Origin of the sequence: Thalassospira sp. GB04J01 (assembly GCF_000751115.1) — a bacterium.
Lineage (GTDB): Bacteria > Pseudomonadota > Alphaproteobacteria > Rhodospirillales > Thalassospiraceae > Thalassospira > Thalassospira lucentensis.
This window is the reverse complement of record NZ_CCDX020000012.1, coordinates 57,672-115,342: the sequence shown is the minus strand read 5'-3', so window position 1 is coordinate 115,342 and position 57,671 is coordinate 57,672. Positions and strand designations below refer to the sequence as shown.

Here is a 57,671-nt window from a genome sequence, read left to right as displayed (position 1 = left end):
CCGCCTATCTTGGCGGTGCCGAACAAACCACAAAAGAACCCAAAAAGGTTGCACAGTAAGATGCTTGATTATTTGGTGAGGAACGCCTGCCTGCCCGGTGAAAACACGCTGGTTGATATTGCCGTTGGCCAAGGAAAGATTATCGAAATTGCCACGTCACTAACCGGCGATGCCCCGGTTTTTGAAGCGGACGGTCAGTTGATCAGTTGCGGCTTTGTCGAAAGCCACCTGCATCTTGATAAGGCCTGTATCCTTGATCGGGCCAAAAACAAAACCGGCACGCTCCAAGGGGCGATCAGTGCGGTTGCCAACGCCAAAAGCGGCTTTACCGAAGATGACATTTACGCACGCGGCGCACGCGTCATTGAAAAGGCAATTACCGAGGGCACCAATGCGGTGCGCACCCATGTTGAAATTGATCCGGGCATCGGGCTTGCGGGCTTTAACGCGATTAAACGCCTGAAGGCCGACTACGTCTGGGCGATGGATATTGAAATCTGCGTCTTCCCGCAGGAAGGCCTGCTTAATTATCCGGGGACCGAAGAATTACTGCGCGAAGCCCTTGATAACGGCGCGGATTTGCTCGGCGGATGTCCCTATATGGATACCGATCCAGAAGGTCAGATTTTGCGCCTGTTTGAAATGGCGCGCGACTATGACGTTGATCTGGATTTCCATCTCGATTTCGATCTCGATGCCAGTTGGCGGCATTTGGACGCGGTTGCCAAACAAGCCATCGCCTTTGGCTGGCAAGGGCGGGTGATGATTGGCCATGTGACCAAATTGTCCGTCCTGCCCAAGGCACAACTTGATGACACGATTGCGCTTATGCGCGACGCCGGGATTGGCTTGACGGTTTTACCGGCAACCGATCTTTTCCTGACCGGGCGCGATCATGACCATTCGGTACCACACGGGGTCGCACCGGCGCACAAACTGGCCGCACAGGGTGTGTGTTGCACGATTGCGACCAATAATGTGCTGAACCCGTTTACGCCCTATGGCGATTGTTCGCTGTCGCGCATGGCAAATCTTTATGCCAATGTCAGCCAACTTTCGACCGAGGCGGAACTTGAAACCTGCTTTGCCATGGTCGCCGATGCCCCGGCAAAATTGCTGGGCCGATCAAGCAAAATCGCGGTGGGTGAGGCCGCAAGTTTTATTGTCCTGCCCGCCAAAAGCCGCGCACAGGTCATCTCGGAAATCAGTCGTCCGATTTGGGGGATGAAGGATGGCCGGGTGACGTTTACCCATCCGGCGGCGACCATATTCCATCCGTGATCAGCTTGTCACAAGTTCCGGTTCTGGTTTGACCAGCGTATCGGCGCCGGGGTCAAAGGTCACCGACATGCCACCATTTTGAAGGTGGGTCGGCGTGCAATGCCAGTTCAGGCGCGCGCAAATACGCCGGACAAGTTGCAGGCCGATGCCCTCACCCTGCGGGGTGGCACATTCACCAGTACAGGTCGAAATTGTATTTTTGACGGTCAATGCTGTCCCCTTTAGCGTGATGGTCACCTGCCCCTTGGGAGTGTGTTGAAACGCATTGCGGATCAGGTTGGATATGACAATCATCAAGGCCGCCCGTGACGTGGCAATCACGGTGTCTTCGCAATCGGGGGTAAAGCTGCATGTGACGTGCTTGCCGTCGGTCAAATAGGAAAGATCACTGATTTCCTGTTCGATAAAGGCTGCGAAACTGATGTGTTCGGTACTGCCGACCGGCGCGTTGTCCCGGCCCAGCCACAACAATGTTTCCAGCAGTTGCTGCATGTTGCGGTTTGCCCGTTTGATCCGGGTCATGACCCGCGACTGGGTCTGGTTCAGCGGGCTTTTTTCCAGCAATTCAACATTGCCAGACACAATGGTCACAGGGGTGCGGAGCTCGTGACTGGCTTGGCGCAGGAATTCACGTTCACGCGCAACAAACTGGTCAATCTGATTGACCGACCGATGCAATTCACGCGCAACGTCATTCAGTTCTTCGAACCCGAAATCAGGGATCGGATCGGCCAACCGTTCGGTCGTCAAATTGTTGGCCCAGTCTTGCAGGTTTTCAGACGGCTTGGTCAGGCGTTTGCCAATGATCCACAGGAACCATGCAAAGATGCCAATAACCGCCATGGCAAACGGGATCGAAAGCAGGGCCAGATTGTGCAGGCGCTCAAAAAAGACGCTTTCGCCATCGCCGACATGATAGGTCTGCAAAATCAGGATTTCACGACCATCGGCAAGCTGGTGGGGAAAAACCAGAAAGATCGGATTTTCTGGGTCTTTCTGGTCGGCATATTGATCCGTGTTGATATAGAAAAGTTCGTTAAGTTCGAGGTCTTTGGGGCGTGCATGCGCGCGCAGCTCTGCGGGCAGTTCGTCAAACCGTTCAAAGGATTCAATATTGAACCCCTTGGGCAACGGAGCATCCGGGTCGCGGGCAAGCTGATCGTCATATTGCTCGGCAATCAGTTGAAGCTGAAAGGCCGCAACCATCCACTTGCCATAGAGCATGTAGAAATTCAGCACCGCAGTATAAAGAACCAGCGTGACCACCAATCCCAGCAAGACGTAATTGCGCACAAAGCGCGAAAAGGATCGGGTTTTGGGGGCACAACAGGTGGTGTTCATAACAGTTACTCGCGCAGGGCCACGCCCTGGCCCGGAATGGTGTGAATCAGATTTTGCTCAAACGGTTTGTCGATCCGATGACGCAATTTGTAAAGATGCGTTTTCAGCGCATTGGTATCGGGCGGGTCCCCCTGCCATAATGCCATGGACAACCGCGACCGGGTAACAACCCGTGGGCTGTTCTGTGCCAGCACCTCCAAAATGGTCCAGCCGGTTGGCGATACATTGATGTTTTGACCTGATCGGATGACCGACCGGTTTTCAAAATCAATCATCAAATCGCGCAGGGCAAACCGTTTGACCTCGCCACTGCGCCGACGTGACAGAACCCGCGTACGCAGCAAAAGTTCTTCAAGCTCGAACGGTTTGACCAGATAATCATCCGCCCCGGCATGAAACCCTTCGACTTTGTCTTCAAGTGTGTCGCGTGCGGTCAGCATCAAAACCGGGGTGTCAATGCCCTCATCGCGCAGGGCCCGGCAAATGCTCAGCCCATCGCGAAACGGCAACATGACATCAAGCAGGATGACGTCATATTCACCAGTCAGCGCGCGCTGATATGCGGTTTCCCCGTCATAGGCATGGTCGCATTCAACGCCTTCTATCGTCAGATAATCACTGATGGTGGCAGCGATATCCATGTTGTCCTCGACCAGAAGGACCATGATGTTTGCAGTTGCTTTCATTCACGTCGTCTCTTTTCCTGCGGCGGTCAAGCATGCCGCACTTCCAATCGGGGGCAGCCCGAAACATTCATGTCGTCGCCAAATCGCTTATTTAGGTGTTCTGCGCGCGCATTGCGATCAGATCATCTTGTGTATCGATATCCTGTGCCGCATTTGGCAGATCGACGCCAATCACTTCATGGTGCGCCCCATTCAGAACCTTGCGTGCGCCTGCCTGCCCATTGAGCGCCGCCAGCAATTTAAACATATGTGCCGGGAAAATCGCCGGAACACCAAATCCGTCATCATGGCGGGTGGCCACGATGTTCTGACCATTGAACGCGGCAATCAGTTTATCATAATCGGCGGGCCCGAGACGGACCTGATCACACAGTGCGATCAAAACGCCATCATAAGACCCGTGATGCTGGATTTCCGTCATACCGGCCGCGATGGAACCGCCCATGCCCGATGCCCAATTGTCATTCGTGATAATATGGGTAGGCGCGTTGATCGCAGGCGCGATTTCGTCTTGAAACGCACCCAGAACAACAAACAAATCTGTCCCGGCAATCGTGCTTAATGCCTCGATGGTGTGGCAGATCATTGAGGTGCCGTTGATATCGGCAAGCTGTTTGCGTCCGCCAAACCGTGCACTTTCACCCGCGGCAAGAAGCAGCACGGCAAGAGGGTGGGGCGGGGGCTTGATGGGGGTGTTCATCACGCTAACGGTATCATTCTGCGGCACGCGCCATGGCGGGAACAGCGGAAACGGCGGGCACGGCACTTTGTTTAAACAGCCCGGCATGAATACCCGACAGCATCGAAAGGGCAATGCTTTCTGGCAGTTGCCCGCCGATATCAAGACCGGCAGGGCTGGAAATATCAAATGCCAGATCAGAACGGGTGATCCCGGCGTGTTTCAACACCTCGGCAAAGCGATGATTTGGTCCCAAGGCCGACAGATGTTTGATCGGTGTGGTTTTAAGGACCGCAAGGGCATCGCCATCAATGCTGATGCTATGGGCCATCAGGATAACGGCATCGACTTTGGCCTCAAACACATGGCGGGCAAGGTCATCATCAATCTTGCGCAAAATCGTATCTGCATGTGCGAAATGTTCGGCACGCGCATTGGCCGCACGCGGATCAACAAGTGTCGTCACCCATCCCATTTCATGGGCGATGTTAATCACAGGGCGGGCATCAAGTCCGCCCCCGACCAGCAGAACATGGGGTTCAGGGCGGATCGGTGTGATCAGCCAGTCACCATCGGTCCGCTTTTCAATATGGGCGGTCTGTTGTGCGCTGTCGTGTCCGGTGATATCGCCGGTTTCAAAATGCCCGGTGACGTCACCGACTTTTTGGAAATACCGACCACTTTCGCGCTGCGTCAAAGCGTGATGCAAATCGGACAGGCCGAGATCATTTTGGGCAGTAACGGGTTGCAACATGATGTACACCGTGCCGCCGCAGCCCACACCAAGCTTGAACGACAGATCATCCTCGTCATTGCCATCATAGACCAGCATCACCGCCTTGCCGGTGATCATGGCCTTGCGGGCATTGCGGATAATATCGGCCTCAAGACAGCCACCACTAAGCAGGCCGAACTGCTGTCCATGACCATTGATCAGCATCATCGCCCCGGCCTTGCGATAGGCTGAGCCGTCGGTGCGATACACCGTGCCCAAAACCCATTCGGTGGCGTCACGGTTCGCATGCCAGGCGTTTAGCATCGCAGAAAGTTGGTTGCTCATTATCTGTTCCCTTCAAGGGAAAAGGGGCTGCCCGGAGAACACAAGGGAGGGGGGGAAGAAATTTGGTTCTCCGGGCAGTATGCCTTACACGAAGTCGAAACCGGCCTTGGTCATGGGAAGATCCATGATCCGCTTTCCGGTTTGCGCAAAAATGGCATTGGCGACAGCCGGTCCGGTCGGGGGAACGCCCGGTTCGCCAACACCGGTTGGTGCATTGTTTGACGGAACAATTGCGACTTCGATTTCAGGCATCTCTTCGTTGCGCAGAAGCTCATAGTCCGGGAAGTTGTATTGATCGACTTCCCCGTCGGTCAGTGTGATCTGATTGCGCAAGATGGCGCTGAGCGCAAAGCCCGCCCCGCCTTCCATCTGTGCGCGGATCACATCGGGGTTGATGGCAACCCCGCATTCGACGGCCATGAACAGTTTGTTGACGTGCACACTGGTTTCCTCAACCGTGATATCGGCAACAACCGCAACACATGTGTTAAACGAAAGGTGGCTGGCAAAGCCGCGCTTATCGCCTTTTTTCCAGCCCGATATGTCGCGGACCAGTTTGATGGCTTCGATCATGCGGGCCTGATTGGCCGTACCACCATCGAGCATCGACAGGCGCATCTCAATCGGGTCTTGCCCGGTTTGGGTGGCGACCATATCCATCAGGCTTTCCATGACAAACCCGGTATGGGTATGTCCCACCGAACGCCACCAGTTGATCGGAACCGGGGTTTGGAAATCGCTGAGGCCAATGCCGAAATTCGGCACGTTATACAGGCTTTCAGCAACCCCTTCGGCGGACGTTGGGTCAATGTCGTTTTGAACCATACCGGCCATCGGCGTGCCTTTGACAATGGATTTGACCGCAAGCCGGTGGTCCCAGCCGATGATTTTGCCATCGGCATCAAGACCGATTTTCGCCCGGTGGGCCGACATCGGACGGTAATAGCCGCCTTTAATGTCGTCTTCGCGGCTCCAGACCAGTTTGACCGGAACCTTGCGCCCGGAAACGGCAAAGGCCATCGCGGCTTCGGTATTGTAGTCAGACGTGGCATTGGCACGACGGCCAAATGATCCACCGGCATAAAGTGTTTTGACCTCGACCTGTGACGGGTCAAGTTCAAGCACGGCGGCGACCATTGGCTGGGTAAAGGTCGGGAACTGGCAACCGTCATGGACGCGAACACCATTTTCGGTGGGTTCAATCGTGCAGTTTTCCGGTTCCAGCGGCGCATGTGCGAGGAACGGGAAATCGAATTCGGCGTCAATCGTTGTGGCCGCATCGGCCAAAATCGGGGCGACGGAGGCCAAGGGGACTTCGTGATTGACGTCAAATTGCGGGGTCTCAAGCATCGCTTTGTGGTCGGCCATCATGGCATCGGTGCTGCGCGTTTCAGCCGCACTGAAATCCCACTCAACCGACAGCGCATCACGGGCCTGAAACGCGGCCCATGTATTTTTGCCAAAGGCTACCACACCTGCCTTGTTGGGCAGAACCTGTGCGGCGATAAAACCACCAACGTCTTTGGCACCACTATCGTCAAACGACACAACCGTGCCGCCAAATTTCGGGCTGCGCATGATCACGGCATAGATCATACCGGGCAGATTGACATCCATGGCAAACATCGCAGTGCCATTGGTTTTGCCGGTATTGTCCTTGCGGTGCAGTTTTTCGCTGCCAATCAGTTTGAACTGATCGGGGGTTTTGACCGTTGGTTTTTCGATCGCTTCAAGCGTTGCGGCAATGGCGACAAATTCACCGAAATGACCGCTATTGGCACCCGATGTCAGCATGCCGTTTTCAACCGAAATGCTGCTGGTGTCGACACCCCATTTCTGGGCGGCGGCCCGGACCAAAAGATCACGCGCTGCCGCACCGGCTTCGCGGTATTGCATGAACGAATTGGCGATTGAGGTCGACCCACCGGTCCCCTGTGCGCCAAAGAACAGGTTTTTATACCGTTCGGTATTGGCCGGTGCGAAATCAATGGCAACCGCATCCCAGTCGGCATCAAGTTCTTCGGCGACCAATGTGGTCAGCCCGGTGGTCGTGCCCTGACCCATTTCGAAATGCTTGATGATGACGGTGACCGTGCCATCGGCATCAATTTTAACAAACGGGTTCAAATCGGTGGCGGCGGATGCGGTGCTTCCCGCAGCCAGAACACCCTTGGCGTTTACACCGACCAAAAGGGCGGTGGTGCCAGCAGCCGATGCTTTGAGGAAACCACGGCGTGAAACGTTGATTGTCATGACTTAGGCCTCCAGCTTTTGCGATGCGAGCTTGATGGCTTCGTTAATGCGGACATAGGTCACACACCGGCACGCATTGCCGTACATGTATTCCTTGATGTCTGCATCGGTCGGACTGGGGTTTTCGGTCAAAAGACCGATGGCCGACATGATTTGGCCGGACTGGCACCAACCACATTGCACCACATCCTTTTCACGCCAAGCGGCCTGAACGGCCTCGGCAACTTTGTCGGTTGCCCCTTCGATGGTGGTGATTTCGGTTTCAACCGCATCCTCGACAAAGGTCTGGCAAGACCGGGTCGGATAGCCATCGACATGCACCGTACAGGCGCCGCAATAGGCAACGCCGCACCCAAATTTGGTACCGGTAAGCTGTAGTTCGTCGCGCAGAACCCAAAGCAGCGGGGTGCCCGGTTCGGCGTCAACGGTTCGGGATTCACCATTGATCTTAAGCTGATATTGCATGACCGCCTCATCTCTCTCTTTTGGCTTGTTGGCTGATCATTGCGGGGCTGTGGGTAACCGACGGGTAACCACCCCGAAAAGAAAAAGCCTGCCGATACAGGATATGTACCGGCAGGCTTTTCATCACATCAGATCTCACCGGCAAACAGGGTGGGGGCCAGTTTGCCGATGGGGAATGGATCTCAGTTCGGCAGACGACCATGTTCGCAAGCGAATTGAACGTCGCGGCGTGCAATGCCGATATCGTCAAGAACTTCGCGCGGGGCCGACCGCAGCATTTGGGTGTCGCGGGCGATCTTGTATGCGTGTGCCCATTTGCGCGGCAAAAGGACGAGCCAGCGCCAGACAGATGCGCCTGAAACCGGCGCAACGTTGGTGGTGGCGACGAGGGGATCAGTCGTAACTTGTGCTGGCATGATGCTGGCTCGCTAGTTTGTTTGCTAATAAGGGGTTAGAGTTTCCTCTGAACCCACAGATAAACTACGCCTGCAATATGTTGTTTGGCGCGCAAACTTCGCAATTCGGTGCGAGATTTCCGCAAAAATTTTATAAAAACGATTTTCTTTCGCTGGCGGCTTGGGTCATCCTTGTTTACAGGGAGTTACATCATGATGAACCGGGAAGACTGAACCGTGGCGGAGCTTGATAAATTCGACCATCGCCTGCTTGAACTGTTGCAGGAAAACAGCCGTTTGACGGGCAGCGAGCTTGCCGACCGTGTCGGGCTGTCGTCGGCGGCCTGTTTGCGCCGGGTTCAGCGATTGCGCGAAACCGGCGTGATTGAGCGCGATGTTGCGATTGTGTCGCCTAAGGTTTTTGGTAAAAAGATGATGGTTATCGTGCTTTTGACCATGGAGCGCGACCGGCCGGACCGCTATATGTTGATGCGTGAAGCATTCGCCAAAATGCCCGAAGTTGTCCAATGTCATCATGTGACGGGGGCGCATGATTTTGTGTTGCGGATTCAAGTGACTGACATGGAAGAATACAGCGCATTTGTCGATCGGGTGTTTCATGAACCCTATATCAAGCGCTATGAAAGTCTGGCGGTTCTGGGGTCGCTGAAGTAGCGGTTCGGACTGTTTTTATTATTCATATTTTTTGAATAATCATCTTTATTATTCATTTTAAGCAAATGACCAAATGGCGAACCAAGGGCCCGACGAAGGTTCGCCATCTGGGTGACATTTGACCGCATTTTAATTGTATGAGGATTAAAATGCGTCATCGATCAGGCCGGAATGGTTTTTTCGGCGGCATCGAACAGATGCACATTTTCCGATCCAAACGTCAGCCCGACCACATCACCGACGACAGCATCGGAATGGCCGACGATGCGCACGGTGAAAAGTCCGACGTCGGTGACATTGACATAGGCAAAGCTGTCCGAACCGAGATGTTCCATGACATCAATCTGACCGACAAGGATGCCGTCCTTTTCGGCACAGAGGGACATATGTTCGGGACGGACCCCCATTTTGGTGGCGCCTTCGGCATTGCGGGCAATATCGGATGTGTTGTCATTGCCAAAGGTGACACTGGTGCCCGCCCCGGTGCATTCGACCACATTCATTTTCGGGGATCCGATAAATTGCGCGACGAACAGGTTGCCCGGATGACGATAAAGATCAAGCGGGGAACCGATTTGTTCGATCTGGCCTGCTTGCAGCACAACGATCTTGTCGGCCAGCGTCATGGCTTCGACCTGATCATGGGTGACATAGACCATGGTCGCACCAAGCTTTTGATGCAGACGGGCGATTTCAAGGCGCATTTCAACCCGCAAAGCCGCATCAAGGTTCGAGAGCGGTTCATCAAACAAAAACGCGCGCGGTTCACGGACAATGGCGCGACCAATGGCAACACGTTGACGCTGCCCGCCCGACAGGGCCTTGGGTTTGCGGTCAAGGTAGTCTTCGAGTTTGAGAGTTGCGGCGGCCTCATCTACCTTGGCGGTGATGTCGGATTTGGGCATGCCAGCCACGGTCAGCGCAAAGCCCATGTTTTCACGCACCGATTTGTGCGGATAAAGGGCATAGGATTGAAACACCATGGAAAGTTCGCGTTCGGCGGGCGGTTTGCCCGTCACGTCATCGCCATCAATGATGATCTGACCGTCGCTGGCCTCGACCAGACCGGAAATCAGGCGCAGCAAGGTCGATTTCCCACAGCCCGAAGGGCCGACGAAAATCACCAACTCGCCCTCGTCGATTTGAAGGTCGATGCCTTTGATAACCTCGACACCGCCAAATGATTTACGGATGTCTTTGAGTTCGATCTGACCCATTTTATTTGGCCTCCTGATCTTTGGCGGTGGGCGTTGTTTTTATGGATGGTGTGGATGGTGCGGAATGCCGGGTTGGCATTTGATGGATTGGTGACTTGATCATCCCTTGACACTCCCGGCCGTCAGGCCCTGAACAAGGAAGCGTTCAAACCACAGGAAGATCGCCAATATCGGCACGGTGGCAATTACTGCACCGGCCATGAGATGCTGACGGGGAACCTCGGAGGAATTGAGCGAGACAACCCCACGTGACAGGGTGAAGATGCCCGGATCATCGAGGAACATGAAGGCAAACAGGAACTCGTTCCACGCAATCATGAAGACATACAGCGATACCGATGCCAGGGCGGGAAGGGCGAGTGGCAAGGTGATTTTCCAGATCACGCCAAGGCGCGACAGACCATCCATCACACCGGCTTCTTCAAGTTCGGCGGGAATGCCGCGAAAATATCCCTGAAGCATGTAAAGGGCGACGGGAACCGTGGTGGCCGGATAGACAATCAAAAGGCCAACCAGCGAGTTGCGCAAGCCAAGCTGGCTAAACACCGCATAAAGCGGGATCACCAGAACGATCATGGGCACGAGATAGATCAGCAGGATCGAGCTTGAAAGCACGGTCTGGCCGGGGAATTTCAAGCGCGCCACCGCATAGGCACCCGGAATGGAAAAGGCCAGTGTGATGATCACGGTCGAGACGGAGACGATTGTCGATGTCAGAAGGAAACTGCCAAAATTGAACTGGGTAAACAGTTCGACATAACTGTCGGTCAGGCTGGCAAAACCCTGCGAGAGATCAATCGACAGATCAAGCGGGTTCAAGAACAGGTCTTGCTGGTTCTTAAGACTGGTCATCACCATCACATAGAATGGCAGGATGACGATCACGCTGAAAAACACAAAGCCAAGCCCCTTGAACACGCGCACAATGACAAGATCAAAGCTGTAGCGTTTGAGCATCCCCGCATGCGCATCCATCAGACACATGCGGTTGGCAAAGGTGATGGCCAGTGCAATCAGGCCAACGCCAAAGGCCTGAGTGGCAGAATTTTGCGAGAATGACAGGCTGAACGGCATGCCAAAGGACACCAGCATCATCGCAATCACCACGGCGGCAAAGGCGACAAGATACAATCCCGGTGTGCGGTTTTTAGGCGCGCGCGAGATAATGATCGCGGCATTGACCGCCCCGGCAAGCGCACCTGCCGACATGATCGGGGTGGCGGCGAGGCCGGTAATCAGGGTGAGGGAAATGCCGGTAATGACAATGGCAATCACGCCCCAGATCAGGCCCGAAATCAGGGCAAGTAGAAGACCCGTACCAATACGCATTACTGATCCTCCCGATGGACGAATTTGAAGTAGAACACGGCAAAGACCAGAAGCAGGATGAAGATGGCGACGGCCACGGCCGCCCCGGCCCCAAGGTTTGAAAGGGCAAAGCCCTGTTCATAGACATCGACGGTCAGGGTCCGCGTGCCCGCAGCCCCGCCGGTCAGAAGGAAGATGTCGTCGAATTTGTTGAACGTCCAAATGAAGCGCAGCAAAAACAGGGTCGATAGAATGCCCAGAAGCTGCGGCAGGGAGATGTGCCAGAACTGTTGCAGCGGGGATGCGCCGTCAACCTCGGCGGCTTCATACATGTCCGAGGAAATCGATTGCATGCGGGCGAGAATAAACAGGAACGACAGCGGGAAATACCGCCATGCTTCAAAGGCGATCACAGTCGCAAGGGCCAACGGGAATTCAATGGTCAGGCCAAAGATATCAATCGGCAAAGCGCGTTGGCCAAAGAAGTTTACCCCGGCATCGGTGACGTTCATGCGTTGCAAAATGGCATTGAACGTGCCGTTAAACGGATCGAGCAGGATCACCCATGTAAAGGCGACCGCGATCACGGGGGCGACATAGGGAAACAGGAAAAGGCCGCGAATGATCGCGCGGCCCTTAAAGGGCTTGTTTAAAATCTGGGCGGCAAACAGGCCAAGCACCAGTGCGCCCAAGGTGCCAAAGACGGTATAGGCAATGGTGACCCAAAGGACACTCCAGAATTCGCGGGAATCAAAGATGCGCGCAAAGTTATCGAGCGTGAACTGGTTGTTGGTGAGAATGTTTTCGGAATTGCCGGTCAAGGTTGGTTCGCTGTCGCGGGGCGACACCGGATTGGCGGCAAAATCGGCATCGGCGGTGGCTTTGAGTTCAAGGCGTTGACGGTCCCCGCCTTCAAGCCGGTCGAGACGGCAGGTGACGTTTTGACCATCAACCTCACAGGCCGGGTCAATGTCAGTCACGGTGATGCCAGACGGCAGGGTATCGGTCAGAAGAACGTCATCAATCGCACCGGTTTGCGATGAATTTCGCATGCGATACTGAATGCGGAATTCTTCGCCCGCGACATCCATGTCCCCCCGGACACGTTCGGACACCACCGGGGTTGGCGGGCGCAAATCGGACAGTTTGACCGGCTTTACCGAAATCCAGAAATTGGCCAGCAACGGAAACAGCACAACGCCCATGACAATGATAAAGGTGGGTGCCAGCATCCAGAGGGCCAGTCGGGCTTCGCGCCGGGCCATGGGGCCGAGTTTTGATTTTTTGGGCGGTGCTGTTGCGGATGGTGTCTGGGTGCTGTGGGACGTTGTCATCGTCTTTGGTCCGTTGTGAAAACCAGATATCCGGGGCGACCCAAAATCAGCCCGCCCCGAATTCAAGATCGTTTATTCGACGGCGGCGATTTCTTCGTTGATCAAATCAGCCGTTGCCGATGCATCACGTTCGCCGTCGATATATTCGCGAACCAGCGTGTTGATGATCTGGCTGTTGATGATGCGCGATGCCTTGGCCAACTGGCCTTCGGCAACGCCCCAACGGTTCGCGGTTTTAAGCCCCGAAACGATTTCGTGGATCACAGCCGGGTCATAGAGTTCGGACAGCGGTTTTTTGCGATCCACGCCAACCGGCAGGGTCGACCACAGATCAACGAATTTTTCCGGTTCATCGGCCGTGCCATTGCGGACCGGGAATTTGCCTTCGGGGGCGATGGACAGGGTATTGCCATAGCCTTCGTCCATTGAGAATTTGACGAATTCTTCGGCGGCATCGGTATCGGCGTCATTGGTGATGCCAAAATAGTTGATGTCCCCCCATGCGGCACCATCCGGGTTGGACGGGCCGGTCAGGCGGGTGACGATGCCGGTTTTCGATGCCAGTTCGCCCGATGTCGGGTCATCGTTGATGGTGGGCGGGGCGCTGTCGCGAAGGCCCGCCAGTTCATCCAGAATAAAGGGCGACCAGATGATCATCGCCGCCTGACCAGCGAAATAGACTTCGCGCGATTGTTTCCAGTACAGATCACCGGGGGGCGATGCCTTGGCGATGGATTTATAGAATTCGAGTGCCTCAATGAGCTTGGTCTTGTCAAATCCGACAGAGCCATCTTTGGCAACCGGGGTTGCGCCATTGGCCAGAAGGACATGTTCGAGCACCTGGCTCATGAAATTGTCGTCGATCTTGGTTGCGGCGACAAAGCCATACATTTCCGGCGGATTGTGCAGTTTTTCCAGCGCCTTTTGAATGTTGGCGTAGCTGTTGGGGGCCTCAAGCCCGGCTTCGTCAAACAGGTCCTTGCGGTACAGCACCATCTGGGTCCAGCCATCGGACGGAACGGCGGCGGTTTCGCCGTCAAAATCGGCCATCGACAGGGCGGCGGGGGCAAAGGTATCGGCCCCGAGATCGCGGATGACTTCGTTGTTGGCTTCGGTATCAAGGATACCGGCCTCGGACCATGGCAGGACATATTGCAGGGTGAGATAAATGACGTCGGGCAAATCACCGGCGGCATAGGCGGCCGTGGCCCGTGTGCCCAGTTCGGATTCCGTGACCGGAATGACTTCGACGGCCGTGCCGGTTTTTTCCTCAAACGCCTTGGCCATTTCCTGCTGCTTGGCAAGGCGGTCTGGCTGTTCTTCGATGGTCCAGAAACGCAGCTGTGCGCTTGCCATGCTGGTGGAAACCAGCAGAGCGGCGGCTGCGAGGGTCAGCGTAAATCTTGTTTTCATGAGATGCCTCCCTTGGCATTGGTTACCGGCATTGATGCCGGATTGGCATTGGTGACCGGCTTTGGTGCCGGCGGATTGGCTGATCCACGGATGGTCAGCGTTGCTTCCCACAAGATTTGGGAAAACTCGGATGCAGGCGCGTTGGCCTCTTTGGTCTCGTTCGCCTGGGCGACGACGATCCGGCCAACCGCGCGGCCGACCTGATAACTGGCCTGGCTCATGGTGGTCAGGCCGGGGTGGATGGCCTCCCCCATCGGCAGGCCATCAAAACCGATAACGGATATTTCTTCGCCAACCGTGATTCCGGCGTGGGCCAGCGCATGGATCGCACCAATGGCGACCGCGTCGGTGACGCACAGGATGGCGGTGGGGCGGTCGGGATGTTTGAGGAGGTCGGCAACGGCGTGCCGGGCGGCCATTTCATCGGTGATGCCGTCATGAAGGTAGCCGTCAAGAACATCGCAGCCATGGGTTTTTGCCGCGCTCAGATATCCAGACCGGCGTTGCCATGCATAGTTCAGGTCGGGATCGCCGCCGAGATAGGCGATCTTGCGATGGCCCAAACCAACAAGATGGTCCATGGCATCAACAAACGCCTTTTCATTGTCGATGTCGAGCCACGCGTAATCGTCGCAGTCTTCGGTGCGGCCCTGCACGACAAAGGGGATATGCGATTTGCGCAGATAGTCGATGCGCGGGTCGTGGCGCCGTGTGCGGGCAATGACAAAACCGCCCACCTTGCCGGATCGTATGAGGCGATCCATGACTTCGACCTCGTCATGGCCTTCGGGGACGGCGGCAACCAGTAAGTCCCAGTCCGACAGGGCCAGTTCGGTCGCCAACCCATCAAGGATTTCGGCCAGAAACGGGTCAATTTGATGCCCATGACGGGCGGGCAGGACAAAGCCGATGGTTTCAACCACACCACGCGCCAAGCGCCGGGCGGTGGTGGAGGGGCGATAACCCAGTTCATCGGCGGCCTTGCGCACACGCGCGATGGTTTTGTCGGCAATGTCGGGATAGTTGTTCAGCGCGCGCGAAACCGTGCCCTCGGACAGGCCAAGGTGCTTTGCCAGTCGGGCAATAGACATGGTCTCGCTACGTTGTGGCGCGCGTGGCACGGAACCTCCCTTATCTTTTCTTCATCACCTTGGTGGGGATGTTTGCTTCTTTTCCGAAACCGCTTTCGGAAAGAGTTTGAGACGCTAGCGAAAGCGGTTTCGGTTGTCAAACCGTTGATTTTGAAAGGTTTATTTTTGCGCCTGCGAAATGCCCAGAATCCTATTCATAAGGATGGGATTATTTTGGGCGAAACTATAAGGGAACCCGACGTTTTCGCGCATTGCGCGACCGAAGGTATAGGGTGATGATGTGTGTCGCGTGGGAAAGGGATAAACGCCCGGTTGTGCGTTAAAAAGTCGGGTTCCTGACCAGAAGGTCAGGACTCGGCATATAAAATGGCGGGCACTGTGTGCTGCTCATTTTGCTCAGCGGTCAGGTTAGGGCGAAAAGAAAAGTCGATAAAGATGGATAGGCAGGCGCTTTAGTGAATTTCTTGGTGCTTAGGATGCTTAACAATCAGATTCCTCACATAACCACCGCTGTGAGCGTCGCCCCAATCTGTTCGGTTCAGCGACACCTGTATACCATCAATCTCTAATTCTTCGGGCTCATCGGTTTGGGCACCAGCGTAAATCGTTGCCGCTCGCTCAGCATCAAACGCTTTAGCGAGGAGGGTCACCGCGCGTTCATCGAAGGCGCGCTGCGCTTCATTCGTATCGTTCTGGTTTGAGCCGTTGAGTGCAAGTCGCAATCGTGTCACAGCGCGCTCATTACCACTTAGGTAATAGGAAAACCGATCAGCCAAGACTTTTTCGTTCAGCTTCACCGATGGAATGTGTGCGAACCAATCCCATTGCGTTCGGTGATAGTCGTCGGTGGCGAGGTCGTATTCTAAAAGAAATAGTCGCGCCGCATGGGGTGACCAGCCTTCGGCCTGCGAAACAGTTGGTGGGTTCTTTTCGACCTTGAGGAGCTGTTTTATTTCCTGGATGGCCTCTTTGATGCCTTCCTTCTCAGTGATATCGCGCGTTTGAATATCCCGCACGAGACGCTTCACCCCGTCGATATTCCAGCCGAACGCGAGTAGAGCGCGCCATCGTGCATAGCGGACGATAGAGGTCTGTTTTGGCCTTATCTGTAAATGCTTGAAGGCTTCCTCGTAGGTCATATAAACCGCTAGTAAGAAAATGAACGGTATGAACATTAACCAGAGCAGCAATGGTTGCCCAAAGTCGCGTAGTGTGCTCAGCGACCAGAATTCGTTGACGCGGTTGGCGACCAGCCAATAGCTGAAGCCGAGAATGGTGAGGCCCGCGAGAATTTGGACTCCGCGCAGCAGTTTCATCGTTAGTGCAACGCCGGGTTCATCAGTCTGACGCTCGGCAACGGCAATAAGGAGAGTGAGAAACGTTAGCGAAGGAAGCATTAGTAGTTCGACCCAGAGTGGGAAGCTCACCAACTCGGCGATGAATAGGACGACGGCGGAGAGTGTAAATGCATCGCGCACGAGCTTGCGCAGCATATTTGGCTTGTCCTTGAGCTGCTGGGCTTCAAAGACACCGGCAAAACCGACCGTCAACCACCATAGCAGGGTTGATTTAAGATTGGCCCATTCCCAAAGATCCAACCACGCGAGCAACCAGACACAGGCTGCTACGTAGAGGGACATGAGCAACCAGACTGGTGCGATCTTTGGAGCAAAAAAGGCTCGCACGACTTTAAGCGCGTTAGGACGTCCTTTTTTCCACAGCAGCACAGCGGCCAGAAGAAGGCCTAAATAAATGAGAGTAGCGATCTCGCGATTGCTCAGGTCGAATCCGAAATCGGCCGCTGTAAAAGGCATATCTATTTAAACCCTACCTCTCGCGTAGCGAAAATCGCTCTTAAGGTATGCTGAGCCGATATACGGCAGTAGCATGTTGGGCCGCATCATGTTCCTAGGTTTCATGCTTTTGCTACCTTGATAGGTAGTGAGAAGTCCTTAATGGCTTTTATGTGAGAGATTAGCCTAGGCGCTCAAGAATGAGTTTTCCAGTTTTATGCGTCAATTCATATATGCGCCGGTTGTGTCCGACAAAGACGGTTTTCTGACCCTCTGGTCAGGACCCGCCATAAAAAATGGCGGGCACTGAGGCCCGCCATTGAGAATGTTCATATTATGCGATGTGCGGTGGCTTAGCTAAAATCCAGTGCCCGGTCGCCATTGGCATCTTTGATGCGGGTCGGAAGGCCCATGCCGTTGAGCAAGTTCAGGAACGGTTTGGCGGGCAGGTCTTCGACGTTGGCCATTTTTTTGACATCCCATTCGCCCGTCGCGATCAGCATGGCGGCGGCCACCGGCGGCACGCCAGCGGTATAGGAAATGCCTTGGCTGCCGACTTCGTTATAGGCGTCTTTGTGATCAGCCACGTTATAGATCAGGACTTCGGTTTCCTTGCCGTCCTTGGTCCCCTTGACCAGATCACCGATGCAGGTTTTGCCGGTGTAGTCGGGGGCCAGCGAGCTTGGGTCCGGCAGGCAGGCCTTTACGACCTTAAGCGGAATGACTTCTTGCCCCTCGGCGGTTTTGACCGGCTGTTCGGACAGAAGGCCGATGCTGTTGAGCACGGTGAAGACATTGACGTAATGATCGCCAAAGCCCATCCAGAAGCGGACGTTCGGTACGTCCAAATTCTGTGACAGGGAATGGACTTCGTCATGGCCGGTCATGAAGGTCTGACTTTCGCCAACCACGGGCATGTCCCAGATTTTCTTGATCTCGAACATCTTGTTGGACTGCCATTTGCTGTCCTGCCAGGAATAGACCGTGCCGGTAAATTCGCGGAAGTTGATTTCCGGATCGAAATTGGTGGCGAAATATTTGCCGTGGCTGCCAGCATTGATGTCGATGATGTCAATCGAGTCAATTTTATCGAAGTAATCTTCGACCGCCAGTTTGGCATAGGCATTGACCACACCCGGATCAAACCCGATGCCAAGGATGGCGGTGACGCCAGCCTTTTCGCATTCTTCGCGGCGTTTCCATTCGTAGTTGGCATACCATGGCGGGGTTTCGCAGATTTTGTCCTGTTCTTCGTGGATGGCGGTATCAAGATAGGCAACGCCAGTTTTGATACAGGCCGACATGACGGGCATGTTCACGAACGGAGATCCGACATTAATGACGATCTGGCTTGCGGTTTTTTCGATCAGGGCTGCGGTCGCATCAATATCGGTGGCATCCAAAGCATGGCCTTCCAGAACGCCGGGGTTCTTGAGCGCCTTCTTTTCGTGGATGCTATCGATGATCTGCTGACACTTCACAGCAGTGCGTGAGGCGATATGAATATCGCCCAGCACGTCGTTATGCTGTGCACATTTATGGGCAACCACCTGGGCGACGCCACCGGCGCCAATAATCAGAACATTCTTTTTCATGTCGGGCCAAAAACTCCCTTGTTTGAGAGGTGGGGGCAGGATTTGTTCTGCCCCGGTTCGCTATGAAAACAGCCCTTTCGGGTTACGAAAGGCTTGAGACGAAGTCAGTAAAGTCAAATTCGCGAATAACGCGTTCTGTACCGTCCAGTTCCCGGATGACGATGGACGGCATGCCGACCCCGTTAAACCAGTTCTTTTTGACCATGGTGTAGCCCGCGGCATCGTCAATCGAGATGCGGTCGCCGACCTTGATTTCATGTTCAAAATTAAAGTCGCCAAAAACGTCCCCGGCAAGGCAGGATTTGCCACAAATCATGTAGGCATGGTCGCCGGTGTTGGGCAGAACCTTGGCATTTTCGCGGTAGATCAAAAGATCGAGCATATGGGCTTCGATCGAGCTATCGACAATCGCCAGATTCTTGCCGTTAAACAGGGTATCGAGCACGGTGACCTCAAGCGTTGTGCTTTTGGTGATCGAGGCTTCGCCGGGCTCCAGATAGACCTGCACGCCGAATTTTTGCGCGAAGGCCCGAAGGCGCGCGCAGAATTTATCAAGCGGGTAATTTTCGCCCGTGAAGTGGATGCCGCCACCCAGACTAACCCATTCGACACGCGACAAAAGCGATCCGAACTTTTGTTCGATGTTCCCCAACATGCGGTCAAACAGATCGAAATCGTCATTTTCGCAGTTGTTGTGGATCATAAAGCCGGAAATTTGATCCATCACCGCTTCGACCTTGGCAACATCCCATTCGCCAAGGCGTGAAAACGGGCGGGCCGGATCGGCGAGATCAAAGCTTGAGGTGGAGACCTGCGGGTTTAGGCGCAGGCCGCGCACGATGTTTGAGGCCTTATCGCCAAAGCGGGTCAGCTGGCTGATGGAATTGAAAATGATCTTGTCGGCATTTTCGATCACTTCGCCAATTTCGCCATCGGAGTAGGCGACACTATAGGCATGGGTTTCCTTGCCGAATTTTTCACGGCCCAGTTTGACTTCATACAGCGATGACGACGTGGTGCCGTCCATATAGTCGGACATGAAATCAAATACCGACCATGTGGCAAAGCATTTGAGTGCCAGAAGCGCCTTTGCCCCGGAATGTTCGCGCACATAGGCGATCTTTTCCATGTTGCGCAAAAGCTTCGACTTGTCGATCAGGTAATATGGCGTTGCGGGCATGGGCGGCTCTCTACAACTATGTCACGGGGATGTGGGATGATTGGGGGCTTTGGCATAAAACGCCAAAGCCGGACGGTCCATCAGGCGCACCAACAAAGGTGCGATCCTCTAATGGTCGGCGAAACGCTGCGTCATCCATGATCCGGAGACGGATAAACTATGGTCATTCATCGTTTATGTCCCCCATCAAGGGCGGTGATGCCAAATGCGCGTCATTTGAATATGGGTAACAACGCGCGCGATTGCCGGTATGTTCCGCAAGGCGACCCAATAGCAGCGGGGGGCAAGGGGGTCAATACGGTAATCGGCCTATATGTACTGTGATTTCGCACATGGTTGCATGTTGTGATTTCATGACGATTTCAAAAGCAGGACATCGGATTGATTTTGGAGCGAAATTCACCATCTGTTGAGAAGGGTAAATAAGACCAACGGAGGCATACATGACAGCTGCACCAGTCAGTGTCGATCATCTTGCATTTCCAACCCGTGATCTTGCGGCGACAGACGCGTTTTACTTGAATGTCATGGGGGCAACACTTGTTCATGCGGAAAGTGGCTATAGCCCGTCATGGAAAAGCGATTACCTGCTGATCACTTATGCCTTAAGCGATGGCACGCGATTATCCTTTTATGACTGGCCGGCCGATAACGGGCCGTATGCCGATGATCCGCAGATGCCCGATGATGTGTTTCATATCGGGTTGCGGTGTCGGTCGGCGCGCGATGTGATTGCGTGGCAGAACCACCTGTTTCAGCACAAGATTGTCTATCATAACGAAGATGATGGCACGTCACGGCGCCTTTTTGTGCGCGATCCCAATGGCATCCGGTTTAAGATTTTTGCATCTGAAAGTGCCAAATCCGACGAGGATCACGAAGGCCGCGCACGGGCGGTTTATGATGAGTGGCGTAACATCGGCAACGGTTAAGGAACCTGGCGTCAGGGCCGTTAATCTGGGTGTCAGCCTTGTGGGCAGGGGCCGGTACTTTGCCGGATGATCAATTCGGTCGGGACAATGACCGGATCGGTTTTGCCGGTTTTGTTCGGAGTCTTGGGATCAAGGCGATCAAGCAACAGGGCAATGGCCTGTTCGCCCAGACGGCGGCGCGGTTGGCGCACGGTGGTCAGCGGCGGGTCATAGGCCGCGGCCAGATGAATATCATCAAAGCCAAACACCGAGACGTCCTCGGGCACGCGCAGGCCAAGTTCCTTGGCGGCAACGATCACGCCGATGGCCATGCCGTCACTGGCACAAAACAGCCCGGTGGGGCGTGTTTTGGGATCGGCCAGCAGGCTGCGCCCGGCGGCAATCCCGGCATCGATTGAATAATCCCCGACAAAGGTCAGTTTGGGATCAATTGCAATGCCATGTTCGCTCAAGGCCCGGCGGTATCCGGCGGTGCGATCCACGGTCAGGATATTGTTGCCCGGCCCGGCCACATTGGCGATCTTGCGGTGGCCATGGTTTATCAGATGGGTGGTGGCCTCAAACGCGGCCTGTTCATTGTCGATAATCACCGTGGGCAGGCCACATCCGGGGATGCGTTCGCAGGCAATGACGACTGGCGGGGTGGCATTGGCCGGGGAATTGGCCAGTGGTGCGGGCAGACGCCCGTTCAAAAGGATCATCGCGTCGGCCTGATTGCTGCGCAGATAGGCGGCATAGGTGGCTTCGCGGTCCGGATCGTTTTGGGTGTCGCCAATCAGGACATTGTAGCCGGCTTTGCTGGCGCCTTGTTCAATGCCAGAGAGGATTGCCGAAAAAAACGGGTTTCCGATGTCGGGCACCAGCAAAAGAATCATGCCCGAACGGTTCAAACGCAGGTTTCGGGCCATAACATTGGCGGTATAGCCGGTGGTCGCAATCGCGGCCTGCACTTTTTCGCGTGTGGTTTGGGAAACCACATCAGGTTTGTGCAAAGCCCGGCTGACAGTGGCAATCGATACCCCTGCGTGGCGGGCAACATCTTCAATCGTCGCGATTTTTTCGTGCATGCTTCTTCCTACTCCGCCGGTCACAGGCTGTCCAGCGGCATTCAACACGGTGGTGCGCTGGGTGATTTTGGTCACTGTAACGCAAATGTAAAGGTTTACATGAAAAATGAAAACGTTTACAGAGAAGGTAACCAACAGATGATCGCGAAAATGCGACGCTAGGGAGGATATATTCATGACGGATGCGGCCGTTCACGCCGTTGATCCCGATCAGGAGGGGCGCGTACGCCTGTCCGGTCGGCAGATTTGCAAGTCATTCGGATCGGCACAGGTGCTTTTCGATGTTTCCATCGATCTGCATGCGGGCGAGGTCCATGCGCTTTTGGGCGAAAATGGTGCGGGCAAATCCACACTGGTTAAAATTCTTTCGGGCTATCATCAGCCAACCAGTGGCGAGTTGATCCTTGATCAGGCTCCGGTCCAGTTTGCCGACAGTGAAGTTGGCGAAGGCCACGGCGTGATCCTGATCCATCAGGAATTGAACCTTGCCGAACAGCTGACCGTCGAAGAAAACATCTTTCTGGGCCGTGAAATCAAGCGCGGCTGGTTCCTTGATAAGGCAACCATGCGCGCACAGGCGCAGGAGCTTCTCGATCAGTTGCAATGTGATGTCGATCCACGGGCACGTATTCGCGATCTTGCGGTGTCGGACCGCCAGATGGTTGAAATCGCCAAGGCGCTTTCCAAAAAGGCCGATATCCTGATTTTGGATGAACCAACCGCGGTTTTGACCGGGCGCGAAGTTGAAATCCTGTTTGATCAGATCAGGCGCCTGCGTGAACAGGGTGTCGCGATCCTGTATATTTCCCACAAGCTTGATGAAATCAAGGCGATTGCCGATCGGGTGACGGTGCTGCGCGATGGCCGCCATATCACGACCGAAACCGTGGCCGAGCTTGAAAAGGACGATATGGCGCGGCTGATGGTCGGGCGCGATATCAAACAGATGTTCCCCGACCGGGTCCCAGATCATAGTGCGGAAATCGTACTGTCGGTGCGCGATGTTTCGGTGGACGGGCAGGTGCGTGACGCCAGCTTTGATCTGCGTCGTGGTGAAGTCCTTGGCTTTGCCGGGATTGTTGGTGCGGGGCGAACAGCGCTTATGGAAGCGATCATCGGGTTGCGTGAGCGCAGCAGCGGGCGCATTGAGCGCAACGGTGAGCCTGTCAAAATCAATAGTCTGCAAGATGCCAAGAAATGCGGCATTGCCTATTTGACCAAGGACCGCAAAGGCAGCGGGTTGCTGCTTAATATGGACATGCGGCCCAATTTGACGTTGCTGGCCCTTGAGAAATTCGGGCGGGTGTTCATTGACCGCAAGGCCGAGGAAACAGCACTCGAGACCGCCATTGAGGCGTTTGATATCCGGGCTGCTGATCGCAAATCAAAGGTCGGTGATTTTTCCGGCGGCAACCAGCAGAAGTTGCTTCTGGCCAAGGTCATGGAAACCGACCCGGACATCGTGATCATTGATGAGCCGACACGCGGCATCGATATCGGCACCAAAAGCGAGATTTATCATTTCATCGGCGATCTTACCGATCGCGGAAAATCCGTCATTCTTCTGTCGTCCGAGATGCCCGAAATGCTTGGCCTGTCTGACCGTATTGCGGTGATGGCAGGGGGGCGCATTACCGGCATTCTCATGGGGGATGGCCGCAATGAGCATGAGATCATGCGGCACGCGACAGGAATCTCAGGCAAGCAGGGAGCGTCTGTTCATGAGTAGCGTTGAGCGCAACGAAGCACCGACAAAGAAGACTTCGGGCGGCTTTAGCATTGATTTTAAAGCGCTGGGCCCGTTTTTGGCGCTGGTTGGTCTGTTTGTTTTGGGGACGGCGATTAATGACGCCTTTCTGAGCGGCGGCAACCTGTCGAACATCTTCACCCGTGCGGCCTTTATCGGCATCATCGCGGTGGGGGCGACATTCGTGATTACCGCCGGCGGCATTGACCTTTCGGTCGGGTCGATGGCGGCGTTTATTTCAGGGGCCATGATCGTTGTGATGAACGGTCTGGTCGAGACACTGGGGGCCGGGGTTGAGACCGTGCTGCTGGGTGTCGTGCTGAGCGTGATCCTTGGCATCGGGGCCGGGGCGATCAACGGGCTTGTCAGCACCAAGGGCAAGATCGAAGCGTTCATTGTCACCCTTGGCACCATGGGGATTTATCGGTCACTTGTGACCTATATGGCCGATGGCGGGACCTTGTCGCTCGATTTTGATATCCGCGGTGTGTATCGCCCGATTTATTACGGCGATATCCTTGGCATTCCGATCCCGGTTCTGGTGTTCTTTGCCGTCGCGGTGGCCGGGTATGTGTTGCTTAACATGACGCCGTTTGGCCGCAAATGTTTTGCCATTGGATCGAACGAGCAGGTTGCCCGTTATTCAGCCATCCATGTCGATCGTATCAAGACCCTGACCTATGTCATTCAGGGGCTGTGTGTGTCGATTGCCACCATCATTTATGTGCCGCGTCTGGGGTCGGCATCAAGTTCAACCGGGGTTCTGTGGGAACTTGAAGCGATTGCGGCCGTGATCATTGGCGGCACCATGCTTAAGGGTGGCTATGGCCGCATCTGGGGCACGGTTGTTGGTGCGATCATGCTGACCACGATTGGTAATATTCTGAATTTGACGGATGCGATCAGTAACTATCTGAACGGAGCAGTTCAGGGGCTGATTATCATCGTTGCCGTGTTCCTGCAGCGCGGGGACTGGCGACGCAAAAAGAGCAAATAACCGGCGATCAACGTCCGGGATGAATGTGAAAATGCATCATTTTTTTTGATCAGGAGGAAGCGTTGATGAAAACGTTTACAAAATATCTGGGGGCCGCCTGTGCTCTGGGTCTTGGCCTTGGACTTGTGTCTACCGGTGCGATGGCACAGGAAAAAATTAAGATCGGTGTTTCCATTCCAGCAGCGACCCATGGCTGGGCCGGTGGTCTGAACTGGCATGCCGAGCAGGCCGAAAAACGGATTGAAGCCACCTATCCGAACATCGATGTCATCGTTGTTTCGGCAAATGGCGCAACCGAGCAGGCCAATGATCTTGAAGATCTGGTGTCGGTTCAGAACATCGATGCACTTGTGGTGTTGCCGTTTGAGTCTGATCCGCTGACCGTTCCGGTTCAGCAGGTTAAAGAAGCTGGCAAGTTCGTTACCGTGGTTGACCGTGGTTTGTCCCTGCCGGGGATTGAGGACGTTTATGTTGCGGGTAATAACCCGGAACTGGGCCGTGTATCGGGTGAATACATCCGTAAACGCCTCGATGACGAAGGCAAGATCGTTATCCTGCGCGGTATTCCGACCACGGTTGATACCGAACGTGTGGATGCGTTTATCGAATCCATCGAAGGATCAAACATCGAAGTGCTTGATATGAAGCATGCCAACTGGAACCGTGATGATGGCTATGAAGTCATGCAGGACTTCCTGTCGCGTTTCCCGCAAATCGATGCTGTCTGGGCACAGGATGATGACATCGCGCTTGGCGTGATCGAAGCTGTCAAACAGGCGGATCGTACCGACGAGATGTTCATCGTTGGTGGCGCTGGCATGAAAGACATCATCAAACGCGTGATGGATGGCGACAAACTGACGCCGATTGATGTTCTGTATCCGCCGGCAATGATCGCAACCGCGATGGAACTGACCGCGCTGAAATTCACGTCCAGCATCCCGGTTGAAGGCCGTTATATCCTTGGTGCGACTGTCATTACGCAAGAAAACGCAAAGAACTTCTATTTCCCTGACAGCCCGTTCTAAGGCTGGAGCTGCAAACGGGACCGGGTGGCATGATGGTTGCCCGGTCCCGACTTTTCCCATTTAACACTGCCACAGCGCTAAGAGGTTATCGATGAAAACGCTCAAGGGACCGGCATTGTTTCTTGCGCAGTTCGCAGGTGACGACGCCCCGTTTAACAGTCTTGATTCCATCGGAAAATGGGCTGCGTCACTCGGCTACAAAGGGGTGCAGATCCCAAGCTGGGACAAACGCCTGTTTGATGTTGAACGCGCAGCACAAAGCAAGGATTACTGCGACGAGGTCAAAGGGACACTTGGCGCACATGGTGTGGAAGTAACCGAACTTTCGACCCATTTACAGGGTCAGCTTGTTGCGGTTCATCCGGCCTATGATGAAATGTTTGACGGTTTTGCCGTGCCCGAAGTACGCGGCAATCCCAAAGCCCGTCAGGAATGGGCGGTCAATCAGGTTAAAGCAGCCCTTAAGGCATCGCAAAATATGGGCATTGATGCCCACGCAACATTTTCGGGCGCGCTTGCCTGGCCATATGTCTATCCATGGCCGCAACGCCCGGCCGGTTTGATTGAGACCGCATTTGATGAATTGGCGGCACGCTGGACCCCGATCCTCAATGTTGCCGAGGAATGCGGGGTTGATGTTTGCTATGAAATTCATCCGGGCGAAGACCTGTTTGACGGGGTAACGTTTGAGATGTTCCTTGAGCGGGTGAACAATCATGCGCGCGCAAACATTCTGTATGACCCAAGCCACTTTGTGCTCCAGCAGCTTGATTACCTTGATTTCATCGACATTTATGCCGACCGTATTCGCATGTTCCATGTCAAGGATGCCGAATTTAACCCGACCGGACGCCAAGGCGTTTATTCCGGCTATCAGGGCTGGGCAAATCGGGCGGGGCGTTTCAGGTCGCTTGGCGATGGTCAGGTTGATTTTGGGGCGATCTTCTCAAAACTCGCCGCGATTGATTTTGATGGCTGGGCCGTGCTGGAATGGGAATGTGCGCTTAAACATCCCGAAGACGGCGCACGCGAAGGGGCTGAGTTCATCAAGAACCATATCATTCGCGTGACGGAAAAGGCATTTGACGATTTTGCCGATGGTGGCACGGACGAGGCGGCCAATCGCCGTATTCTTGGACTAAGTTAAGGTCCGGTCATATGGTGTCTGATCTGGTGTGATCAGGCACCAACAGGCACTTGAAGGTACTGGCAGGTACTGGCAGGCAACACGATATTTGGAGGCAGACATGAGCAAAACGACCCCCCTTAACCGTCGCATTCGACTGGGTATGGTTGGCGGCGGCCACGGGGCATTTATCGGGGCGGTGCATCGCATTGCCGCCCGGCTTGATGATCGTTATGAACTGGTCGCAGGCGCGTTATCGTCCAAGCCAGATGTTGCCCGTGCGTCGGCTGAGGAACTGTTTATTGCAGCCGATCGCAGCTACGACAGTTTTGAGGCGATGGCAAAACAGGAAGCCGCGCGCGACGATGGCATTGATGTGTGCGCGATTGTCACGCCAAACCATGTTCATTTTCCCGCCGCCATGGCGATGCTTGATGCCGGTATTCATGTCATCTGTGACAAGCCGCTTTGCTTGACCGTGGATGAAGCCGAACAGCTTGCAGCCAAGGTCAAGGAAACGGGTCTTCTGTTTGCGCTAACCCATAATTACACCGCCTATCCGATGGTGCGCGAAGCCCGCCAGATGGTGGCCGATGGCAAACTTGGCGATATTCGCTTGGTACAGGTTGAATATCCGCAAGGCTGGATGGCAACCCGTGTGGAAGATACCGACAACAAACAGGCCAGTTGGCGGGCCGATCCGGCCAAGGCGGGCATGGGCGGCGCGCTGGGCGATATTGGCACCCATGCGCATAACCTTGCAAATTTCGTCTCGGGCTTGGAAATCAGCGAGCTTTGTGCCGATGTGGATGCCATCGTTGCGGGCCGCAAGCTTGACGACAATGTGCAAATCCTGATGCGCTATGCCAATGGCGCGCGCGGGATGCTGTGGGCCAGTCAGGTTGCCGTGGGCCATGAAAACGGCCTGAAATTGCGGGTTTACGGCGACAAAGGCGGGATTGAATGGGCGCAGGAGCACCCCAATCATCTGCATTTCCGCCCGCTTGACGGCCGTCCGGAATTGATGACGCGCGGTGGGGCTGGCATTGGTGCCGAGGGGCTTCGCGGTGTGCGTGTGCCACCGGGGCATCCGGAAGGATATCTTGAAGGGTTTGCCAACCTTTACACCGATTTTGCCGACCAACTTGGTGCGTTTTTAAATGGCACCGCGCCAGATGCCGCATCGCTTTTGGTGCCGGGCATCCAGGAAGGTCTAAACGGCATGAAATTTGTCGAAGCCGTCGTGCGTTCCGGACGGGAAGGGGCGACGTGGGTTCGACTTTAAGGGGGCAGGTTTTCTGGGGAAACCTGTGACCACACAAGGAACTTAACCGTGTTCTTCCCGCCGACGTGTGTCGGTTGCAGGCCGTTGCTTTTATGAAGCAACGGCCTTTTTTGTGGCTTTTGGGCCGATTTAACGGCGTCTTTCGCGGTCATGGGCGGTTTTCATCGCGAGCTTTGCCGATGAGACAGGGGATGCTGATGATGCCGACTCGGGTGGATAAGGCGATCTAAGGGCTTGTTTGATCATGGTTTCCGGGCCGTGCGCGACAGCCATCTTTTGGCAAAGACGCAGGACGGCGCGTGTTGGTTTTCCACGAAGTGAAAAAGAATAGCCCTTTGATTGATCGCCTATTGATGGAATTTCCGTATAGGTGTTTGCTTGGAAAATAATAAATAAACCAGTCCTGTCAGGGAAACACCGGGAGCGTTTTAATGCCCGACAAGCCAAGGCTTCTTATCACACGCAAACTAACCGATGCTGTTTTGATGCGGGCCGCACGCGATTACGATGTGACTGTTAATGCCGACGACCACGTTTTTGCGACCGATGAGCTGATTGCCAAATGTCAGGATGTGGACGCGGTACTTCCGTGTCATTCCGAGCATTTTTCTGCCGATGTGATCAGTGCATTGCCCAAACGGTTAAAAATCATCGCCAACCATTCGGTGGGGGTTGATCATGTTGATCTGGTGGCCGCCAAGGATGCCGGGGTTGTTGTGACCAATACGCCGGACGTTTTGTCCGATGCGACGGCCGAAATTGCCATGCTGTGTATGCTTGGTGCGGCACGGCGCGGGGCGGAAGGCGATGCGATGATCCGGGCCGGGAAATGGGATTTTTGGTCGCCAGCCTTTATGGTTGGGCGGCAAGTGACCGGCAAGCGTTTTGGCGTTCTTGGGATGGGACGTGTCGGGCAGGTCGCGGCCGAACGTGCGCGCGGTTTTGGAATGATAGTTCACTATCACAATCGCAAACCCGTTCCCGAGCATCTGGCCAAAGGGGCCGTGTTCCATGATACGGTTGAGGGATTGTTTGCCAATTCCGATGTGCTGTCACTGCATTGCCCGGCGACACCGCAAACCACCGGGATTATTAATAAAGACACGATTGCATTACTGCCCGATCGCGCGATCCTTGTGAATACGGCGCGCGGCAATCTGGTCGATGAGGCGGCCCTTGCAGATGCGCTTGAAAGCGGTAAGCTGTTTGCGGCCGGGCTGGATGTGTTTTGCGATGAACCGGGTGGAAATCAACGGATTAGCGCGTTGAAAAACGTTTTCCTGTTGCCACATATAGGTTCCGCGACCGAGGAAACGCGCGATGCGATGGGGTATCGCGCGCTTGATAATCTTGATGCTTATTTTAAGGGTCGTGAACCGGGTGACCGGGTGGCCTAACAAGGCGGGTTAACCGTCAAATATCAGTGAATTCAAAGCTTTAACAATAACAAAATGCGTGCCGGTTTTTGGTCCCGAAACGGGGAAAGCGCATCGACATGATCTTCAACAAAAAGGTCAGGGGCTTTTGAAGGCTGAATTTACCGTTCGTTTGTCGGCAATGGTTGTCGATTTATGACGGTATTTCTGGGAGGAAGTAATGAATACGAAAGATAAATCTGAAGGCAAGAAGTCCGTCGAAGTGTCGCGTCGTTCGTTCCTGACCAAGGGTGCGACCGGTGTGGTTGCCGGTGGCGCCGTAGCATCAGGGCTGTTTGCAGCCCCTGCTGTTCATGCACAGCCAGCACCGATGGTGTTGAAAATGCAGACGTCCTGGCCGTCATCTGACATCTGGATGACGTTTGCCCAACAATATGTTGATCGTGTTGAAGCCATGTCGGGTGGTCGTTTGAAAATCGATCTTCTGCCTGCTGGTGCGGTTGTTGCCGCGTTTCAGGTTCTCGACGGTGTCAATGACGGCGTGATTGATATTGCCCATTCCGTGCCGGTTTACTGGTACGGCAAAAACAAAGCCGCATCGCTGTTTGGGACTGGTCCGGTGTTTGGTGGTTCTGCAACCACCATGCTGAGCTGGTACTATGCCGGGGGTGGTCAGGAGTTCTATCGCGAGCTGACCCAGGACGTTATGGGACTTGATATTGTTGGTCGTCTGGGCTTCCCGATGCCAGCACAGCCTTTTGGCTGGTTCAAAAATCAGATTAATGCGGTTAGCGATATCGAAGGCCTTAAATACCGTACGGTTGGTCTGGCAGCAGACCTTCTGCAGTCGATGGGCATGTCCGTTGCCCAGCTTCCGGGCGGTGAAATTGTGCCGGCGATGGAACGTGGCGTGATTGACGCGTTCGAGTTTAACAACCCGTCGTCTGATATGCGTTTTGGCGCACAGGATGTGGCGAAAAACTACTATCTGTCGTCATACCATCAGGCGTCTGAAAGCTTCGAGTTCCTGTTTAACAAGGCTCTTCTTGAAGACATGGACCCGGACCTTCAGGCCATCTTGCTGCACAGTGTTGAGGCGGCTTCGACGTCAAACACCGCCCTTGCCATGGACAACTATTCCGCCGACTTGCAGAAACTGCAAGACGAAGGTGTGGAAGTTCACCGGACGTCAAAAGACATCCTGGCAGCACAGCTTGAGGCCTGGGACAAACTGATCCCGACGCTTGAAGAAGATTCGTTCATGAAGCGGGTTCTCGATAGCCAGCGTGCATGGGTGGAACGTGTGACCTATTACGAACTGATGAACGCACCTGATTATCAGCTCGCATACGAACACTACTTCCCGGGCAAACTGAAACTCTGATCAACCCATAGGTTTTTCAGTGTTTAGATGACCCTGACCACCCCGTCTGCCCGGTTCGGCGGGCGGGGTGGTCAAGATGCGAACGGACAAGGTTTCATGATCAGATTTATCGAATTTGCGGACAAGCTGTCGGCGTGGTTTGGCAAGGCGTTTGGGTGGCTTATCATCCTGATGACGCTTGGCATGAGTTATGAAGTGGCTTCGCGATACCTATTTAATGCGCCGACGACCTGGTCGCTGGATGTGTCATTTATCATGTATGGCACGATGTTCATGATGGGCGGGGCCTATACCCTGTCACGTGGCGGGCATGTGCGTGGGGATTTCCTGTATCGTCTTTGGAAACCCAGAACGCAGGGCATGGTTGATCTGGTTCTTTATCTGTTTTTCTTCTTTCCCGGTGTGATCGCGCTGATCTTTTCGGGTTGGAAATATGCCGCCCGGTCCTGGGGATATGGCGAGGTCAGTGTGAACAGCCCGGCGGGCGTTCCGATCTTTCAATTCAAGGCCGTTATTGTTGCCGCGGGCATTCTTCTGTTCATTCAGGGCATCGCACAGGTGATGCGCTGCATCATGTGTATCCGTGAAGGGTACTGGCGCAATGCAGAAGACGATGTCCAGGAAACCGAAGAACTTCTGATGAAGCAGGGTGTCGCCAAAAGCGATGGGTCCTGAACTTCGGATTGACTTGGACCCCAACAGTGATTGCCCCCGAACGGAGCTGCCAAAGTGATTGACGCACATGTCGCCCTAATGATGCTGGGCATCTTTATTATCCTCGTATTTCTGGGCTTTCCGGTGGCCTTTACCCTGATGGCTTTGGGGATTGGTTTTGGATATTACGCCTATTTCGATGACGGTCGGATGTGGCGGGCCTTTAACCGACTTGCCGAAGACAGTGACACCCTGACATCCGCGATTACGTGGTTTGAAGGGGCGTTTAACAACCGAATATTCGATTTATTTATCAACCAAACCTATACGGTGATGTCCAACGAGGTCCTGACAGCGGTCCCGTTGTTCCTGTTTATGGGCTACATCGTTGAACGGTCAAACATCGTCAATCGGTTGTTTAGCACCCTGAATGTTGCCGCGCGCAATATCCCCGGATCGCTGGGGGTTGCGGCCCTTGTGACCTGTGCATTGTTTGCAACGGCGACCGGGATTGTGGGTGCGGTTGTGACCCTGATGGGGATGCTGGCGCTGCCCGCGATGCTCAAAGCACGTTATGACAAAAGCTTTGCTGCGGGGATTATTTGTGCCGGCGGGACGCTTGGCATTCTGATCCCGCCGTCGATCATGTTGATTGTTTATGCCGCCGCATCGGGGGTTTCGATTGTGCGGCTTTATGCCGGGGCTTTGTTGCCGGGCCTGACACTGGTGGGTTTGTATCTTCTGTATATCGTTTGCCGTTCGATGTTGCAGCCAAAAGCAGCCCCGCGTCCGACCAAGGAAGAAGTTCCTGAAGTGCCGCTGCCCAAAGTTTTGTGGATGCTGGCAACCTCGTTCTTCCCGTTGGCGTTCCTGATCCTGTCGGTTTTGGGATCGATCCTGTTTGGGTTGGCAACACCGACCGAGGCGGCATCGATTGGCGCGCTTGGTGGTATCATTCTGGCGGCATCTTACCGCGCGTTGACGTTTGATCGGCTGCGTGAGTCGGTTTACCTGACGGTGCGGACATCGGCGATGGTGTGCTGGTTGTTTGTCGGGTCTTATACGTTCTCGTCGGTGTTTTCCTATCTTGGCGGGGAGCATGTGATTTCCGAGTTCGTCAGTGGACTTGATCTGACGCCATTGCAGTTCCTGCTTTTGGCGCAGCTGATCATCTTCTTGCTTGGCTGGCCTTTGGAATGGTCGGAAATCATCATTATCTTTGTTCCGATCTTCCTGCCATTGCTGCCGCTGTTTGATATTGATCCGCTGTTCTTTGGTATTCTGGTGGCGTTGAACTTGCAGACCTCGTTCCTGACCCCGCCGATGGCGATGTCGGCCTATTACCTCAAGGGTGTGGCCCCTCCGGGTATCTTGTTGACCGATATCTTTAAGGGGATCATGCCGTTCCTGTTCATGGTGATTGTCAGCATGGTGTTGATGTACACGTTCCCGCAGATCGTTTTCCATCTGCCTGATCTGTTCTATGGTGCGCGTTAAGGGAAATTGTAATGAGTAATATCAATCCACTCCTGACACTTGATGTTGTCGAACTGCGTGACCGCCTGGCTTCCGGGGCGGTGCGCGCGGTCGAATATGTCGAGGCGTGCCTTGCGCGTATCGAAGAGATCGAACCACAGGTGCAGGCGTGGGCATGGCTTGATAGTGATTTTGCCATTGCCCAGGCCCGGGCCCTTGATGCGCGGCGTCAATCCGGGGCCGCTATTGGCCCGTTGCATGGGTTGCCGGTGGGGCTGAAAGACGTCATTGATACCGCACGCATTCCGACGTCCAACGGGACACCGTTGGACGAGGGGCGGGTGCCCGAAGAAGATGCGGTTCTGGTGGCACGGCTTAAAGCCGCCGGGGCGATTATCATGGGCAAGACGGTTTCGACCGAGCTTGCCTTTATGCATCCATCCAAAACCCGTAACCCGCATAACCCGGAGCATACACCCGGTGGGTCGTCGGCCGGGTCGGCGGCGGCCGTGGCTGCGGCCATGGTGCCGCTTGCGGTGGGGACACAAACCGGGGGATCAGTGATCCGTCCCGCATCGTTTTGCGGTGTGGTCGGGTTCAAGCCAAGTTTTGGCGCGATTGCCCGAACCGGGGTTTTACCGCAAAGCCCGACGCTTGATACCATTGGTGTGTTTGCCAATTCGATCAATGGGGCGGCGATGGTGGCCGAAAGCCTGTTTGGCTATGACGCGGGCGATCCAGCTACATCACCAAGCCCGACGCCAAGGTTGCTTGATGTTGCCAAAAGCGATCCGTTGGTCACCCCGATGTTTGCCTTTATCCGGCCGCCACAGTTCGATGAACTGGCCGATGAGGAAACCGTGATGGCGTTTCGCGAAATCACGGGTGTTTTGGGCGATCAGTGCTTTGAAGCACCGTTGCCCAAGGCGTTTGATGATGCGGCGGCCTTGCGGGCCAAGATCAATTTCGCCGAGATGGCCAAGCATTACTATTCTTATGAAAAGCGTGGCCGTGCGCAATTGTCATCGGAAATCGTTGCCGCCATCGACAAGGGCAATGATGTGACGGCCCGTGATTACCTTGCCGCCCTTGACTGGCGGGGATTGTTTAATGCCGGGCTGGAGGAAGTTTTCCAGCGGTGTGACGTGATCATCACACCGGCGGCCACCGGGCAAGCACCGGCGAACTTGAACACCACGGGGGATGCGATCTTTAACGGGCTTTGGACGTTTTGTGGCACGCCTGCGATCACCATTCCGTTGCTGTGGTCGCAAAACGGCATGCCGATGGGCGTTCAGCTTGTCGGGAAGATTGGCAATGACGCACGTTTGCTGCGCACAGCAAACTGGTTGAAAACATATCTCAGCACGCAGGGAGATGCCTGATGACGGGTGATACTCTAAACCGCGCGATGGCGCTTCTGGCTTTTGTGATCCTTACCGGATTTGTTGCTATTTTGATCGCGTATGTCCCGCGTTGGGATTTGGCGATCATGTCGATTATTATGCTTGTGCTTGCCGGGTGGGATTTCTTCCATACGGCGACGGGCCGCAAAAGCGACCATCACTGATTTTAAGAACGTCAGGCCTGCTGTGTTTCGGCGGGCCTGACGTCATAGCCAAACCGTTTGGCGGCGATCATGGTGATGTCGCGGATTTGGTCGATTTCATCATCGGTGAAATTCGGGCGATAGTAACTTGGCGCATGGATCGTCGGGGCCACGCGGTCAATGATCGGTTGGGCATCGGCAAGCCCGGTGTGATCAAACAGCGCACGCAATTTGCCCGCCGGATCGGCCACCAGATCCTCGTAGCGCATCACAAGCGTTGCCTTTTCAAGGCCCTTGTTCACGGTTAACCGGTCTGCCAGATAGTGATGCAGGTTGGACCAATAGTGTGCCCATCCTTCGATTTCCTTGCCGTTTTTCCAAAGATTCATGATGTCGAGGGTTGCGTGCAAATCCCCGGTGTTGATCGGGCGGCGGTCCAGACCAAATTCGAAATGCCCGACACGCTGCATGTGGGCAACCGCACGGGGATTGTTCTGTTCCCCGGCACAGAAAAGAGTGTGTTGTTTGATCAGGGACGCGATGTGCCAAACCGGATCGCGCACGGGTAAAACAAAGCGCGCATCAGGAAACAGCGACAACAGATATTCCATCCGGGTGACCAGATAGTTTGCCTTGGACACATAGCGCGTGCCGCCGCGAACATGGATCAGTTTGCGGATGTGGTCACGGTAGAATGCCTCAAACGCCGGGTTGCTGATGTGTTCATCAAGCGTGTTGTTGTCCCCAACGTCATGGAGATGACGGAAAAACGCCATCCAGATCATTTCCTCGAACGCTTCGGGGCTTTCGGGGGTGATGTTGATGCCATCGGCATGGGTGCGTTCAACAGCCACGTTCTTTTTGCCCGGTGCGAGATCGACAAAGCGGTTCCAGAACCACGGGGTGAAAACAGGCGGATAATCGCGATACTGATGGGTTGCGGCATCGGGGTGCTGGGCAAGGGTTTCAAGCAGAATTGTGCTGCCCGACCGTGCCAGACCGGCAACGAAAATCGGCTTTTCAATTTCGATATCTGCGATGGCATCAGCAGCCATTTTCGTTTCGAAATTGCCAAGCCGGATCCATTTGGCCGGGTGACGGGCGATCAGGCCGCTTAACCAGTGGTCCCAGCCCGAAACGTGGAATGCTTCGGGTTTTGGCGATTTTTGCGTGGTGATCTTGTCGGAAGTGGTGCCGGTTGGATTGGTCATTCGATCCGAAATCCTTTCTTGATCCCCAGTGACGCCAACAACAGGGCGACAAAGAATGTCAGTTCCCAGCCACGTGCCCAGCCCGGACCAAAGGCGATGATTTCCTGTGCGGGCAGGTCAAAGCGAAGCTCCGTCACCGGGGTGTCGTCGGGCAGATATCCCGCCGGATTGCCAATCAAATGGTTCCACCAGACTTTTTGGTGCATCACCGGAATGGCCGCAGCCGGGGCAATGACATGGGTTTGGCCGTCAAGGTTTCCGGGGATCTGGATCGTTGGGCAGCTGCTGTCTTGGGCGTCGGAATTAATGCCGACCTGCTCAATCGGGCTGCCTTCTGGTTCGACCGAAATTGTCACGGTCTGATCGGGGGCCGGGCAGCGATACCCATATTGCCCGTCCAGCCAGACAATCATGGCAAGGGCAGGCATGGACGCCAGAACCGCCGGACCGATCACAAAGCCGACCAGTTTGAAGGAATGCCCAAGCTGTGCCCTGGCCAGACGCATGCCGTGGGCGAAGTCCTCGCCATCGTCGTCGGTCATGGCTTTCTGGGCGGTTTTGACATCGGCCTTGATCTGTTTGATCCGGGTTTGCGGCGATAAAACCCGATACAGCACCATGGAAATGACGGCACAGAGCAGCCCCCAGATCAGCACGCGCCCAAACGGGCCAATGGCGTCGCCCATCAAGTCGTCCAGAGTTGTGAATGCCGGGGCGGGCCAGTCAAAAAGTCCCATTATGTGCCGTCCTGTTGTGCGTCAGTGATGCGGTGTGTTCACGAACTTGAATGTTTCGAGCTTTCGGTCGTGCTGTTTTGCGCCGTCGTGCGATTGGCTTTGCGTTTGCGCATCATTTTGCGAATGGGCCACATCAGAACGAAGCCAACCGCAACAAGGATCGCAGCCAAGACCGCCCAAAGAGCGGACAGAAGGCTTAACCCCGCACCCGGCCCGACATAGGCATGGGCCGGAAAGGCGGTCAGCAAAATGGCAACGGCCAAGGTGCTGGCGCCGATCGTTATCAGCTTTGAACTGGGGGCGGACATGTGCTGCGCATGCGTCATTGCGTTTCGGGTCTGTTTCATTGTGCGTCTCCGGTGTTGGAGGCAGGGACAGTGTCAAGATACAGGGCCGCACGCGCATCGGTGATGCGTTCGGCCTGCGACACAACGGGGATCAGTTTTTTATCGGGATTATCAGGATCATCGCGACGGATCGGATTGTGGAATTCCCACACGATGTCGCCGGTCGGGGTGACTTCAAACAGTCGGCCGCCGCTTGATTCGGTAATCAGTGTATTGCCATTGGGCAGGCGTTGCTGATCAGCACGGATGTTGCTGTCAAATTTATGGGTTGCCGTGCCCTTGTACTGCCAAGTGATGGCGTTGGTTTCTGGATCAATTTGCAAAACACGTGATTGTCCGGCATCCGGGTCGGCAAGCTGCCCCTGATTATCAAACAGCAAGATATCGCCGTTGGGCAGGACATCGGGGTCATGTTGCCCCAGCCATGAACCACGGGTGGCCCAGACAATTTTTTCGGCATCCATATCAAGCACGGCGATGATGCCAAGATCGCGGAAGGACACAACAACATCGCCTTCCTTGCCATAGGCAAAGTTCTTTGCCGTGTCGGCGTCAATCAACTGAATTGTATTGGTATGAAGAATATCTTCATTGGCAAAATACGGCGCGAAATCAACCATGTTCGCGTAGCTTGAATTGATCAGCGCATCAAGGATCGAGACCTTTTTGATCTCCTTGCCCTCGGGCGAGAGGATCACGGCGAAATCATCCAGACGCGGCGGGGTCAGCTGTTTGCGGTTGGCATAGGTGTTGAACCGGAATTCCTGTGTCAGGGCATAGACCCGGCCATCATCGGCGATGGAAAAATCATGATGGGCGGTGCCAAGATATTTCCACACCGGTTTGGAATTTTGGTCGACCTTGGCCATGCCATAGCCATATGGCGTGTCACCCGCCGCCGTGTATTGGACAATCAACCCGCCATCGGGGGCCATCTTGGCGGTGTGCCAATGCATGAAGTCGTCTTTTTGCGGATTGGGGATCGGGGATGTCTCATCGTGGATCATGCTAAAGGGCATGTGCCATTCATGGACAATATTGCCATCCATATCGATCAGCACGGCATGGGGACCATCGCCCGATGAGTAAAGTGTCAGGCCATTTTGCGCGCGATTGGCATCGTGGATGGTAACGCCGGACTGATCGCTTCTGGCCTCGGCCCAGAAATCAAGCCGTTCGACATCGGTGTATTTGGTGCGCTGTTCCCAAAGGGCTGTCCCGGCACGCCACGCATTTTTCATCGATTGATACGGCGGCACTTCTGCGAGTACGACAAACGCGCCCAGACCAAAGCTGATCGCGGCAATACCAACAAAAAAGGCAGAAATAAAAACGCGATCGCCGCCATTATTGGCGGCGGTTTGATCTTCTTGATCGGAACCAGACACGCATAACCTCCATATCATTTAAAACGGAGGTTACGGGCCAGTACAGGCAAATTTGCGGCCATTTTTCCGATGATTATGGCTTTTTGGCCGGTATTTTGTCGCCGTTTCGCCTTAAACGTGAATGGTAAATATGGTTTTTCGCGTATGGTTTTGGCTGATTATCTTAACGATTGAGGGTGGGGGCATTCTACCCCTTCCATGCGATTTGCACGGTACCGCTGCCGACCATTTCAGCCCCCGGCCAGCTTGCCATGGTTCGTTGCTGGCCAAGGAAGATGGCGTTAAATAGTTTCGCCGTCATTTTGACTGTTCACGCATCCGCAATGTGCTTTATTTTCGGTATTCCACACCGTCAAAAACCAGAACGTCACGGTCAAACTGGCAAGGTACGGTGCCGGACGGTATCGTCATACGTTGAAGAACCTCGCCGGTTGCAGCATTGCTATAGGTTCCAATGCCATCATAGGTCACGGAAATGCTGTCGGGGGTGGTGGCATAAGTGAAATCGATTTCAAACCGGTATTTTGCGGCACCGCCAAAGGTGTAGCTGATAAAATTACCGCGTCCCTGGCCGGGCGTGTCTAGCGTCAATGTCGAATTACCGGTCGTGTCGTGAAATGTTCCACTTGCCTGTCTGCAGCCGGTTGCGGTCGCCGGAGGGGCATCCGTTGCTTGTTGCCGGGGCTGTTTGACGTCTTTGGCGGCAGTTTGAAGATCCCTTTCGATCAAGAGATCAAGTTCTGCCGCCGAAGCCAATCTTGTCCCGGCATGGTAATAACATTCGCCGACGGGCACGATTTTGCCGCCGCAGGAAAATGTCCCGGTTTGGTTCGGGAACATTTCGCCCGATGGAAGATCGATCCAGCCATCCGCTGCGAACATAACCCGTCCGGCTCCAAAAGGACGCTCGTTGCGCAAAGCGCCTTTCCATGACGTTCCGTCAACCATACGCAGCAAACCGTCAGCCGGTGTGAAAACCTGATAACGCCCGGTAAATTCCTGACCGTCGGGCCAAATGGTGCGTGTTTCCGGTGCGAGTTGATAGATGCCGTTTAAACGAACGATGGTGCCATTCGTCGTGCGGTTGTCGGCAAACTGTATGCGGCCCGATATGCCGGTATCTTCAAGGGCGGCATTGCCGATGGTGGCAAATTCCTTTCCGGCTTCTGATATCGTGACAGTCCCTGTGCCGACATGCTTGCCATACTGTTGTGGGCCGCGATATTCAAAGCGGTAACCACCGGTATCCTGAATGGTCTGGGGACTGTAAGTCGATGATATCGGGGTCAGCAATGCGGGGATGTTTTTTGCCTGCTGATAGAGTGCAGGGTCGGCAATATTGTTGATTTTCACATCGTCAAACAACAGCCCGAAGTCGGCGTAAATGACAGTGATCTGTGCAGGATGGACATCGACCCAGCCGCTATATTGCAGATCACCCAGCCGATAGACATTGATTGCATACCGATCAGGCCAGACTTCAAAACGCTGGATTTGGCCCGATGATAATTGGTTGGATATAAACGGGATGAACCCGGCATTGTTGGCAGCACGGGTGACTTGAAGTTGCCAGCCGTAATATCCGCCAATGCCGGAATTGTTCAATTCGAAACTGATCAGGGCGGTTTCGGAGAGGTTGGCAACGGTTTGTTGCGGCGCGGATGACGGGGCGGATGAAAGCGCGGGTGCGGTGCCTTGAACGGGGGGTGTTGATGTGTCGCCGGTTGTTGTCTGACATCCAATCAGCCCGACCATGCACACGCCAATCAGCAGGGCTTTTGCGCCCCAATTGCCAACAATCATCCCCGCCCCCTGCGCGATAAAACCCGAAAGCTGATTTCGCCACAGTTTCAAAAAAAAGAAAAGAGTTATAGCGCGGGATGGCATGCCCGGATTGGGGCTATCCTTTCCACGCGATCAATGCGGCACCGCTGCCGATCATCGCAACGCCCAGCCAGCTTGCCATGGTCAGTTGTTCGCCAAGGAATATCGCACCAAAGATCGCGACCAGAACCACGCTGAGTTTATCAATCGGGGCGACTTTGGCGACCTCGCCGATTTGAAGGGCGCGGAAATAACACAGCCATGAGGCCCCGGTGGCAAGTCCTGACAGGATCAAGAAGGTCCATGTCTTGGCCGGGATGGTTGATGGGGTTTCCCACACCCCTTTGGCCAGCACAATGACCCAGACCATAATCAGAATGATGACCGTACGGATCAGGGTGGCGAAGTCCGAATTGATGTTGGCAACGCCGATCTTGGCAAAAATTGCGGTCAGGGCGGCAAAGCACGCGGCAAGTGCGGCCCAGAGTTGCCAACTGCTCATCAGTTCTTTCATTTGATCTGCTTTCTGTGGGGGCAACATATCAAGTTCAGCATAGAAACGATGACGACGCGGTGTATTATTTTACCGAACGAAACGTCAAAGTTTTATTGAGCCGGATTATAATGGTCGAAAGAGCAAGGCTGTCCCAATCTATCGTTGATGCGACAGATGCACCGAAATCTGGAGAGAGATGGATTTCAGATACCAAGGTTCGTGGTTTTGGCTTGCGGGTATGGCGCAAGGCGGATGGCTCCGTGGGCAAGGCATACTGCGTAAGAGCTTCCGATATAGCCGGGAAACCTCAGCGTCGGACATTTGATCTTACTTCGCTATTTGCTTGGCGCCTTTGGGAGCGGAAGCACAATAGATTTTCGACGGATACCGCGCCGACAGATATTGGGAGGTTTGTCGAGGAAGCGAGGAATTGGGCTCGGGATACGGTCGACAAAATGAAGGGCAAGCTGACACTTGCCGAAGAAGAAGAGCTTCAGCGCGCAGCGTATAAGTCCTCGGCAAAAAAGCGAACTTTGAGAAGAGTCGCTGATGTGTTGCTAAAGGGATACCTAATTAACGGAGCGTCTCAGGAATATGTCGACCGTTTAGACAAACTATTTTCAAAATACGTTGAAAAGGAAATTGCGGCCTTGCCGGTTTCCTCTTTGCCTAACGAGCGTATGCGTCAGTTGGCTGAGTTTGAGCACATTACACCCGGAAATTTGAAGTTCATCAGACCGTTCCTACGAAAGATATTTGAATTGGACGCGGAATTGAGCCGTTCAAAAAACTATTTCGAGACAGCATTGCGTGAGAACGGATACTTGGAGAGAGATGAGTCTCACTCTGACAATATTTTAGAGGAGTGGGACCGAGACAAAATCGATAAATTTCTGGATTCATTTCTTTCTGAGGACACCTACTGGCAGCAAGGAATTTGTCTGTATTTCTATTTTAGTTTCATGCGTGCGCCGTTGTCGCAGGTAATGGCGTTTCGTTGGGATCAGCTTTATGAGTTGACGCTGAGGTTTCCACAAAATGATATGGAATCCTCGCGAAAAAAAATGGCTTGGTGCTATCGCGATAAGATCCATTACCGTGAGAGCATATCCAGAAACGACGTTAAAGCTTTGAAACTTGTTCAAAGCTTTTCGACGCAGAAGTTCCCCAATTGCAGGTTTTTATTTCCGTCCCCATTCGGGGAAGGAGAAAGCCATATAAAGTCTGTCGATCATGTTTGGATGAAGACATTGAAACAGTATGGTTTCTCATCTCTCTCACCTAGAGCGTTTAAAGAGATGTTGGATGAAAACAGCTACTATCGCTTTCGCTTTCTTTACGGCGAGCATAGACAGTTCGGAGGAAGCCCTTGGGATGAACTTTAGGCAAATTTGTCCACAGGTAGCAAACTGCACGAAATATACCTTTTAAAAACAGTCTATTGTCGCTTGAGCAACAGACTAATGCACTTTTCATTCCTTGAGCGAATATCGGGTTGGTGCGTTCATGTTCGTGCAGCCAGATGGTTTTATTCTCTTAGGAAAGTGAAAGGGACGTTCGATGAAGAATTTGTCCACGGCAGAAATTTCCGTAATTAAAGGACGTATTTTACGTGGTGATAAATACGCTGAAATAGCAGCGGATTACCGCCTAAACCAAGGGCGTATCGCAGATCTAAAGTTCGGTAGAATTTTTAATGATATATTGGCAGCCGACTTGAGTGATGCAAAAGTGAACTAAACGAACGTTGGTTCAAGAGGGCAGCGAGAAGGGTAGCTCTCCTTTGTTGAATAAGGCGAATTTGTCCATGATTACGAACCAACTTTTCCTGAATTAAGTTTTTTCAATGGATTAGGTTGGGGGTTCAAGTCCGCGGGTACTTTCTATTCCTTGAATGAAGGCGCTCTTTGCCGAATATGGAAGTCAGCAACGTTGCTTCATTCCAATTTTCGTCAAGAAAGGTCTGAAGATGAAACATCTCTCAAAAGCTGAAATAGCAGTTATTAAAGCAAGAATTCTGCGCGGGGATAAGTATGCCGAGATAGCAGCGGATTATCGCGTCAATCAGGGGCGCATTGCTGATTTGAAATTCAACAGAATTTTCGCAAACGTTGCGCCAGCAGATATATCTGACGCGTTCCAAAGTCACTAAATATAAGTGTTGAACAGGTGCCTGTGTGGCACCTGTTCACATAATCTCTATTTCCGTTCCGGGGACTCAACCAGATTTTCAATCGGGGTGATGGCGGTGGTTTTGACCTTTTTGGTGACGATATAGGTGAAATAGCGATCAATACCGATATCAGACACCAAAAGGCGGTCGATCAGGCGTTGATAGGCATCAACATCGTGACAGAGCACCTTGAGCATGTAGTCGACCCCGCCGCCCAAGCCATAGCATTCGACGATTTCGGGGATGTCCTGCACGGCTTTCTCGAAAATCTGGAAATCATCGTGCTGATGATGGCGCAGGGTGACTTCGGTCAGCACCAAGGTTGGTTTGACCAGTTTTTCCAGATTGATATGGGCGTGATAGCCTGAAATCACCCCAAGGTCTTCGAGGCGTTTCAGGCGTTCCCAGCACGGGCTTGGCGATAGGTTGACCGCCTCGGCCAGTTTGACCTTGGTGATGCGCCCTTCGCGTTGCAGGGTTTTGAGTATTTTAAGATCCAGCTCATCAAGCCTGATCATGGTCACAGCACCTTTGCAATCACGGCCAGACAATCACCCATCTTGATCAGGCCGGGGAAGTGACGGCACGATAATATCCCGTCACGCGATGCATGATATTCGCGCGGGGCTGTGCCGGTGCACTCGACATCATAAATGCGGGCAATCAAATCACCCTTTTTAACCAAATCGCCCAGATCAACGCAGGGTTCAAACAGGCCTGAGTCTTGAGACGCGACAAAGCAGTCATCGCCGGGCATATCAAGCATGGCGGTGCCATCCGGGGCGGCTTCAATTTCACCGCCAACAATTCCGGCATGGATCAGAATATTGCGCACACCGCGATCGGCAATGGCCATGCGTTCTGCCGTGGTGGATCCACCGCCGCCAAGTTCGGTGGTGACAAAGGTTTTGCCCGCTTCTTCGACCACAGTGTCGAACATACCAACCGCATCGAGTTCGAGCATCATCATCGAATAGGGCGCGCCAAATGCATTCATCGCCGCAACGCAGCGGGCTTCCTGTTGCTTGTCGGGCAGGACGTGGGCGGCGGCAAAGGGGATGAAATCAAGCGTCTTGCCACCCGAATGGATGTCGAGAACGATGTCGGCCTCGGGCACGAGATAGCGCAGGACGTAATCGGCGATTTTCTGAGTGACCGTGCCATCGGGTTTGCCCGGATAAGACCGGTTCATGTTGCCCGCATCAATTGGCGATGTCCGCGATGCGTTGCGAAAGGCCGGATAATTCATCGCGGGCAGAATGATCACGCGCCCGGTGACGTCCGCCGGGGTGAGGGAGCCTGCCAGTTTGAACAGGGACACGAGGCCCTCGTACTCATCGCCGTGATTGCCGCCGGTCAGAAGGGCGGTGGGGCCATCGCCATTGCGAATAACCGTGATGGGGATCATCACAGCCCCCCAGGCGGAATCGTCACGCGAATAGGGCAGCTTTAAAAAGCCGTGGTGGATGCCATCGCGATCAAGCGGGATCGTCGGGCTGATGGGGGAGGCTTTTGTCATGGTCGTTTCCTTGCAATATCCCGGTCACGCGACCGTCGTTTCCGGGCTGTGGCGTCTGGCACCGGAAGCTGCCGGTTTCAAGTGCGGCAGCTTCGCGGTGCGGTGTGGCGGATGATCAGTTTTTGACAAACAATTGTCGCGGATAACTGGTCAGTGTTTTGCTGCCGGTTTCGGTGATCATCATGCTTTCGGTGATTTCGATCCCCCAGTCATCAAACCAGAGACCCGGCATGAAGTGGAAGGTCATGCCCGGTTCAAGAACCGTTTTATCACCGGGACGCAAACTCATGGTGCGTTCGCCCCAGTCGGGCGGATAGGACAGCCCGATTGGATAGCCACAGCGGCTGTCTTTTTCGATGCCGTATTTTTGCAGAACGCCAAAGAAGGCCAGTGCTATGTCTTCGCAGACGTTGCCCGGTTTGGCGGCCTCAAGCCCGGCCTGAAGGCCTTCGATCAGGGCACTTTCAGCATCAAGGAACCTTTGGTCGGGATCGCCAAGGAAAATCGTGCGCGACAGTGGCGCGTGGTAGCGGCGATAACATCCGGCAATTTCAAAAAATGTTCCGGAATTGCCCGGAATGGGTTTTTCATCCCATGTCAGATGCGGTGCACCGGCATCCGCACCCGATGGCAGAAGCGGCACAATGGCCGGATAATCGCCGCCAATCCCGTCCACACCGGCGATGCCGGTACGGAAGATTTCCGCGACCAGTTCGTTTTTCTTCATGCCCGGTTCGACGATTTCGAAAATACGTTCGTGCATGTTTTCAACAATGCGGGCGGCCTGACGCATATAGAAAATTTCGGTTTCCGATTTGATGGCGCGTTGCCAGTTTACAAGGGCAGTTGCGTCGGAAAACGTTGCATTGGGCAAATGGGCCTGAAGTTGCAGGAAAGCTTTGGCGGAGAAATAGTAATTGTCCATTTCGACGCCAATTCTGCGCGATCCCCATCCGCGATTTGTGATCACCTCGGACAGATAATCCATCGGATGGTGTGTGGTCGATTGTACGTAGTAATCAGGATAGGGAATGATGCGATCATGGGTCATATAGACCGTACGCTTTGCCCCGTTTCCGTCCTGGGAACGCCCAAACCAGATTGGATCATCCTCAATCGGAACAAGCACACATTGATGGACATAAAATGACCAGCCGTCATAGCCGGTCAGCCAGGCCATGTTTGACGGATCGGACACGATCAACAGATCAAGTCCCTTCTCCACCATGGCTTTTTTGGTTTTCTCCAGACGCTCGGCATATTCCTCACGCGTGAAATTCAGTTCAACCTGGCTCATCGCAGGCCTCCAGAAAAAGGCGGGGTTTCAGCTTTCCTGACCCATGTTCCTTTTGTTGTTACGAAGATACCTCTATCCCGGCTGCTGCTGCGTCACAGCGGCTTCGGACGAGGGTGGCGATTGCGGTGTCCTGAACACCAGTCCCGGTCAGGTCACAGATGGTAATCTGATCATCGGATGTTCTGCCAGAAGCATTTCCGGCAATGACCTGTCCAAGTTCGGGGAATGTCGCGTCAGCCGTCACAATGCCGGCATCAATGGCGTGATGAAGTTCACCAAGGATGCTGGTTTGTGCCTGACTGTCGCAGACATAAAGGTCGGCCTGCCCAATCAGGGCAGGGTCAATTTCGTTTTTATGTTCGGCATCCGAGCCCATCGCGGTGACATGGGTGCCCGGTTTGACCCAATCGGCCATCAAAACCGGTTCGCGTGCGGGCGTGGTGGTAACAATGATGTCGGCATTGGCCGCCGCATCCTTGCCATCGGTGGTGGCCGATACGGGAGTGCCAAGTTCAAGCGATGCTTTTTTGGCACAGGCTTCTGCCTTGGCCAGATCACGTGCCCAGATGGTGGCCGAGGTGATATTGCGCACCAGTGTCAGGGCCTTGAGCTGCAATCGTGCCTGTACGCCAGCGCCGTAAATCGTGGCGTGCTTGGCATCCTTGCGCGCGAGATACTTGGCCGCAACACCACCGGCGGCGGCGGTGCGGATATCGGTCAGGTAGCCGTTATCAAGCAAGACGGCTTCTAACATACCGGTTTTCGATGAAAACAGGTTCATCAAGCCATTGACCGACGGCAGGCCGAGTTTGGGATTGTCAAAAAAGCCGGGGCTTATTTTAATCGCAAAGCCGTCCAGACCCGGAACATAGGCGGTTTTGACATCGACCTCGCCATTATAGTCGTCAATGTCCAGACGCAGGATCGGCGGCATGCGGACATCCTTGGTTGCCAGTGCAACAAAGGCGTTTTGCACGCAGTCGATGGCATCCTGATCAAGGTCGATGACCTTGCGAAGATCGGTTTCGGTGAGGATTCTGATGTTTGGCATAGGGGTTACTCCGCCATCAGGTCGACGTCTTCGCCGCCAACAATGCGTTTGTGAAGCGCCATGTCGATGTTGCAGCCCGTGGTCAGGGCCACCGTGCGCCCCGGATTATCAATCAGACCGGCACGAAGGGCAGCAATGCCCACAGCCCCCGATCCTTCGATGACCTGTTGATCATCGTGATAGGCCGCCCGGATGCCGTCGGCGATCTGGGCTTCATTGACCAGAACGAAATCATCGGTCAGATCGCCACACATATCAAATGTGTACTGGTTGTTTTCGCCAATACCGCCGCCCAGACTATCGGCCAGTGTTGGCAGTTCCTTGACCGCGGTCGGTTTGCCTTCTTGCAGGCTTGTGATCATGGCACAGCCGCGTTCCATGGTGATGCCGACCACGCGAATGTTGGGATTGATCGATTTTGCGACCAGTGCAACACCGGCCAAAAGACCACCACCGGAAAGGGGGACAAGCAGGGTATCAACATCGGGCAGGGCTTCGATGATTTCAAGGCCAAGCGTACCCTGACCGGCGATGATATGCGCATGGTCAAAGGGCGGGAGCATGGTCAGGCCTTCTTCGGCGACAAGGCGGTCAACTTCGTGTTGGGCTTCGTCCTGTGACTGACCGATGATGCGGACTTCGGCCCCTTGGGCGCGGATGCCATCGACCTTGTTTTGCGGTACGAGTTCGGACATGCAGATGACCGAACGGACCCCGGCATTGTGCGCGGCATAGGCAAGGGCCCGGCCATAGTTGCCGGTTGAGACACCGACAACACCCTTGGCCTTTTGCGCGTCGGTCAGGCGCAAGACAGCGTTGGCTGCCCCGCGCAGCTTGAAGCTGCCGGTGTATTGTTGCTGTTCGCATTTCAGCCAGACGGGGCTTCCGATCCGGTCGGAAAGCGACGTGGACGGACGCAACGGCGTATGGATCACGTGGCCCGCGATGGTTTTGCGGGCAGAAAGAACATCAGCAAATGTGATGGGGTCTTTCATGGCGACCTCGACTTATTTTAAAGGTTGTGGGGCATGGTCAAACAGGGTTCCGAACCCTGTGACCGGCTTTGTGTATTTCATCAGATGGAGGGCATGCCAGATTAGGGCCTGATTGCTGGTGATCACGGGCTTGCCCAATTGTTGTTCGGCCTGTGCGGCGATCTCGGCCGAGCGGATGGCGGTGCAGGAAATAAACACCGCATCGGCATCGGGCGTATCGGCGTTAAGGGCGGCCTTAAGAATGGCGTCGGGTGGAAGGGCTGTCATATCGAAATCATTGTCCAGACCAAAGCCCATCACACGGGTTGTCGTAAACCCCTTGTCGATAAAGCCATCCGCGACCGAACGCGTCACATCGGCAACATAGGGGGTGACGATGGCAATTTTTTGCGCACCAACCGCCTTTAAGGCCAATTCGCCAGCCAGAAGCGGGTTGGTGACCGAGACACCCGGCATGCCCTGATTAATCAGGGCGGCGATCTTGTCTGAGCCGGTGACGGCGGTGCCCGATGTGCAGCCAAATATGGCAACATCGACGCCGTAGCCGGGCAGCAAGGTGCGGGCCGCACGGGGCAAATCATTGGCCATGGCGCGCAGGTTTTCGACCGTAACCGGGTTGGCATTTTCAATGCGGGTGGTGAACAGGCGCACGTCATCGGGCAGAATGCCGCGCAGGTCATCCTCGCTGTTGAAATCGGTGGCAAGTGTAATCAATCCGATCCGCCCTGCCGGTCCGACAGGATCGGGCGAATAGGACAGGTTTACCGGCTCTGGCGTGACCGCTGGGGATACGGACATCATCCTGAACTCCAAGAGGCGGGGTGGTCCAAACCATGTTGTTTGGACCACCCCTGTTTCGGTTTCGTGTTTAGGTCGCTGCGGCGAACCCGGTTCTTGCTGATTTGCCGGACTTAGTGGAAGGCAAGCTCAGGCAGGAACAATGCAATTTGCGGCACAAGCACCAGAATAACTGCTGCTAACAGCAACATGATGATGAAGGGTGGTGTGCCGCGAATGACCTCCGCATAAGGTCGTCGGAAAATCGCGATGGCGGTAAAGATATCGCAGCCAAACGGCGGTGTGGCCGAGCCGATGGCCACCTGAAGGGTGACAAGTGTCCCCACCAGAACCGGGTTAAGGCCCGCCGCATGTACCAACGGCATGAAGATCGGGGTCAGAACCAGGATCACAACAATCGGATCGACAAACATGCACCCGATGAAGAATGCGATGCAGATTGCGGCCAGAACAATGTATTCGTTGGCCCCTTCGAGCCCCAGCGCACCAATCACATGCTGCGGGATCTGGGCAAAGGAAATCACGAACGAGAATGTCGTACCCGCACCCACCAGAATAAACACAACGGCGGTGATCAGGCCGGTGGAACGCGCAATATCAAGCAGTTCAGACCATTTGACCGATTTGAAAATCAGCACTTCAAGAATGATGGCATAAACGACGGAGACAGCGGCGACCTCGGTCGGGCTGACCCAGCCCAGATAGATGCCCCCGACAATCAGAACCGGGAACATGATCGCCGGACCGGCATAGATCACGGCCTTACCCCGTTCAGCCCAGGTCATGCGCGGGATGGTCGGGATGTTGTTCTTTTTGGCGTAATACATGCAGTAGGCCGAGAACATGATCAGGATCAAGATCCCCGGGCCGATACCGGCCAGGAAAAGCTCACCGATGGAGACTTTGCCGACAACACCAAACACGATCATGCCAATCGATGGCGGGATCAGAAAGGCGATGTCACTGGCGTTAATGATCAGGGCCATGGCGAATTTGTCTTCGTAGCCAGCCTTGAGCATTTTCGGGCGCAGTGGGCCGCCCATGGCAACCACGGTGGCCTGTGTCGAGCCAGAGACCGCGCCAAACATGGTACAGCCAAGGGCGGTGGTGACGGCAAGACCGCCGCGCACATGACCGACAAAGGTCATGGCAAGGTCAATCAGCCGGTTGGCTGTATGCCCCTTTGTCACGATGTCAGCAGCAAAGATGAACATCGGCACCGCAATCAGGGCGACCGGGGATATGCCCGTCACCATTTGCTGAATGAGGATGCGTTCGGGGATGGGCATGTAAAAGGCAAATGCCACGACGCTGGCGGTGGCAAGTGGGACCATCATGGGGAAGCCGAGTACGAGCAGTACAAGCATCACCAGAAGGATTGTGGTTCCAAGATCCATTTTTCCGTTCTCCTTACAGGTGAATGTCTTCAGCTTCGAACGTATCTTCGACCCGGTAGGACAGATGTGTCCCCGGCCTGAAGATGTTCGTTGCTGCGGCAAGGACGAACTGGATGCCCGTTACGGTTAGGCCGAATGGAACCCAGAGGACGGTGAAATAGTATGGAATACGCAACGCAGGCGTCAGTCGGTTGGACTGGATCAAAGACGAGACGTAATCAATTGAATACCACGCCAGCAGGAACAACAGCGATGCTGTGCCAAGTGTGATGATAATCATCATGACCTTGCTGGCCTTGGGGCCAAGCATATCGGTAAAGGCCGACATGCGAATATGGCGCCCCATCCGGGCGGCCTCGCTGATGCCGACGAATGTGACGAGAATGATCAAAAATTGATTGAGTTCTTCGGAAAAGAAAATGCTCGAACTAAAGACAAGACGCATGATCACGTTGGCGACGGTATTGACCGCCATGATCACAATGCTCCAGCCAAGAAGCTGACGCTCGATCACGGACAACCCGTCATCAAGTCGTTTTAGAATACCCAACACCCCACCACTGGGGGCGGGGGTTTCCCCATTTGAAGCTGACATACGACCTCCTTGATGCGCGTGCGAGACATTATAAAAAACGTTGTGTGCAGTGATCGGTTCCCTCCCGCACATGTCGTCTTCGCTTCACGCGTGAAGGAACAGAATAAAAACGCTTTGTGACGGTTCAATCACATTTTTGTCATGGGACAAAAATCAATACATAACGTCGAAGGCATGGACACCCGGCATTTGGTCCATTGTGTGGCGGATCTGCATCAAACCGTGATGCAATGCCGGGGTATCGATAGCCCCGCCAAGGCACAATCGAATGGCGTTGGGGCGGGGGACCTTAACGGTCATGAACGGGTCGGAAATCGTAACAGCCACGCCATTTTTGCGCAGTTCAGAGGCAAACCATTCTTCCTGCCAATGGGCAGGGATACGCACCCATGCACTGAGTGATGTCGGGTGATGACGGACAACCGCATCACCAAGGATTTCGGCGACAAGGGCCTGTCGTTCACGCATCAGGGCGCGCTGGACTGTGACGGCCTGATCGACGGTTCCATCGGCAATCCAGCGTGCGCCGATCTCGGCCATCAATGGAGTCCCCATCCAGCCAGTGACGCGCAAAACGCTGCTGGCGCGGATGGAAAGATGCTGCGGGACGGTCAGAAAACCGGTGCGAAGCCCCGGCATGACAATCTTGGTCAGGCTTGAAACGTGAAAGCCAAGCTTGGGCAGGAAGCTTGTGATCGGTGGCAGGTTTTGTTCCAGAAGCGGGCGATAGACGTCATCTTCAATGACGTAAACCCCGTAGTGTTCGGCGATTTCGGCAATCTTTTTGCGCCGTTCCAGCCCCATCAGGCAATTGGTCGGATTGGTGAAAATCGGTGTGACGACAAGGGCGCGGACTTGGCGTTGATGGCATTCGCGTTCAAAGGCCTCAGGCAGGATGCCCTGTTCATCGGTGGGAAGCGCCCCCAGCTTGAACCGAAGGATACTGGCGGTGCCGATCACCCCATGGTCGGTCAGGCTTTCGGTCAGGACAACATCATCAGGCTGCACAATGGTGGCAAGGGCGGTGAACACCCCCTGCGCGGCGCCATTTGTGATCAGAAGGTTGGGGATGGTGCAGTCGATCCCCATGGTTGCCAGCCATTTGGAGCCGATTTCGCGGTGATATTCGAATCCGGCAACCGGACGGCAGCTTTCCATCCAGCCATGCATTGTTTCCTCGGCCAGGCGGGCATGCATCTGGCGCGACAGATCATTGTGAAAGTCGGTATAGGCGGTTCGAACAATCGACAGATCAATCAGGTCGGGTTGGCGGTGATCAAGGATAAAGGAGGACGCGCGGTCGGTCAGGCGGGCCTGAACGAATGTGCCGCGCCGTCGTTCGGATCTGAGGTATCCCTGACGTTCGACTTCCTTGTAGGCAGCACTGACGGTCTGAACGCTGACTTTGAGGCGGTAGGCCAGTTCACGGTGGGTGGGCATGCGGACATCATGTCGGAGTCGTCCCGATTCGATGTCGGTGATGATCGCTTCTACCAGTGCCTTGTATTTGGGCCCGGTTTCGCCACTCAGATCGATGTCTGGCAACCACATTATGCTTTTCCACCCTTTAATTTGGCCTGACCCTAACATGACCTGCGGGTAAATGTGTAGACGTCAAAGTTATTATGTCCTGATACAAAACTAGCATTGACCTGATGCAGGAACATTTCAACACTTCGCACGTTCATAAAATTGATGTGCCAATCATAACGCCGCCGTAACCGGGCAGATCCCGGACGTTGTGCGTACAATAAGGGAGACTTCGATATGAGTTTGAACAAACTCCTCAAGGCGACCCTGTCTGCTGCCGCTTTGTTCGCAGTAGCTGGAACCGCCGCCCATGCAGAAGAATGGAAATTTGCCCACGAAGAAAGCCCGGGTGATGTTCAGGACCTGTATGCACAGGAATTCAAACGCCTGGTTGAAGAAAAGACCGATGGTGACGTGTCCGTGACCATCTACACCTATGGTCAGCTCGGTACGGAAAATGACATTACCGAATTGACGGCTGCGGGTGCAGTTCAGTTCTCGAACGCATCGCCGGGCCATTTGGGGACGTTCGTGCCTGAAATTCAGGTCTTTGGCGTGCCGTACCTGTTGTCGCAGGACAATGAGGTCAACAAAAAAGTCCTGTCGGGCAGCCCGACCATTTATGACGGCCTGAGCAAGGACTTTGAGTCTAAGGGTCTCAAGCTTTATACCATGTATCCGGAAGGGGAAATGGTTTGGACCACCAAGAAAGAAGTTGAAAAGCCGGCTGATTTCGACGGTGTGAAATTCCGTGTCATGACCTCTCCGATCCTGATCGAGAGCTATAAATCCTTTGGCGCTGATCCGGTTGCCCTGCCGTGGGGTGAAGTTTATTCGGGTCTTCAGACCAGCGTTATCGACGCACAGGTTAACCCGATCTTCTTCGTTGAAAGTGCAAAATTCTACGAAGTTACCGACTATCTGATCTATGCCGGTCAGCAGCAGTACACCACCACCGTGGTCTCGAATGCTGACTTCTATGCCGGTCTGTCAGATGAGCGTAAAGAGATGCTTGCCGAGGTCAAAGCTGAGCTTGATGACTTCATCTATGATGCGCAGACCAAGGCAAACGAAGCAGCCCTTGACCGTATCAAGGAAGCCAAGCCTGACATCAAGGTCATTCGCCTTGATGACGAACAGCGTGCCGCGTTTAAAGAAGCTTCCAAAGGCATTGGCGCAAGCCTTGTTGACGAAGTTGGTGGCGACACCCAGGAAGTTCTTGATGCGCTTCGTAAAGAATTCGGTACCGCGATGTAAGGCTTTCGCCTTTATCACGTAACGACTTCACAAAACCCCCGCAGATTTTTCTGCGGGGGTTTTTGTTTTGGGTTCTGCACATTCGTTGAGGATTCTCACAGCAGAGGGGCTTTATGCGTCAGATATGGAGCACCTGTTAACATCATGTCGGCCGGTGCGATCAGTCCACATTTGAAAGGAAAAGGCTGTGAATGATTTCAATCTTTCTCAAGCGCTGCGGGATATTCTGTTCCCCGCAGTGATGATGGCGTTCGTGCTTTTGGGGACGTTTATGACGTCGGCACATGCCGAGGTTCTGTCGCCCAATGGGGTGTCGATGAGCCCGGCTGAATGGGGTGAGAAGTCGCCCGATAAAGCGGCCGTTACCGTGAAGGCGGCGCTCAGCAATGCCGATAATGCGACAATCGTTTCGGCAATCCCCAGCAGTTCTTCGACCACGCTGAACCTTATTGGTTCCGGGGGCGGTATCTGGTGGTCTGAGGGCGATGGTGCCGAGATCAAGCTGAATATCATCAATGGATCTGGCAGTCAGATCGGGTCTTGCACGGTTTCGTCGACCAAAGGCAAAAACGGTAAATACGTTACCGAATGCTAGTCGGTCGCCGCGTGATGCATTCCTTGCGCGCATAAAAACAGGGGCCGGTCATCTGACCGGCCCCTGAAAAGTATGGATATTTTGCGTTATGGCGCGATTATTTGCCTGCGGCAACTTCGTCGGCAACCGCATCAACAGCCTGTTTGGCAATGTCGATGACTTTGTCGACTTCGGCCTTGGTGATGCACAGCGGCGGTGCAAAGCCAAGGATATCACCGTGCGGCATCGCACGTGCGATCATGCCGCGTTCAAGGCAGGCGGCCGAGACGCGCGGCCCGATTTTCGCATTCGGATCAAACCGTTCTTTTTTGGTTTTATCGGCAACGAATTCGAGGGCGGCCATCAGGCCAACACCGCGTGCTTCGCCGACCAGCGGATGATCGCTAAAGGTTTCACGCATGCGTTTTTGCATGTAGCCACCGGTTTCGGCCGAATTGCCCGTCAGGTTTTCACCGTCAACGATATCAAGGTTGGCATTGGCGGCTGCGGCACAGACCGGGTGGGCCGAATAGGTCCAGCCGTGGCCAATCGGGCCCATTTTGTCCGAACCCTGTTCGAGAACTTTCCACACACGTTCGCCAACAATCACACCGGAAAGCGGCAGGTAGCCAGAGGTCACACCTTTGGCAATCGTGATCAGGTCGGGTTTCATGTCGTAGTGCATGGAGCCGAAGTAAGACCCGGTACGGCCAAAGGCGGTGACAACTTCGTCCGCGACCAGAAGCACGTCATATTTGTTCAGGACAGCCTGAATGGCGGCCCAGTAACCTTCTGGCGGGGTGATGATGCCGCCCGTGCCCATGACCGGCTCGCCGATGAAGGCGGCAACGGTTTCAGGGCCTTCGCGCAGGATCATTTTTTCAAGGTCGTCTGCGCAACGTTTGGCAAATTCGGCCTCCGTTTCACCGGCCTCGGCATTCCAGTAATGGTGCGGGCAGGTGGTGTGCAGGATCGGCGCACGCGGCAGATCAAACGCGTTGTGGAAGGCGGCAAGGCCGGTCAGGCTGCCGGTCATGATCCCGGAGCCGTGATAGCCGCGCCAGCGCGAGATGATCTTTTTCTTCTGCGGCAGGCCGCGGATGTTGTTGTAGTACCAGATCAGTTTGATGTTGGTTTCGTTGGCATCCGATCCGGACATGCCGTAATAGACGCGCTGCATGCCTTCGGGGGCACTTTTGACGATGCGCTCAGACAGACGAATGACTGGCTCGTTCCCGTGCCCGACATAGGTGTGGTAATAGGCCAGTTCCTTGGCCTGCGCATAGATCGCATCGGCAATTTCAGTCCGGCCATAACCAACATTCACACAGTAAAGACCGGCGAAGGCATCGAGGCTTTCTTTGCCTTCGGTGTCATGGATGTAAATGCCCTTGCCGCCGTTGATGATGCGGTTGGGGGTTTCCCCATCGGCATGCTGGCGCATGTGGGTCGACGGGTGCATGAAGTGCGCCCGGTCCATTTCCTGCAGGTCTGCCGTGGTGTTTTTGATGACATTCATTGTTGTTCTCCCATGTGAATGCGGTGGTGTCTGAGGCGCGCGTTACTGTTTAAACGCAGCGCAGACGTATTTGAGTTCAGTGAATTCTTCGAGGCCATGGCGCGATCCTTCGCGGCCCAGACCAGATTGCTTTACCCCGCCAAACGGAACCGGTGCGCCGGTGATTTTGACACAGTTGAGCGCAACCATACCGTATTCAAGCGCATTGGATACCCGGTTTGCGCGGTCATGATCGTTGGTAAACAGATATGCCGCCAGACCATATTCGCTGTCATTGGCCTGTGCGATGACCTCATCCTCGGTGTCAAAGGGCATGACAGGTGCGACCGGGCCGAATGTTTCTTCGCGGTAGATTTGCATGTCCTTGGTCACATCGGCAAGCAAGGTGGGGGCATAGAACAGTCCGCCCATTTTCTTGCCACCTGTCAGAACGCGCGCACCCTTGGCACGTGCATCTGAGACGTGCTCGTCACATTTAGCAACCGCACGGTCATGCATCAGTGGGCCGATCTCGACATATTCTTCAATGCCGTTGCCGACACGTAGTTCGGCAATTGCCTTGGCGTATTTGTCGAGAAATTCGTCATAGATATCGCGCTGGACAAAGATGCGGTTTGCCGCAAGGCAATCCTGACCGCTGGTGGCGAATTTGGCATTAATCGCGTGGGCGACGGCTTCGTCGAGGTCGACATCATCAAACAGGATGAACGGCGCATGACCGCCCAGTTCCATCGACATTTTCTTAATCGTCTGTGCGCCTTGCGACAGCAGCAGACGGCCGACTTCGGTTGAGCCGGTGAACGACAGGGCGCGCACATCGGTACTGCCGCACAACTCGCCAACCACCGGGTTCGGATCGCCGGTGACAACGTTAAAGACACCGGCCGGAATGCCAGCACGTTCGGCCAGTTCGGCCAATGCGGTGGCGGAAAACGGGGTTTCGGTGGCCGGGCGGACAATCATGGTGCAGCCTGCGGCCAGCGCGGCGGCGGCTTTGCGTGTGATCATGGCGCACGGGAAGTTCCATGGGGTGACGGCGGCGGTCACACCGATGGCTTCGCGTTTGACCGACATGTTGCGGCCCGGAAGGTGGGATGTGATGTTTTCGACATTCACGCGTTTGGCTTCTTCGGCATAGAAATCGATGAAGCTTGCGGCGTAGTTAATTTCGCCGCGCGATTCATTAATCGGTTTGCCCTGCTCAAGCGTCATCAGAAGGGCCAGGTCTTCCTTGTTTTCGAGCAGAAGATCATGCCAGCGACGAAGTGCGCTTGCGCGGTCCTGTGGCAGCATGGCCGACCATGCCGGGAAGGCTTCCTTGGCCGCGGCAATGGCCTTGCGGGTTTCAAAGATGCTCATGTTCGGGACGGTGCCGATGAAGCTGCCATCGAACGGGTTGGTGACTTCAATAACCTGAAGGTTGTCGGCCGAGCACCAGCGGCCATCAATGTATGCATGTTCGCGCAAAAGGCGCAGATCAGCGAGCTGGCTTAGGGATACGCAACGCTGTTCTTTTGATTGTGCCGACATCGGAACCTCCTTGAAACGGGCTGACGCGTTTGCGACCAGCTTGTTTGTTGAACTGCAAGGAAGTTATCAGTGCGTGGCAAGAGGAGGTGTCCGAAGTGCGCGCCAAATGATGCGTTTTTTTTGGCAGAGCCCGGTCAAATAGGAATGTTTCTTCTGCCAGAGGCGTGAAACGCAGGGGAATCAGTCGTCTGAGGATTTCAGGTATTTCTGCATTTCGCGTTTCTGACGACGTTTTTCCATGACAGTCCGGACAATGATCACGGCAAAGAACAGCACGACGATGCTGGTTGACATCGGAAAGGCAAAGGGAATGCCGATCAGAAACATCAATCCCCCCAAGATACTGCCGCCCAGAAGGGCGATAAACCCGCCAAGCATGACGATGGCAAACAGAGAGGCAATCAGGATGGATGCGATTTTATTCATGAAGTTACGTAGGGGTCCGTGCTTTGGGTGGTGTGAAGATGAATTAAATTGCCGATCCGATTAACGCGGAAGAGTTGACCGATGTCCAGTCAGGTGCGAAACCTTCAAACTTCCTTTGCCAACATATAAAGAAATAGTCCGCATGACCAAAGTTTCCTTCGTTGTCACGGTTTTTAACAAAGCAGAGTACCTGCCGTTGGTGATTAGATCGCTTGATGCGCAGATTGGTGACTTTGAACGCGAATATGTGTTCGTTGATGACGGTTCAACGGATCGTTCGGTTGAGGTGATCAAGGAATGTACCAAGGATGCAGGCTTTGCGGTCAAGGTTGTCAGTCAGGTCAATCAGGGGGCGTCGGTTGCCCATGATGCCGGGGTTGAGGCGGCAACAGGTGACTGGATCAAGTTTTGCGACGGGGATGATTTGTTAGCGCCCGATGCAACACGAAACCTTTTGGCCGCATGTACGCGCCATAATACGGAACACGCGTGGGGTGATCTGGAGTATTTCCAGTTTGGCGGCGATAAAGATCCACTGGATCGACCCGCCACAGATTTGCCCGAAGAATTTCAAAGTATTGATGATGGGCTTAGCTTTTTCATCCGTAATTGCCCGGCCA

55 protein-coding genes (2 of these 55 cut by a window edge) are annotated in these 57,671 nt (G+C 54.4%); 21 read left to right on the top strand and 34 right to left on the bottom strand.

Annotated features, from left to right (window positions below; all coding sequences use genetic code 11):
* Positions 1-59, top strand: partial view of a branched-chain amino acid ABC transporter ATP-binding protein/permease gene (locus AMM48_RS11930; RefSeq protein ID WP_102784223.1) — the 3' end only. It extends 2,497 nt beyond the left edge of the window; the window shows 59 of its 2,556 coding nt (coding positions 2,498-2,556); its start codon lies off the left edge, out of view; it ends in the stop codon at positions 57-59.
* A gap of 1 nt (position 60) precedes the next feature.
* Positions 61-1,281: an amidohydrolase family protein gene (locus AMM48_RS11925; RefSeq protein ID WP_102784222.1), complete on the top strand. Its 1,221-nt coding sequence runs from the start codon at positions 61-63 to the stop codon at positions 1,279-1,281.
* Here AMM48_RS11925 and AMM48_RS11920 read toward each other — a convergent pair whose 3' ends face one another.
* The 7 genes from AMM48_RS11920 to AMM48_RS11890 all read right to left on the bottom strand — a co-directional run bounded on the left by AMM48_RS11920 (position 1,282) and on the right by AMM48_RS11890 (position 8,181).
* On the bottom strand, positions 1,282-2,622 hold the full coding sequence (locus tag AMM48_RS11920) for a HAMP domain-containing sensor histidine kinase (protein ID WP_102784221.1): 1,341 nt from the start codon (positions 2,620-2,622) through the stop codon (positions 1,282-1,284).
* 5 nt (positions 2,623-2,627) lie between these two features.
* On the bottom strand, positions 2,628-3,308 hold the full coding sequence (locus AMM48_RS11915; RefSeq protein ID WP_102784220.1) for a response regulator transcription factor: 681 nt from the start codon (positions 3,306-3,308) through the stop codon (positions 2,628-2,630).
* 91 nt (positions 3,309-3,399) lie between these two features.
* A complete protein-coding gene (locus AMM48_RS11910; RefSeq protein ID WP_102784219.1) occupies positions 3,400-4,008 on the bottom strand; it encodes a nucleotidyltransferase family protein in 609 nt (202 codons plus the stop codon).
* A 13-nt stretch (positions 4,009-4,021) separates the two neighbouring features.
* On the bottom strand, positions 4,022-5,047 hold the full coding sequence (locus AMM48_RS11905; protein ID WP_102784218.1) for an XdhC/CoxI family protein: 1,026 nt from the start codon (positions 5,045-5,047) through the stop codon (positions 4,022-4,024).
* 84 nt (positions 5,048-5,131) lie between these two features.
* Positions 5,132-7,300, bottom strand: coding sequence for a xanthine dehydrogenase family protein molybdopterin-binding subunit (locus AMM48_RS11900; RefSeq protein ID WP_102784217.1), 2,169 nt, complete (start codon positions 7,298-7,300; stop codon positions 5,132-5,134).
* A gap of 3 nt (positions 7,301-7,303) precedes the next feature.
* Complete coding sequence (locus AMM48_RS11895; RefSeq protein WP_022731416.1) at positions 7,304-7,765, bottom strand: (2Fe-2S)-binding protein; 462 nt, start codon at positions 7,763-7,765, stop codon at positions 7,304-7,306.
* A 182-nt stretch (positions 7,766-7,947) separates the two neighbouring features.
* Positions 7,948-8,181, bottom strand: coding sequence for a hypothetical protein (locus AMM48_RS11890; protein WP_102784216.1), 234 nt, complete (start codon positions 8,179-8,181; stop codon positions 7,948-7,950).
* Between the two features lie 216 nt (positions 8,182-8,397).
* Between AMM48_RS11890 and AMM48_RS11885 the strand changes: the two genes are divergently transcribed.
* Complete coding sequence (locus AMM48_RS11885; protein WP_022731414.1) at positions 8,398-8,835, top strand: Lrp/AsnC family transcriptional regulator; 438 nt, start codon at positions 8,398-8,400, stop codon at positions 8,833-8,835.
* A 161-nt stretch (positions 8,836-8,996) separates the two neighbouring features.
* On the opposite strand, the gene ugpC is transcribed toward AMM48_RS11885, so the two are convergent.
* The 8 genes from ugpC to nspC form a co-directional block, all read right to left on the bottom strand.
* Positions 8,997-10,052 carry a sn-glycerol-3-phosphate ABC transporter ATP-binding protein UgpC gene (gene ugpC, locus AMM48_RS11880; protein ID WP_102784215.1) on the bottom strand — a complete coding sequence of 352 codons (1,056 nt, stop codon included), beginning with the start codon at positions 10,050-10,052 and terminating at the stop codon, positions 8,997-8,999.
* 99 nt (positions 10,053-10,151) lie between these two features.
* Positions 10,152-11,381, bottom strand: a complete 1,230-nt coding sequence (locus AMM48_RS11875) for a carbohydrate ABC transporter permease (RefSeq protein ID WP_102784214.1) — start codon at positions 11,379-11,381, stop codon at positions 10,152-10,154.
* Positions 11,381-12,694 carry a sugar ABC transporter permease gene (locus tag AMM48_RS11870; protein ID WP_102784213.1) on the bottom strand — a complete coding sequence of 438 codons (1,314 nt, stop codon included), beginning with the start codon at positions 12,692-12,694 and terminating at the stop codon, positions 11,381-11,383. Before AMM48_RS11870 ends, AMM48_RS11875 begins: the two co-directional genes overlap by 1 nt.
* A 72-nt stretch (positions 12,695-12,766) precedes the next feature.
* Positions 12,767-14,107, bottom strand: a complete 1,341-nt coding sequence (locus AMM48_RS11865) for an extracellular solute-binding protein (RefSeq protein WP_102784212.1) — start codon at positions 14,105-14,107, stop codon at positions 12,767-12,769.
* Positions 14,104-15,228: a substrate-binding domain-containing protein gene (locus AMM48_RS11860; protein WP_102784211.1), complete on the bottom strand. Its 1,125-nt coding sequence runs from the start codon at positions 15,226-15,228 to the stop codon at positions 14,104-14,106. The genes AMM48_RS11865 and AMM48_RS11860 overlap by 4 nt, the downstream gene beginning before the upstream one ends.
* A gap of 422 nt (positions 15,229-15,650) precedes the next feature.
* Positions 15,651-17,012 carry a hypothetical protein gene (locus AMM48_RS11855; RefSeq protein WP_102784210.1) on the bottom strand — a complete coding sequence of 454 codons (1,362 nt, stop codon included), beginning with the start codon at positions 17,010-17,012 and terminating at the stop codon, positions 15,651-15,653.
* Positions 17,013-17,344: 332 nt separating this feature from the next.
* The gene (locus AMM48_RS11850) at positions 17,345-18,586 is read right to left on the bottom strand and encodes a saccharopine dehydrogenase family protein (protein WP_102784209.1); all 1,242 of its coding nucleotides are present in this window, start codon (positions 18,584-18,586) and stop codon (positions 17,345-17,347) included.
* An 82-nt stretch (positions 18,587-18,668) separates the two neighbouring features.
* Positions 18,669-19,766 (bottom strand): carboxynorspermidine decarboxylase, encoded by a 1,098-nt coding sequence (gene nspC, locus AMM48_RS11845; RefSeq protein WP_102784208.1) that lies wholly within the window; start codon positions 19,764-19,766, stop codon positions 18,669-18,671.
* A gap of 443 nt (positions 19,767-20,209) precedes the next feature.
* On the opposite strand from nspC, the gene AMM48_RS11840 reads away from it, so the two are divergent.
* Complete coding sequence (locus tag AMM48_RS11840) at positions 20,210-20,698, top strand: VOC family protein (protein ID WP_022731400.1); 489 nt, start codon at positions 20,210-20,212, stop codon at positions 20,696-20,698.
* 32 nt (positions 20,699-20,730) lie between these two features.
* Here the strand turns inward: AMM48_RS11840 and AMM48_RS11835 are convergent, their stop codons facing one another.
* On the bottom strand, positions 20,731-21,765 hold the full coding sequence (locus AMM48_RS11835) for a LacI family DNA-binding transcriptional regulator (protein ID WP_102784207.1): 1,035 nt from the start codon (positions 21,763-21,765) through the stop codon (positions 20,731-20,733).
* 175 nt (positions 21,766-21,940) lie between these two features.
* On the opposite strand from AMM48_RS11835, the gene AMM48_RS11830 reads away from it, so the two are divergent.
* The 11 genes from AMM48_RS11830 to AMM48_RS11780 all read left to right on the top strand — a co-directional run bounded on the left by AMM48_RS11830 (position 21,941) and on the right by AMM48_RS11780 (position 34,408).
* Positions 21,941-23,494: a sugar ABC transporter ATP-binding protein gene (locus tag AMM48_RS11830; protein WP_102784206.1), complete on the top strand. Its 1,554-nt coding sequence runs from the start codon at positions 21,941-21,943 to the stop codon at positions 23,492-23,494.
* The gene (locus AMM48_RS11825; protein ID WP_101302695.1) at positions 23,487-24,509 is read left to right on the top strand and encodes an ABC transporter permease; all 1,023 of its coding nucleotides are present in this window, start codon (positions 23,487-23,489) and stop codon (positions 24,507-24,509) included. The genes AMM48_RS11830 and AMM48_RS11825 overlap by 8 nt, the downstream gene beginning before the upstream one ends.
* Before the next feature lie 65 nt (positions 24,510-24,574).
* Positions 24,575-25,537: an ABC transporter substrate-binding protein gene (locus tag AMM48_RS11820; RefSeq protein WP_102784205.1), complete on the top strand. Its 963-nt coding sequence runs from the start codon at positions 24,575-24,577 to the stop codon at positions 25,535-25,537.
* 91 nt (positions 25,538-25,628) lie between these two features.
* The gene (locus AMM48_RS11815) at positions 25,629-26,684 is read left to right on the top strand and encodes a sugar phosphate isomerase/epimerase (RefSeq protein ID WP_102784204.1); all 1,056 of its coding nucleotides are present in this window, start codon (positions 25,629-25,631) and stop codon (positions 26,682-26,684) included.
* 100 nt (positions 26,685-26,784) lie between these two features.
* On the top strand, positions 26,785-27,948 hold the full coding sequence (locus tag AMM48_RS11810) for a Gfo/Idh/MocA family oxidoreductase (protein ID WP_022731394.1): 1,164 nt from the start codon (positions 26,785-26,787) through the stop codon (positions 27,946-27,948).
* Between the two features lie 431 nt (positions 27,949-28,379).
* The gene (locus tag AMM48_RS11805; protein WP_101302690.1) at positions 28,380-29,345 is read left to right on the top strand and encodes a D-glycerate dehydrogenase; all 966 of its coding nucleotides are present in this window, start codon (positions 28,380-28,382) and stop codon (positions 29,343-29,345) included.
* Between the two features lie 199 nt (positions 29,346-29,544).
* Entirely contained in the window at positions 29,545-30,708 is a 1,164-nt protein-coding gene (locus tag AMM48_RS11800; RefSeq protein ID WP_102784203.1) for a TRAP transporter substrate-binding protein, read from the top strand.
* Positions 30,709-30,804: 96 nt separating this feature from the next.
* Complete coding sequence (locus AMM48_RS11795) at positions 30,805-31,383, top strand: TRAP transporter small permease subunit (protein ID WP_028791409.1); 579 nt, start codon at positions 30,805-30,807, stop codon at positions 31,381-31,383.
* A gap of 54 nt (positions 31,384-31,437) precedes the next feature.
* On the top strand, positions 31,438-32,859 hold the full coding sequence (locus AMM48_RS11790) for a TRAP transporter large permease subunit (protein ID WP_022731389.1): 1,422 nt from the start codon (positions 31,438-31,440) through the stop codon (positions 32,857-32,859).
* An 11-nt stretch (positions 32,860-32,870) separates the two neighbouring features.
* On the top strand, positions 32,871-34,223 hold the full coding sequence (locus AMM48_RS11785) for an amidase (RefSeq protein WP_102784202.1): 1,353 nt from the start codon (positions 32,871-32,873) through the stop codon (positions 34,221-34,223).
* On the top strand, positions 34,223-34,408 hold the full coding sequence (locus tag AMM48_RS11780) for a hypothetical protein (protein ID WP_102784201.1): 186 nt from the start codon (positions 34,223-34,225) through the stop codon (positions 34,406-34,408). Before AMM48_RS11785 ends, AMM48_RS11780 begins: the two co-directional genes overlap by 1 nt.
* 11 nt (positions 34,409-34,419) lie before the next feature.
* On the opposite strand, the gene AMM48_RS11775 is transcribed toward AMM48_RS11780, so the two are convergent.
* The 6 genes from AMM48_RS11775 to AMM48_RS11750 all read right to left on the bottom strand — a co-directional run bounded on the left by AMM48_RS11775 (position 34,420) and on the right by AMM48_RS11750 (position 40,396).
* Positions 34,420-35,598, bottom strand: coding sequence for a sulfotransferase (locus AMM48_RS11775; protein ID WP_102784200.1), 1,179 nt, complete (start codon positions 35,596-35,598; stop codon positions 34,420-34,422).
* Positions 35,595-36,335: a hypothetical protein gene (locus AMM48_RS11770; protein ID WP_102784199.1), complete on the bottom strand. Its 741-nt coding sequence runs from the start codon at positions 36,333-36,335 to the stop codon at positions 35,595-35,597. The genes AMM48_RS11775 and AMM48_RS11770 overlap by 4 nt, the downstream gene beginning before the upstream one ends.
* Positions 36,336-36,373: 38 nt before the next feature.
* Entirely contained in the window at positions 36,374-36,682 is a 309-nt protein-coding gene (locus AMM48_RS11765) for a hypothetical protein (protein WP_244271212.1), read from the bottom strand.
* A complete protein-coding gene (locus AMM48_RS11760; RefSeq protein WP_244271211.1) occupies positions 36,679-38,070 on the bottom strand; it encodes an arylsulfotransferase family protein in 1,392 nt (463 codons plus the stop codon). Before AMM48_RS11760 ends, AMM48_RS11765 begins: the two co-directional genes overlap by 4 nt.
* Before the next feature lie 330 nt (positions 38,071-38,400).
* Entirely contained in the window at positions 38,401-39,873 is a 1,473-nt protein-coding gene (locus AMM48_RS11755; RefSeq protein ID WP_102784197.1) for a hypothetical protein, read from the bottom strand.
* A gap of 97 nt (positions 39,874-39,970) precedes the next feature.
* On the bottom strand, positions 39,971-40,396 hold the full coding sequence (locus AMM48_RS11750; RefSeq protein ID WP_347876283.1) for an EamA family transporter: 426 nt from the start codon (positions 40,394-40,396) through the stop codon (positions 39,971-39,973).
* 122 nt (positions 40,397-40,518) lie between these two features.
* Here AMM48_RS11750 and AMM48_RS11745 point away from each other — a divergent pair, with 122 nt between their 5' ends.
* The 3 genes from AMM48_RS11745 (at position 40,519) to AMM48_RS11735 (ending at position 42,542) form a co-directional block, all read left to right on the top strand.
* On the top strand, positions 40,519-41,775 hold the full coding sequence (locus AMM48_RS11745) for a hypothetical protein (protein WP_102784195.1): 1,257 nt from the start codon (positions 40,519-40,521) through the stop codon (positions 41,773-41,775).
* Positions 41,776-41,950: 175 nt separating this feature from the next.
* A complete protein-coding gene (locus tag AMM48_RS11740) occupies positions 41,951-42,130 on the top strand; it encodes a hypothetical protein (protein ID WP_102784194.1) in 180 nt (59 codons plus the stop codon).
* 154 nt (positions 42,131-42,284) lie between these two features.
* Positions 42,285-42,542, top strand: coding sequence for a hypothetical protein (locus AMM48_RS11735; RefSeq protein WP_102784193.1), 258 nt, complete (start codon positions 42,285-42,287; stop codon positions 42,540-42,542).
* A 47-nt stretch (positions 42,543-42,589) separates the two neighbouring features.
* On the opposite strand, the gene AMM48_RS11730 is transcribed toward AMM48_RS11735, so the two are convergent.
* From AMM48_RS11730 to AMM48_RS11690, 9 genes are all read right to left on the bottom strand, one after another.
* Entirely contained in the window at positions 42,590-43,081 is a 492-nt protein-coding gene (locus AMM48_RS11730; RefSeq protein ID WP_033368674.1) for an Lrp/AsnC family transcriptional regulator, read from the bottom strand.
* Positions 43,082-43,083: 2 nt separating this feature from the next.
* Positions 43,084-44,082, bottom strand: a complete 999-nt coding sequence (gene doeB, locus AMM48_RS11725; RefSeq protein ID WP_102784192.1) for a N(2)-acetyl-L-2,4-diaminobutanoate deacetylase DoeB — start codon at positions 44,080-44,082, stop codon at positions 43,084-43,086.
* 115 nt (positions 44,083-44,197) lie between these two features.
* A complete protein-coding gene (gene doeA / locus AMM48_RS11720; RefSeq protein WP_102784191.1) occupies positions 44,198-45,379 on the bottom strand; it encodes an ectoine hydrolase DoeA in 1,182 nt (393 codons plus the stop codon).
* Between the two features lie 58 nt (positions 45,380-45,437).
* Positions 45,438-46,430, bottom strand: coding sequence for an ectoine utilization protein EutC (gene eutC, locus AMM48_RS11715; RefSeq protein WP_102784190.1), 993 nt, complete (start codon positions 46,428-46,430; stop codon positions 45,438-45,440).
* Between the two features lie 5 nt (positions 46,431-46,435).
* Positions 46,436-47,425, bottom strand: coding sequence for a hydroxyectoine utilization dehydratase EutB (eutB, locus tag AMM48_RS11710; RefSeq protein ID WP_101302669.1), 990 nt, complete (start codon positions 47,423-47,425; stop codon positions 46,436-46,438).
* Between the two features lie 12 nt (positions 47,426-47,437).
* Positions 47,438-48,223: an Asp/Glu racemase gene (locus tag AMM48_RS11705; RefSeq protein ID WP_244271210.1), complete on the bottom strand. Its 786-nt coding sequence runs from the start codon at positions 48,221-48,223 to the stop codon at positions 47,438-47,440.
* A 113-nt stretch (positions 48,224-48,336) separates the two neighbouring features.
* Complete coding sequence (locus AMM48_RS11700; protein ID WP_102784188.1) at positions 48,337-49,620, bottom strand: TRAP transporter large permease; 1,284 nt, start codon at positions 49,618-49,620, stop codon at positions 48,337-48,339.
* Positions 49,621-49,633: 13 nt separating this feature from the next.
* Positions 49,634-50,215, bottom strand: coding sequence for a TRAP transporter small permease (locus AMM48_RS11695; RefSeq protein ID WP_244271209.1), 582 nt, complete (start codon positions 50,213-50,215; stop codon positions 49,634-49,636).
* Between the two features lie 153 nt (positions 50,216-50,368).
* The gene (locus AMM48_RS11690; protein WP_102784187.1) at positions 50,369-51,766 is read right to left on the bottom strand and encodes a PLP-dependent aminotransferase family protein; all 1,398 of its coding nucleotides are present in this window, start codon (positions 51,764-51,766) and stop codon (positions 50,369-50,371) included.
* 216 nt (positions 51,767-51,982) lie between these two features.
* Here AMM48_RS11690 and dctP point away from each other — a divergent pair, with 216 nt between their 5' ends.
* Together dctP and AMM48_RS11680 are read left to right on the top strand one after the other, a co-directional pair.
* Positions 51,983-53,002 (top strand): TRAP transporter substrate-binding protein DctP, encoded by a 1,020-nt coding sequence (dctP, locus tag AMM48_RS11685; protein WP_102784186.1) that lies wholly within the window; start codon positions 51,983-51,985, stop codon positions 53,000-53,002.
* 187 nt (positions 53,003-53,189) lie between these two features.
* Positions 53,190-53,597, top strand: coding sequence for a hypothetical protein (locus AMM48_RS11680; RefSeq protein WP_102784185.1), 408 nt, complete (start codon positions 53,190-53,192; stop codon positions 53,595-53,597).
* Positions 53,598-53,694: 97 nt separating this feature from the next.
* Here the strand turns inward: AMM48_RS11680 and AMM48_RS11675 are convergent, their stop codons facing one another.
* From AMM48_RS11675 to AMM48_RS11665, 3 genes are all read right to left on the bottom strand, one after another.
* Positions 53,695-55,095, bottom strand: a complete 1,401-nt coding sequence (locus AMM48_RS11675; protein WP_102784184.1) for an aspartate aminotransferase family protein — start codon at positions 55,093-55,095, stop codon at positions 53,695-53,697.
* A 42-nt stretch (positions 55,096-55,137) separates the two neighbouring features.
* Positions 55,138-56,625: an NAD-dependent succinate-semialdehyde dehydrogenase gene (locus tag AMM48_RS11670; RefSeq protein ID WP_102784183.1), complete on the bottom strand. Its 1,488-nt coding sequence runs from the start codon at positions 56,623-56,625 to the stop codon at positions 55,138-55,140.
* A 180-nt stretch (positions 56,626-56,805) separates the two neighbouring features.
* A complete protein-coding gene (locus tag AMM48_RS11665; protein WP_022734380.1) occupies positions 56,806-57,051 on the bottom strand; it encodes a hypothetical protein in 246 nt (81 codons plus the stop codon).
* Between the two features lie 142 nt (positions 57,052-57,193).
* Here AMM48_RS11665 and AMM48_RS11660 point away from each other — a divergent pair, with 142 nt between their 5' ends.
* On the top strand, positions 57,194-57,671 hold the 5' portion of the coding sequence (locus tag AMM48_RS11660; RefSeq protein ID WP_102784182.1) for a glycosyltransferase. Its footprint extends 482 nt past the window's final position; only the first 478 of its 960 coding nucleotides appear in the window; its start codon is at positions 57,194-57,196; the stop codon falls past the right edge of the window.

Bases quoted from the DNA above. Each gene is read 5' to 3' on its own strand.
- AMM48_RS11925 (WP_102784222.1), top strand. From the start codon at position 61: ATGCTTGATTATTTGGTGAGGAACGCCTGCCTGCCCGGTGAAAACACG.
- AMM48_RS11920 (WP_102784221.1), bottom strand. From the start codon at position 2,622: ATGAACACCACCTGTTGTGCCCCCAAAACCCGATCCTTTTCGCGCTTT.
- AMM48_RS11915 (WP_102784220.1), bottom strand. From the start codon at position 3,308: ATGAAAGCAACTGCAAACATCATGGTCCTTCTGGTCGAGGACAACATG.
- AMM48_RS11910 (WP_102784219.1), bottom strand. From the start codon at position 4,008: ATGAACACCCCCATCAAGCCCCCGCCCCACCCTCTTGCCGTGCTGCTT.
- AMM48_RS11905 (WP_102784218.1), bottom strand. From the start codon at position 5,047: ATGAGCAACCAACTTTCTGCGATGCTAAACGCCTGGCATGCGAACCGT.
- AMM48_RS11900 (WP_102784217.1), bottom strand. From the start codon at position 7,300: ATGACAATCAACGTTTCACGCCGTGGTTTCCTCAAAGCATCGGCTGCT.
- AMM48_RS11895 (WP_022731416.1), bottom strand. From the start codon at position 7,765: ATGCAATATCAGCTTAAGATCAATGGTGAATCCCGAACCGTTGACGCC.
- AMM48_RS11890 (WP_102784216.1), bottom strand. From the start codon at position 8,181: ATGCCAGCACAAGTTACGACTGATCCCCTCGTCGCCACCACCAACGTT.
- ugpC (WP_102784215.1), bottom strand. From the start codon at position 10,052: ATGGGTCAGATCGAACTCAAAGACATCCGTAAATCATTTGGCGGTGTC.
- AMM48_RS11875 (WP_102784214.1), bottom strand. From the start codon at position 11,381: ATGCGTATTGGTACGGGTCTTCTACTTGCCCTGATTTCGGGCCTGATC.
- AMM48_RS11870 (WP_102784213.1), bottom strand. From the start codon at position 12,694: ATGACAACGTCCCACAGCACCCAGACACCATCCGCAACAGCACCGCCC.
- AMM48_RS11865 (WP_102784212.1), bottom strand. From the start codon at position 14,107: ATGAAAACAAGATTTACGCTGACCCTCGCAGCCGCCGCTCTGCTGGTT.
- AMM48_RS11855 (WP_102784210.1), bottom strand. From the start codon at position 17,012: ATGCCTTTTACAGCGGCCGATTTCGGATTCGACCTGAGCAATCGCGAG.
- AMM48_RS11850 (WP_102784209.1), bottom strand. From the start codon at position 18,586: ATGAAAAAGAATGTTCTGATTATTGGCGCCGGTGGCGTCGCCCAGGTG.
- nspC (WP_102784208.1), bottom strand. From the start codon at position 19,766: ATGCCCGCAACGCCATATTACCTGATCGACAAGTCGAAGCTTTTGCGC.
- AMM48_RS11840 (WP_022731400.1), top strand. From the start codon at position 20,210: ATGACAGCTGCACCAGTCAGTGTCGATCATCTTGCATTTCCAACCCGT.
- AMM48_RS11835 (WP_102784207.1), bottom strand. From the start codon at position 21,765: ATGCACGAAAAAATCGCGACGATTGAAGATGTTGCCCGCCACGCAGGG.
- AMM48_RS11830 (WP_102784206.1), top strand. From the start codon at position 21,941: ATGACGGATGCGGCCGTTCACGCCGTTGATCCCGATCAGGAGGGGCGC.
- AMM48_RS11825 (WP_101302695.1), top strand. From the start codon at position 23,487: ATGAGTAGCGTTGAGCGCAACGAAGCACCGACAAAGAAGACTTCGGGC.
- AMM48_RS11820 (WP_102784205.1), top strand. From the start codon at position 24,575: ATGAAAACGTTTACAAAATATCTGGGGGCCGCCTGTGCTCTGGGTCTT.
- AMM48_RS11815 (WP_102784204.1), top strand. From the start codon at position 25,629: ATGAAAACGCTCAAGGGACCGGCATTGTTTCTTGCGCAGTTCGCAGGT.
- AMM48_RS11810 (WP_022731394.1), top strand. From the start codon at position 26,785: ATGAGCAAAACGACCCCCCTTAACCGTCGCATTCGACTGGGTATGGTT.
- AMM48_RS11805 (WP_101302690.1), top strand. From the start codon at position 28,380: ATGCCCGACAAGCCAAGGCTTCTTATCACACGCAAACTAACCGATGCT.
- AMM48_RS11800 (WP_102784203.1), top strand. From the start codon at position 29,545: ATGAATACGAAAGATAAATCTGAAGGCAAGAAGTCCGTCGAAGTGTCG.
- AMM48_RS11795 (WP_028791409.1), top strand. From the start codon at position 30,805: ATGATCAGATTTATCGAATTTGCGGACAAGCTGTCGGCGTGGTTTGGC.
- AMM48_RS11785 (WP_102784202.1), top strand. From the start codon at position 32,871: ATGAGTAATATCAATCCACTCCTGACACTTGATGTTGTCGAACTGCGT.
- AMM48_RS11780 (WP_102784201.1), top strand. From the start codon at position 34,223: ATGACGGGTGATACTCTAAACCGCGCGATGGCGCTTCTGGCTTTTGTG.
- AMM48_RS11775 (WP_102784200.1), bottom strand. From the start codon at position 35,598: ATGACCAATCCAACCGGCACCACTTCCGACAAGATCACCACGCAAAAA.
- AMM48_RS11770 (WP_102784199.1), bottom strand. From the start codon at position 36,335: ATGGGACTTTTTGACTGGCCCGCCCCGGCATTCACAACTCTGGACGAC.
- AMM48_RS11765 (WP_244271212.1), bottom strand. From the start codon at position 36,682: ATGAAACAGACCCGAAACGCAATGACGCATGCGCAGCACATGTCCGCC.
- AMM48_RS11755 (WP_102784197.1), bottom strand. From the start codon at position 39,873: ATGATTGTTGGCAATTGGGGCGCAAAAGCCCTGCTGATTGGCGTGTGC.
- AMM48_RS11750 (WP_347876283.1), bottom strand. From the start codon at position 40,396: ATGAGCAGTTGGCAACTCTGGGCCGCACTTGCCGCGTGCTTTGCCGCC.
- AMM48_RS11745 (WP_102784195.1), top strand. From the start codon at position 40,519: ATGGTCGAAAGAGCAAGGCTGTCCCAATCTATCGTTGATGCGACAGAT.
- AMM48_RS11740 (WP_102784194.1), top strand. From the start codon at position 41,951: ATGAAGAATTTGTCCACGGCAGAAATTTCCGTAATTAAAGGACGTATT.
- AMM48_RS11735 (WP_102784193.1), top strand. From the start codon at position 42,285: ATGAAGGCGCTCTTTGCCGAATATGGAAGTCAGCAACGTTGCTTCATT.
- AMM48_RS11730 (WP_033368674.1), bottom strand. From the start codon at position 43,081: ATGATCAGGCTTGATGAGCTGGATCTTAAAATACTCAAAACCCTGCAA.
- doeB (WP_102784192.1), bottom strand. From the start codon at position 44,082: ATGACAAAAGCCTCCCCCATCAGCCCGACGATCCCGCTTGATCGCGAT.
- doeA (WP_102784191.1), bottom strand. From the start codon at position 45,379: ATGAGCCAGGTTGAACTGAATTTCACGCGTGAGGAATATGCCGAGCGT.
- eutC (WP_102784190.1), bottom strand. From the start codon at position 46,430: ATGCCAAACATCAGAATCCTCACCGAAACCGATCTTCGCAAGGTCATC.
- eutB (WP_101302669.1), bottom strand. From the start codon at position 47,425: ATGAAAGACCCCATCACATTTGCTGATGTTCTTTCTGCCCGCAAAACC.
- AMM48_RS11705 (WP_244271210.1), bottom strand. From the start codon at position 48,223: ATGTCCGTATCCCCAGCGGTCACGCCAGAGCCGGTAAACCTGTCCTAT.
- AMM48_RS11700 (WP_102784188.1), bottom strand. From the start codon at position 49,620: ATGGATCTTGGAACCACAATCCTTCTGGTGATGCTTGTACTGCTCGTA.
- AMM48_RS11695 (WP_244271209.1), bottom strand. From the start codon at position 50,215: ATGTCAGCTTCAAATGGGGAAACCCCCGCCCCCAGTGGTGGGGTGTTG.
- AMM48_RS11690 (WP_102784187.1), bottom strand. From the start codon at position 51,766: ATGTGGTTGCCAGACATCGATCTGAGTGGCGAAACCGGGCCCAAATAC.
- dctP (WP_102784186.1), top strand. From the start codon at position 51,983: ATGAGTTTGAACAAACTCCTCAAGGCGACCCTGTCTGCTGCCGCTTTG.
- AMM48_RS11675 (WP_102784184.1), bottom strand. From the start codon at position 55,095: ATGAATGTCATCAAAAACACCACGGCAGACCTGCAGGAAATGGACCGG.
- AMM48_RS11670 (WP_102784183.1), bottom strand. From the start codon at position 56,625: ATGTCGGCACAATCAAAAGAACAGCGTTGCGTATCCCTAAGCCAGCTC.
- AMM48_RS11665 (WP_022734380.1), bottom strand. From the start codon at position 57,051: ATGAATAAAATCGCATCCATCCTGATTGCCTCTCTGTTTGCCATCGTC.